The 56,127-nt window shown below is 72.7% G+C and carries 54 protein-coding genes (1 of these 54 only partly in view); 22 read left to right on the top strand and 32 right to left on the bottom strand.

What is annotated here, in order from left to right:
- Nucleotides 1-465, bottom strand: partial view of a RecQ family ATP-dependent DNA helicase gene (locus tag ABZ914_RS02485; protein WP_500191135.1) — the 5' portion only. 1,629 nt of this gene lie to the left of the window's left edge; 465 of the gene's 2,094 nt are visible here — the first part of the coding sequence; the start codon lies at nt 463-465; its stop codon lies beyond the left edge, outside the window.
- Between the two features lie 149 nt (nt 466-614).
- Between ABZ914_RS02485 and ABZ914_RS02480 the strand changes: the two genes are divergently transcribed.
- The 3 genes from ABZ914_RS02480 to ABZ914_RS02470 are packed head-to-tail and all read left to right on the top strand — an operon-like array spanning nt 615 to nt 3,531.
- On the top strand, nt 615-1,985 hold the full coding sequence (locus tag ABZ914_RS02480) for a threonine/serine exporter family protein (protein ID WP_500191134.1): 1,371 nt from the start codon (nt 615-617) through the stop codon (nt 1,983-1,985).
- 55 nt (nt 1,986-2,040) lie between these two features.
- On the top strand, nt 2,041-2,367 hold the full coding sequence (locus ABZ914_RS02475) for a DUF8820 family protein (RefSeq protein WP_500191133.1): 327 nt from the start codon (nt 2,041-2,043) through the stop codon (nt 2,365-2,367).
- A 12-nt stretch (nt 2,368-2,379) separates the two neighbouring features.
- Nucleotides 2,380-3,531, top strand: a complete 1,152-nt coding sequence (locus ABZ914_RS02470) for a DUF6745 domain-containing protein (protein WP_500191132.1) — start codon at nt 2,380-2,382, stop codon at nt 3,529-3,531.
- Nucleotides 3,532-3,666: 135 nt separating this feature from the next.
- Here the strand turns inward: ABZ914_RS02470 and ABZ914_RS02465 are convergent, their stop codons facing one another.
- The 12 genes from ABZ914_RS02465 to ABZ914_RS02410 all read right to left on the bottom strand — a co-directional run bounded on the left by ABZ914_RS02465 (nt 3,667) and on the right by ABZ914_RS02410 (nt 15,471).
- Nucleotides 3,667-4,053, bottom strand: coding sequence for an ATP-binding protein (locus ABZ914_RS02465; protein WP_347256753.1), 387 nt, complete (start codon nt 4,051-4,053; stop codon nt 3,667-3,669).
- A gap of 270 nt (nt 4,054-4,323) precedes the next feature.
- Nucleotides 4,324-5,178: an STM4011 family radical SAM protein gene (locus ABZ914_RS02460; RefSeq protein ID WP_500191130.1), complete on the bottom strand. Its 855-nt coding sequence runs from the start codon at nt 5,176-5,178 to the stop codon at nt 4,324-4,326.
- Nucleotides 5,178-6,470: an STM4012 family radical SAM protein gene (locus tag ABZ914_RS02455; protein ID WP_500191128.1), complete on the bottom strand. Its 1,293-nt coding sequence runs from the start codon at nt 6,468-6,470 to the stop codon at nt 5,178-5,180. The genes ABZ914_RS02460 and ABZ914_RS02455 overlap by 1 nt, the downstream gene beginning before the upstream one ends.
- Nucleotides 6,467-7,267 carry an STM4013/SEN3800 family hydrolase gene (locus ABZ914_RS02450; protein ID WP_500191127.1) on the bottom strand — a complete coding sequence of 267 codons (801 nt, stop codon included), beginning with the start codon at nt 7,265-7,267 and terminating at the stop codon, nt 6,467-6,469. Before ABZ914_RS02450 ends, ABZ914_RS02455 begins: the two co-directional genes overlap by 4 nt.
- Nucleotides 7,255-8,340 (bottom strand): STM4014 family protein, encoded by a 1,086-nt coding sequence (locus ABZ914_RS02445; RefSeq protein ID WP_500191126.1) that lies wholly within the window; start codon nt 8,338-8,340, stop codon nt 7,255-7,257. The genes ABZ914_RS02450 and ABZ914_RS02445 overlap by 13 nt, the downstream gene beginning before the upstream one ends.
- A gap of 22 nt (nt 8,341-8,362) precedes the next feature.
- Entirely contained in the window at nt 8,363-9,337 is a 975-nt protein-coding gene (locus ABZ914_RS02440) for an STM4015 family protein (RefSeq protein ID WP_500191124.1), read from the bottom strand.
- A 113-nt stretch (nt 9,338-9,450) separates the two neighbouring features.
- Entirely contained in the window at nt 9,451-10,266 is an 816-nt protein-coding gene (locus tag ABZ914_RS02435) for a MetQ/NlpA family ABC transporter substrate-binding protein (protein ID WP_387029750.1), read from the bottom strand.
- A gap of 32 nt (nt 10,267-10,298) precedes the next feature.
- Complete coding sequence (locus ABZ914_RS02430; protein ID WP_387029747.1) at nt 10,299-10,955, bottom strand: methionine ABC transporter permease; 657 nt, start codon at nt 10,953-10,955, stop codon at nt 10,299-10,301.
- Entirely contained in the window at nt 10,952-12,025 is a 1,074-nt protein-coding gene (locus tag ABZ914_RS02425; protein WP_500191123.1) for a methionine ABC transporter ATP-binding protein, read from the bottom strand. The genes ABZ914_RS02430 and ABZ914_RS02425 overlap by 4 nt, the downstream gene beginning before the upstream one ends.
- 664 nt (nt 12,026-12,689) lie before the next feature.
- On the bottom strand, nt 12,690-13,568 hold the full coding sequence (locus ABZ914_RS02420; protein ID WP_500191122.1) for a DUF4097 family beta strand repeat-containing protein: 879 nt from the start codon (nt 13,566-13,568) through the stop codon (nt 12,690-12,692).
- Nucleotides 13,565-14,212: a response regulator gene (locus ABZ914_RS02415; RefSeq protein ID WP_433150481.1), complete on the bottom strand. Its 648-nt coding sequence runs from the start codon at nt 14,210-14,212 to the stop codon at nt 13,565-13,567. The genes ABZ914_RS02420 and ABZ914_RS02415 overlap by 4 nt, the downstream gene beginning before the upstream one ends.
- On the bottom strand, nt 14,200-15,471 hold the full coding sequence (locus ABZ914_RS02410; protein WP_500191121.1) for a sensor histidine kinase: 1,272 nt from the start codon (nt 15,469-15,471) through the stop codon (nt 14,200-14,202). Before ABZ914_RS02410 ends, ABZ914_RS02415 begins: the two co-directional genes overlap by 13 nt.
- Before the next feature lie 173 nt (nt 15,472-15,644).
- Between ABZ914_RS02410 and ABZ914_RS02405 the strand changes: the two genes are divergently transcribed.
- From ABZ914_RS02405 to ABZ914_RS02385, 5 genes are all read left to right on the top strand, one after another.
- On the top strand, nt 15,645-16,481 hold the full coding sequence (locus tag ABZ914_RS02405; protein ID WP_500191120.1) for a hypothetical protein: 837 nt from the start codon (nt 15,645-15,647) through the stop codon (nt 16,479-16,481).
- A 291-nt stretch (nt 16,482-16,772) separates the two neighbouring features.
- The gene (locus tag ABZ914_RS02400; protein ID WP_500191118.1) at nt 16,773-17,345 is read left to right on the top strand and encodes a hypothetical protein; all 573 of its coding nucleotides are present in this window, start codon (nt 16,773-16,775) and stop codon (nt 17,343-17,345) included.
- Between the two features lie 39 nt (nt 17,346-17,384).
- Nucleotides 17,385-17,966 (top strand): TetR/AcrR family transcriptional regulator, encoded by a 582-nt coding sequence (locus ABZ914_RS02395; protein ID WP_500191117.1) that lies wholly within the window; start codon nt 17,385-17,387, stop codon nt 17,964-17,966.
- A 201-nt stretch (nt 17,967-18,167) separates the two neighbouring features.
- The gene (locus tag ABZ914_RS02390) at nt 18,168-18,929 is read left to right on the top strand and encodes an SDR family NAD(P)-dependent oxidoreductase (protein WP_500191116.1); all 762 of its coding nucleotides are present in this window, start codon (nt 18,168-18,170) and stop codon (nt 18,927-18,929) included.
- 38 nt (nt 18,930-18,967) lie between these two features.
- Nucleotides 18,968-19,657, top strand: coding sequence for a class I SAM-dependent methyltransferase (locus ABZ914_RS02385; RefSeq protein WP_500191115.1), 690 nt, complete (start codon nt 18,968-18,970; stop codon nt 19,655-19,657).
- An 80-nt stretch (nt 19,658-19,737) separates the two neighbouring features.
- Here ABZ914_RS02385 and ABZ914_RS02380 read toward each other — a convergent pair whose 3' ends face one another.
- From ABZ914_RS02380 to ABZ914_RS02360, 5 genes are all read right to left on the bottom strand, one after another.
- Nucleotides 19,738-20,343, bottom strand: a complete 606-nt coding sequence (locus ABZ914_RS02380; RefSeq protein WP_433150460.1) for a response regulator — start codon at nt 20,341-20,343, stop codon at nt 19,738-19,740.
- Nucleotides 20,340-21,476: a sensor histidine kinase gene (locus ABZ914_RS02375; protein WP_500191114.1), complete on the bottom strand. Its 1,137-nt coding sequence runs from the start codon at nt 21,474-21,476 to the stop codon at nt 20,340-20,342. Before ABZ914_RS02375 ends, ABZ914_RS02380 begins: the two co-directional genes overlap by 4 nt.
- Before the next feature lie 122 nt (nt 21,477-21,598).
- Entirely contained in the window at nt 21,599-22,303 is a 705-nt protein-coding gene (locus ABZ914_RS02370) for an ATP-binding cassette domain-containing protein (protein WP_500191112.1), read from the bottom strand.
- Nucleotides 22,304-22,394: 91 nt separating this feature from the next.
- A complete protein-coding gene (locus ABZ914_RS02365; protein WP_500191111.1) occupies nt 22,395-23,687 on the bottom strand; it encodes an alpha-amylase family protein in 1,293 nt (430 codons plus the stop codon).
- A 53-nt stretch (nt 23,688-23,740) separates the two neighbouring features.
- Entirely contained in the window at nt 23,741-24,184 is a 444-nt protein-coding gene (locus ABZ914_RS02360) for a MarR family winged helix-turn-helix transcriptional regulator (protein WP_500191109.1), read from the bottom strand.
- 40 nt (nt 24,185-24,224) lie between these two features.
- Here ABZ914_RS02360 and ABZ914_RS02355 point away from each other — a divergent pair, with 40 nt between their 5' ends.
- Nucleotides 24,225-25,688 carry an FUSC family protein gene (locus ABZ914_RS02355; RefSeq protein WP_500191108.1) on the top strand — a complete coding sequence of 488 codons (1,464 nt, stop codon included), beginning with the start codon at nt 24,225-24,227 and terminating at the stop codon, nt 25,686-25,688.
- Here ABZ914_RS02355 and ABZ914_RS02350 read toward each other — a convergent pair.
- The gene (locus ABZ914_RS02350; protein WP_500191106.1) at nt 25,642-26,808 is read right to left on the bottom strand and encodes a lactate 2-monooxygenase; all 1,167 of its coding nucleotides are present in this window, start codon (nt 26,806-26,808) and stop codon (nt 25,642-25,644) included. The two genes, ABZ914_RS02355 and ABZ914_RS02350, sit on opposite strands and share 47 nt — an antisense overlap.
- 174 nt (nt 26,809-26,982) lie before the next feature.
- On the opposite strand from ABZ914_RS02350, the gene ABZ914_RS02345 reads away from it, so the two are divergent.
- Complete coding sequence (locus ABZ914_RS02345; protein WP_500191105.1) at nt 26,983-29,496, top strand: DNA gyrase/topoisomerase IV subunit A; 2,514 nt, start codon at nt 26,983-26,985, stop codon at nt 29,494-29,496.
- Nucleotides 29,497-29,548: 52 nt separating this feature from the next.
- Here the strand turns inward: ABZ914_RS02345 and ABZ914_RS02340 are convergent, their stop codons facing one another.
- From ABZ914_RS02340 to ABZ914_RS02325, 4 genes are all read right to left on the bottom strand, one after another.
- A complete protein-coding gene (locus tag ABZ914_RS02340; protein WP_500191103.1) occupies nt 29,549-30,145 on the bottom strand; it encodes a cysteine hydrolase family protein in 597 nt (198 codons plus the stop codon).
- Nucleotides 30,142-31,821: a purine-cytosine permease family protein gene (locus tag ABZ914_RS02335; RefSeq protein WP_500191101.1), complete on the bottom strand. Its 1,680-nt coding sequence runs from the start codon at nt 31,819-31,821 to the stop codon at nt 30,142-30,144. The genes ABZ914_RS02340 and ABZ914_RS02335 overlap by 4 nt, the downstream gene beginning before the upstream one ends.
- 195 nt (nt 31,822-32,016) lie before the next feature.
- Nucleotides 32,017-32,568 (bottom strand): flavoprotein, encoded by a 552-nt coding sequence (locus tag ABZ914_RS02330; RefSeq protein WP_500191100.1) that lies wholly within the window; start codon nt 32,566-32,568, stop codon nt 32,017-32,019.
- A gap of 45 nt (nt 32,569-32,613) precedes the next feature.
- Nucleotides 32,614-32,976 carry a nuclear transport factor 2 family protein gene (locus tag ABZ914_RS02325; RefSeq protein ID WP_190857984.1) on the bottom strand — a complete coding sequence of 121 codons (363 nt, stop codon included), beginning with the start codon at nt 32,974-32,976 and terminating at the stop codon, nt 32,614-32,616.
- Between the two features lie 137 nt (nt 32,977-33,113).
- Between ABZ914_RS02325 and ABZ914_RS02320 the strand changes: the two genes are divergently transcribed.
- Nucleotides 33,114-33,767: a TetR/AcrR family transcriptional regulator gene (locus ABZ914_RS02320; protein WP_500191098.1), complete on the top strand. Its 654-nt coding sequence runs from the start codon at nt 33,114-33,116 to the stop codon at nt 33,765-33,767.
- On the opposite strand, the gene ABZ914_RS02315 is transcribed toward ABZ914_RS02320, so the two are convergent.
- The 4 genes from ABZ914_RS02315 to ABZ914_RS02300 form a co-directional block, all read right to left on the bottom strand.
- Nucleotides 33,764-34,195 (bottom strand): hypothetical protein, encoded by a 432-nt coding sequence (locus ABZ914_RS02315; protein ID WP_500191097.1) that lies wholly within the window; start codon nt 34,193-34,195, stop codon nt 33,764-33,766. The genes ABZ914_RS02320 and ABZ914_RS02315 overlap by 4 nt on opposite strands.
- A 121-nt stretch (nt 34,196-34,316) precedes the next feature.
- The gene (locus tag ABZ914_RS02310; RefSeq protein ID WP_500191096.1) at nt 34,317-34,979 is read right to left on the bottom strand and encodes a response regulator; all 663 of its coding nucleotides are present in this window, start codon (nt 34,977-34,979) and stop codon (nt 34,317-34,319) included.
- A gap of 28 nt (nt 34,980-35,007) precedes the next feature.
- Entirely contained in the window at nt 35,008-36,144 is a 1,137-nt protein-coding gene (locus ABZ914_RS02305; protein WP_500191094.1) for a sensor histidine kinase, read from the bottom strand.
- The gene (locus ABZ914_RS02300) at nt 36,141-36,623 is read right to left on the bottom strand and encodes a hypothetical protein (protein ID WP_500191093.1); all 483 of its coding nucleotides are present in this window, start codon (nt 36,621-36,623) and stop codon (nt 36,141-36,143) included. The genes ABZ914_RS02305 and ABZ914_RS02300 overlap by 4 nt, the downstream gene beginning before the upstream one ends.
- A 255-nt stretch (nt 36,624-36,878) precedes the next feature.
- Between ABZ914_RS02300 and ABZ914_RS02295 the strand changes: the two genes are divergently transcribed.
- On the top strand, nt 36,879-37,751 hold the full coding sequence (locus tag ABZ914_RS02295; protein WP_500191092.1) for a hypothetical protein: 873 nt from the start codon (nt 36,879-36,881) through the stop codon (nt 37,749-37,751).
- A gap of 108 nt (nt 37,752-37,859) precedes the next feature.
- Here the strand turns inward: ABZ914_RS02295 and ABZ914_RS02290 are convergent, their stop codons facing one another.
- Nucleotides 37,860-39,950: a DNA gyrase/topoisomerase IV subunit B gene (locus ABZ914_RS02290; RefSeq protein ID WP_500191091.1), complete on the bottom strand. Its 2,091-nt coding sequence runs from the start codon at nt 39,948-39,950 to the stop codon at nt 37,860-37,862.
- Nucleotides 39,951-40,177: 227 nt separating this feature from the next.
- On the opposite strand from ABZ914_RS02290, the gene ABZ914_RS02285 reads away from it, so the two are divergent.
- The 3 genes from ABZ914_RS02285 to ABZ914_RS02275 all read left to right on the top strand — a co-directional run bounded on the left by ABZ914_RS02285 (nt 40,178) and on the right by ABZ914_RS02275 (nt 42,521).
- Nucleotides 40,178-41,080, top strand: coding sequence for an ABC transporter ATP-binding protein (locus tag ABZ914_RS02285; RefSeq protein WP_500191089.1), 903 nt, complete (start codon nt 40,178-40,180; stop codon nt 41,078-41,080).
- Nucleotides 41,077-42,150, top strand: coding sequence for an ABC transporter permease (locus ABZ914_RS02280; protein WP_500191088.1), 1,074 nt, complete (start codon nt 41,077-41,079; stop codon nt 42,148-42,150). The genes ABZ914_RS02285 and ABZ914_RS02280 overlap by 4 nt, the downstream gene beginning before the upstream one ends.
- Before the next feature lie 140 nt (nt 42,151-42,290).
- On the top strand, nt 42,291-42,521 hold the full coding sequence (locus ABZ914_RS02275; protein WP_500191087.1) for a DUF7455 domain-containing protein: 231 nt from the start codon (nt 42,291-42,293) through the stop codon (nt 42,519-42,521).
- Nucleotides 42,522-42,710: 189 nt separating this feature from the next.
- On the opposite strand, the gene ABZ914_RS02270 is transcribed toward ABZ914_RS02275, so the two are convergent.
- Complete coding sequence (locus tag ABZ914_RS02270; protein WP_500191086.1) at nt 42,711-43,454, bottom strand: GNAT family N-acetyltransferase; 744 nt, start codon at nt 43,452-43,454, stop codon at nt 42,711-42,713.
- 26 nt (nt 43,455-43,480) lie between these two features.
- Here ABZ914_RS02270 and ABZ914_RS02265 point away from each other — a divergent pair, with 26 nt between their 5' ends.
- Nucleotides 43,481-44,221 (top strand): YaaA family protein, encoded by a 741-nt coding sequence (locus ABZ914_RS02265; RefSeq protein WP_500191084.1) that lies wholly within the window; start codon nt 43,481-43,483, stop codon nt 44,219-44,221.
- 84 nt (nt 44,222-44,305) lie between these two features.
- Here the strand turns inward: ABZ914_RS02265 and ABZ914_RS02260 are convergent, their stop codons facing one another.
- The 3 genes from ABZ914_RS02260 to ABZ914_RS02250 all read right to left on the bottom strand — a co-directional run bounded on the left by ABZ914_RS02260 (nt 44,306) and on the right by ABZ914_RS02250 (nt 49,339).
- Nucleotides 44,306-45,958, bottom strand: coding sequence for an RNA polymerase sigma factor (locus ABZ914_RS02260; RefSeq protein ID WP_500191083.1), 1,653 nt, complete (start codon nt 45,956-45,958; stop codon nt 44,306-44,308).
- Between the two features lie 261 nt (nt 45,959-46,219).
- Nucleotides 46,220-48,355 carry a SpoIIE family protein phosphatase gene (locus ABZ914_RS02255; protein WP_190858004.1) on the bottom strand — a complete coding sequence of 712 codons (2,136 nt, stop codon included), beginning with the start codon at nt 48,353-48,355 and terminating at the stop codon, nt 46,220-46,222.
- A 402-nt stretch (nt 48,356-48,757) separates the two neighbouring features.
- Nucleotides 48,758-49,339, bottom strand: a complete 582-nt coding sequence (locus ABZ914_RS02250; RefSeq protein ID WP_500191082.1) for an HhH-GPD-type base excision DNA repair protein — start codon at nt 49,337-49,339, stop codon at nt 48,758-48,760.
- 189 nt (nt 49,340-49,528) lie between these two features.
- Between ABZ914_RS02250 and ABZ914_RS02245 the strand changes: the two genes are divergently transcribed.
- The 6 genes from ABZ914_RS02245 to ABZ914_RS02220 form a co-directional block, all read left to right on the top strand.
- The gene (locus tag ABZ914_RS02245; protein WP_500191081.1) at nt 49,529-50,230 is read left to right on the top strand and encodes a molybdopterin-dependent oxidoreductase; all 702 of its coding nucleotides are present in this window, start codon (nt 49,529-49,531) and stop codon (nt 50,228-50,230) included.
- Nucleotides 50,217-50,978 carry a cytochrome b/b6 domain-containing protein gene (locus tag ABZ914_RS02240; protein ID WP_500191080.1) on the top strand — a complete coding sequence of 254 codons (762 nt, stop codon included), beginning with the start codon at nt 50,217-50,219 and terminating at the stop codon, nt 50,976-50,978. The genes ABZ914_RS02245 and ABZ914_RS02240 overlap by 14 nt, the downstream gene beginning before the upstream one ends.
- 135 nt (nt 50,979-51,113) lie before the next feature.
- On the top strand, nt 51,114-51,362 hold the full coding sequence (locus ABZ914_RS02235; protein WP_387029689.1) for a hypothetical protein: 249 nt from the start codon (nt 51,114-51,116) through the stop codon (nt 51,360-51,362).
- A gap of 196 nt (nt 51,363-51,558) precedes the next feature.
- On the top strand, nt 51,559-53,109 hold the full coding sequence (locus ABZ914_RS02230; protein ID WP_190858169.1) for a hypothetical protein: 1,551 nt from the start codon (nt 51,559-51,561) through the stop codon (nt 53,107-53,109).
- Between the two features lie 97 nt (nt 53,110-53,206).
- Nucleotides 53,207-55,120, top strand: coding sequence for a TY-Chap domain-containing protein (locus ABZ914_RS02225; RefSeq protein WP_500191078.1), 1,914 nt, complete (start codon nt 53,207-53,209; stop codon nt 55,118-55,120).
- Between the two features lie 62 nt (nt 55,121-55,182).
- On the top strand, nt 55,183-56,127 hold a 945-nt coding region (locus ABZ914_RS02220), incomplete at its 3' end, for an SseB family protein (protein ID WP_500191077.1).

The raw sequence follows: 56,127 nt of genomic DNA, 5'->3' as shown, positions 1-56,127 counted from the left end.
GTGCGCCTCGTCGACCACGACGAGCCCGGCGCCGGCGGCGAGCCGCGGCAGGACCAGGTCGCGGAAGTCGGGGTTGTTGAGCCGTTCGGGGCTGACCAGCAGGACGTCGACCTCGCCGGCCTCGACCTCGGCGAAGATCCGCTGCCAGTCCTCGGTGTTGGCGGAGTTGATCGTGCGGGCGTGGATGCCGGCCCGGTCTGCGGCCTCGATCTGGTTGCGCATCAGCGCCAGCAGCGGTGAAACGATCACGGTGGGGCCGGCGCCGCGCTCGCGCAGCAGCCGCGTCGCCACGAAGTAGACGGCGGACTTGCCCCATCCGGTGCGCTGCACGACGAGGGCGCGGCGCCGGTCGACGACGAGGGTGCGGATGGCCGTCCACTGGTCGTCGCGGAGCCTGGCGTGCTCGCCGGCGAGGGCGCGCAGGCACCGCTCGGCGTCGTCGCGGAGTCCGTCGGGAGTGCTCATGCCCCCTTTGGTACCAGCGGCGGGCGAGCACTCGCACCAGAACCCGGTTCTGTGGATAACCCTGCGCCGACCCGGCGGTGACGGTCGGTGGCGCCATGGGTAGCCTGCGTGGAAGATCGGTTTCATGGCGGAAGGGACACCAGCGGGGGATGGGAGCGGCGGAACGCTTGCGGCGGACGTGGCATGTCCTGTGGGACGGGTCGCCGCCAGAGGCCCCCGAGGACGAGCCGAGCGAGGTCGTCGACCCGCGCGCGGTGGACCTCGTCCTCCGCGTCGGCGAACTCCTCCTGGCCAGCGGCGAGACCACCGAGCGCGTGAACGAGGCGATGCTGGGCCTCGCGGTCGCCTACGAACTCCCCCGCTGCGAGGTCCAGGTGACGCTCACCAGCATCCTGGTGTCGGCCCACCCCGGCAGGGGCGCGCCGCCGGTGACGGGATCGCGGGCCATCCGGCGCCGTACGCCCGCCTACTGGCGCCTCACCAAATTGCACGCCCTCGTCCAGGAGGCGTCCATCGGGATGCTGGAGCTCGACGAGGCCCACAAGCAGCTCGCGGAGATGAAGCGGGGGCGCGGCCCGTACCCGCCGTGGCTCATCGTGGCGTCGCTGGGTCTGATCGCCGCCTCGGCCAGTGTGCTGTCGGGCGGCGGCCCCCTGGTCGCGGGGACGGCGTTCGTCGCCACCCTGCTGGGCGACCGGACGGCCGCCGCGCTCGCCCGCCGCGGCATCGCGGAGTTCTTCCAGCTGACGGTGGCCGCCGCCATCGGCGCCGCGGCCGCGGCCATCGTCGTGGCTGCGGGCAATCCGCAGCACGCCTCGACGATCGTCACGGGCGCGATCCTCGCCCTGCTGCCCGGGCGGCCCCTGGTGGCCAGCATCCAGGACGGCATCACCGGCGACCTCGTCAGCGCCGCCGCGCGCGGGCTGGAGGTCTTCTTCATGATCGCGGCCATCGTCGCGGGCCTCGGCGCGGTGGTGTACATCGCGGTGAACCTGAACGTGCCGATCGACGTGAGCCACCTGCCAACGGCCCCGGTGACGCTGAAACCCGTCCAGCTGATGGCGGCCGCCGCCGTCTCGGTGACGTTCGCGGTGTCGCTGGCGGCGCCGCGCGACGTGCTGTTGGCGTCCGCCCTCGGCGGCGCGCTGATCTGGACGATCTACGTGCTGCTCAGAGGATGGAACGTTCCGCCCGTGCTGGCCTCGGCGATGGCGGCGATCGTCGTCGGCGTGCTGGCGAACTGGCTGGCCCGGCGCCACGGCGCGCCCGTGATGCCGTTCGTGGTGCCGGCGATCGGTCCCCTGCTGCCGGGAACGGCGCTCTACCGCGGCATGGTCGAACTGAACACCGGCTCCCCGCAGTCCGGGGTACTGAGCCTCATCGGCGCCCTGTCCGTGGCCCTCGCGCTCGGCGCCGGCGTCAACCTCGGTGGCGAGTTCGTGCGCGCGTTCCAGCGCGTCGGGCTCACCGCGGGGGGACGCTGGGCGCGTCCTGCGGCCCGCCGGACGCGGGGCTTCTGACAGCCCGCTCTCCACGGCCCCCGAAACTGTCGGTGGCGGACGTTACCTTCGCGGCATGTACCGACAGGGAGACATCCTGATCCTGCCCGTGCCGGAGGCGGAGGTCCCGCAGTCCGTGCGGGAACTGCCGCCGTCCCCGAGGGACGGCCGGGGGCGCATGGTGCTGGCGCTGGGCGAGGCCACCGGCCACGCGCACGCGCTCACGGCGCCGGGTTCGCTGCTGCGGGTCCCCGATCCGCTCGCGCCCGACCACCTGCACCTGCCGTCCGGCGGCCGGCTCGTGCACGAGGAGCACGCGGCGATAACCCTGCCCAAGGGCTGGTACAAGGTGGTCCGGCAGCGCGAGTACGTGCCGGGCGCCGTCCGGGTCGTGGCGGACTGAGGGGCGGCGTAGATGGTCACCGAGATGCTGCGCGAGCCGCACTACGTGGTCGGCGACTGGCAGGCGGACGCCTTCCGCACCGATCCCGCCGACCGGGCGCGGGCGGAGGCCGGAGTGGCCGCCGCCTACGCGGCCGCGGGCCTGGCCGCTCCCGAGCGGTTCGTGTGGGTGCCCTCCCCCGCGCGCGGGGCCGTCGCGGCCGCCGTGCTGGGCGGGCATGAGGCGGCGCTGCGCAAGGCCGGGCTGGACGACCTGCTCGACCGGGCCCGTGCCGACCTCGGCGAAGGCGCGGCGGGGGCGAGCGTCCTAGCGGACGTGCGGACCCGCCCGTGGGAGGCCGAACGGACGGCGGCCTGCTCCGAACAGGGGCCGGAGCAGTGGCCGCGGACGTGGGCCGAGACCGGCGGCCTGCTCTGGAACCAGGTCCATTCGCTGGTCACACGGGTGCGCAGCGCCGTCGGCGAGCAGGCGCAGGGCCGGTCGGCCAGGGCGGGCGGCCTGATGCCGACGCCGGAGGAGAACGCGGCCGAGAGCATCCTGCGCGCCGCGACGCTCGACGCCGTCTTGGGCCAGCACGACGCGCCGTGGCTGGCGCTGTTCGAATCGGTGGGCCGATTGGACGGGGCTTTGGCGGGCCTGGCGGAGGCGGCCCGCTCATCCGGCTGGTGGTGGCCCTACGAGCGGCTGGTCATCATGTCGGAGCGCCCTTGCGAACTGCACCGCGACGAACCGGGGCGGCTGCACCGCGGAGACGGACCGGCCCTCGCCTACCCCGACGGGTTCTCGCTGCACGCCTGGCGCGGCATGCCGATCCCGCCGGATTTCGTGGCCTCCCTCACCGGCCTCACGGCCGACCGCATCTCCGCCGAGGAGAACGCGGAGCTGCGCCGGGTGATGCTGGAGATCTTCGGCTACGACCGGTACCTGGCGGAGACGGGCGCGCGTCCCCTGCACCAGGACGAGACCGGCGTGCTGTGGTCCATCGACCTGCCCGGGGACGAGCCCGTCGTCATGGTCGAGGTGGTCAACTCCACGCCCGAACCGGACGGCACGCACCGCACCTACTACCTGCGGGTCCCGCCGTCCACGCGCACCGCGCGCGCGGGGGTGGCGTGGACGTTCGGCGTCGACGAGGCCGACTACCGCCCGCAGAAGCAGACCTGACCTCTGGACGGCCTCCGGCGGGCCCGCGCCGTCCGTCCTCGTGGCGGGAGCCCCTTGGTAGCACTTCCCCAGTCACCAAGGGGCGCCCGCCCGCTCCCGTCCTCCCGTTCCCGCCCGCCCGTTCCCGTCAAGCGATCAGGTCGTCGCGGCCTGCGCCCAGGTCACCTTGCCCTCGCCGGTCGGCCGCCAGCCCCAGGAGCGGGACAGGGCGCCGACGAGGAAGAGCCCGCGGCCGCTTTCGGCCTGCAGGTCGTGCGGGGGCTCGACGGGTCCCTCGGGGTTGTCGTCCCACACCTCCACCATGGCCGTCTTGTCGTCCGGCAGGTAGAGCACGAGGGTGACGGTGCTGGCGTGACGGATCGCGTTGGTGACGAGTTCGCTGGTGATCAGTTCGACGTCGCCCGTGGTGTCCGGGCGGTCCCAGCCCTCCAGCGCGGCGCGGACGACGTCGCGCGCCGCGCGCACCGACGTGTCCGCCGGCTTCAACGCGAGGAGGAAGTGGGGGCGTTCGAAATAGTCCACGGCATCGCCTAACGGTCGCCTGCTATCGCCAGCATGCGCCCTCCACGGCGGTCGTGCACGGGAACCGCTCCCTATGTCATGACCGTCCGCGCGGCTCGACCACCGCTTGAGTCGTTCACTGTTCGCAGTCATTCAGCTCCGTTTGGTGACCATGCGGGACCATCCACAGAGTGGCGGCACGGACGGAGAATTGCAAGGCGTCCGCGAACGCCCGTCCCGTCCGCGATCGGACGGCGCCCTGGCAGGTCGCAGAGGTGGGTCACCTCGCGGCTACATCTCGCCGAGCAGGGCGGGGATGCGTTCGAGGACGCCGCCGGCGAAGGTGTCGTAGAGGCCGAGCGGCTTGAGGTGGACATAACCGATGTGACAGTCGCACGTGTCCATCGGGCAAGGGCGGGGTGCGAGGGCGTCGCGGAACGAGCCGTCGTACAGGTTGCCCAGGACGGCCGGGACGAAGTGGCAGCGGCGGACCGTCCCTTCGCCGTCGACCGACACGACGGTCTCGCCCGTGCGGCAGGCGAGACCGCGGCTGGCGTGGGGGTGCCGGCTGACCGGGAACAGCGGATCGATCGCCGTCCAGGCGGCGGCCTCCTCGTCGCTGTAGCTGCGCCCTTCGGCGGCGTTGACCCACAGGTAGGTGTCGGCCGGTAGTTCTCTGCGGAGGCGGCGCGCCGCGTCCAGGTGGCTCGGCTCGCCGACGATCCCGACGCTGTGGCGGACGCCGCGTTCGGTCAGCTCGCGGCACTTCCCCAGGAAGCGGTCGTAGGTGACCTGGCCGGGGTGGTACGTCGCCCACAGGGCGAGCTTGGACCGGTCCGCTTCGGACGTCCACGACACGCGGTGGCTGAGGTTCGTCTGGATCGCGACCCGCTCGACGTGCGGAAGGTGGCTCAGCTCCGTCAGCGCCCGCCGGTACCAGGACCTGACGAGCCCCTCCCCCCACGGCGTGAAGAGGACCGACACGGGGTGCTCCTGCGCGGCCACCCAATCGGTGAAGCGTTCGAGGGCAGCACGGTCCGCACGCAGTTGTTCCTGTGTGTCGCGCCGTTTGGCGAACGGGCAGTAGGGGCAGTCGTAATCGCAGCTCGCGAGCGGGCCCCGGTAGAGGATCGTGAGGTGCTGCATCAGCGCGCCTGGTAGGAGGCCATCAGTTCCCTGACGGGCCACGAGAAGAGCGCTGGTCCGATCGCGTCGGAATGGGCGAGCCCTTCGGGCGTGAGTCTCAGGACCGCCTCCGTGGTCTCCAGCCAGCCGAGGTCGTCGAACGGCGCCAGTTCCGTGGCGAAGTCGGCGCACGGGTCGGTGCCGAAGCGGGCCTTGTAGGAGCCCCGGTCGAGCCCGTCGGCCTGAAGGAGCGATTGGAGGAGATGGCGGCGGCGCCGCTCCCCCTCGTCCAGTTCGAACCCGACGCGTGCGGTGGTGAAGTCGTCCTCGCGCACGTAGCCGTCGATGATGGAACGGACGTGCCGCTGCTCGACCGCGTACTCGAACGAGTAATGCAGGTTGCTCGTGTACGAGCGCGCTCCCGAGCCCAAGCCAACCATCCCGTCGGTCTGGCAGCAGTATTCGGTGCCGCCGGTCGCGCCGTTCGGCAGCCGGAACATGCGCATCGAGACCTGCTCATAGCCTTCGCTCAGGAGATGGTCGCGGCCGAGCCGGTAAAGGGCGAGGCGCTCGTCGTCCCAGTCCTGCGCGCGGCGCCCCAGTCCGGTGAGGGGGCGCACATAGAGCGGATAAAGGTAGAGCTCCTCCGGACGCCATTCCAGTGCGGCGTTCAAGGAGTGGAGCCACGTGGCGGGCGTCTGTCCGTCGATGCCGTAGATGAGGTCGATGTTGAGCGTCGGGAAGCCCACGGCGCGGATCCGGTCGAGAGCCGCCTCCACCTCCGCGCGCTTCTGCGGGCGGACGGCGGCGCGGGCCTCCTCGTCGATGAAGCTCTGCACCCCGATGGACACCCGGCTGGTGCCGCGTTCGGCGAGGACGGTCAGCCGGTCGGTGGTCGCGGTCGCCGGGGACGTCTCCACGCCGAGCGGGATCTCGCCGAATCCGGGGAACCTGCCGGCGATGCCGCAGAGCCGTTCCAGTTCCGCCGCGGTGAAGTAGGTGGGCGTGCCGCCGCCGAAGGCCGCGGTGGCGAACGACGCACCGTCGCCCAGCGCTTCCAGTACGGCGGTCGCCTGCCGGTCGAGCGCGTCCAGGTAGGCGCCGGTCAGCTCTTCGGGAGCGCCCGTCCGCGTGAAGAGGTTGCAGAAGCCGCACCGCATCTCGCAGAACGGCACATGCATGTAGAGAAAGAGCGCGTCCAGCCGTTCCTTCGCCCACACCTCTCGCAATGCGGGTTGCGGCGTCAGCGGGCGGTAGGCGGTCTTGTGCGGGTAGGCGTAGACGTACGCCTGGTACGGCCCGGTGGTGGTCACGATAGAACGAACTCCCCGTACGGAACGGTCCACACGACTTCGTGGCCGATGCGGTGACCGGTGTGGCCGTCCTCTCCGTACGCCGTTCCGTGGTCGGAGCAGACGATGACGAAGCACGGACGGCGCATCAGGTCGAACAAGCGCCCTATATGAGCGTCGACATGGCGGAGGGCGGCGGCGTGACTGGCGCGAGTGTCCCCGTGCGCGCGCGTACCGCCGTCCAGGTAGAACCAGTTGGGCTGGTGCAGGGACGCGACGTTCAGGAGCAGGAACAGGCGACGGTCCGCGGGCAGCCGCGCCATGACGTCGGCTATCCGGTCGAGCTGGTTGGGAAGCGCGGCCGGGTCCGTCACTCCGAATCCGGGTTCCCAATGGCTCTCGGCGAAAAGCGACGGCAGAACGGAGCCGAGCGGTGTGCGCTTGTTGAAGAAGCCGACACCGCCGACGCACACCGTGTGGTAGCCGGCGGACGCGAGCCCGGTGGGCAGGTCGGCGGCGTCGAACGTCCATGTTCCGGCGCCGGTCGTCTCGCTGCCCGGGAACGCCCCCGCGAACAGCCGCGGGTGGGGGCCGGGGGACGCGGGCGTGGGCAGGAACCCGGCCAGCATCGCGGTGTGGGCGGCGTAGGTGAAACTGCCCGGCGTATGGCGGCGCTCCCAGCGGCCGCCGGGAAGCAACGAGGCCAGGGTGGGCGTCTCTCCGGCGGCCGCCAGTTCGGCGGCCACGTCGTAGCGCAGCGTGTCGAGCGTCACCAGCAGCACGTCGTGGCTGCCGATGACCTCGTTCATGTCGTACATGCGGGGGCGATCTCCGGCAAAGCGGCTCTGACCTGGGCAGTGTAGGTGTCCAGCCCCTCGGCCGGGCCTCCGGCCAGGCCCGTGAGCCCGGGGAGCAGATCGCCGAACGCGTTGACCTCGCACACGGCGAAGCGCCTCATGCCCTGGAGCACGAGCAGGTCCACTCCCACCATCGGGCTTCGCGGAAAACAGGCGGCCGCCCGCGCGCACACGTCGAGCGCCCGGCGCCATCCGTCCGGCCCGAGCGCGCGCCGGACCGCCGCCACATCGCCCCTCGTACCGCCGAGATGAAGGTTGGTCATAGGGCTGCGGCTGGTCCGTGCGACGACGTGCGTAGGCGTGCCGCCTATGACGACCACCCTCAGATCGAACACGCGCCCGCCCAGCGACGCCTTGGGCAGCCACCGCTCGACATGCAGGCCGTCGGGCGCCAGCGCGTCAACGAGCGCCGCGACATCCCTCTCCGTCTCGTACGCGCGCACCCGCAACGAGTTGAACAGGCCCGTCCCGTTCATGGCGGTCGAGGTGACGGCCCTGACGCGGCCGCCCGGCGCAGTCTGCAAGGCGACCACTCCGGAAGCCGACGAACCGTGCGCCGCCTTGACGAAGACCCTCCGCTCCCCGAGTCCGTCCATGTGCGCGCGCAGTTCCTCGTAGGAGCCCACGGGTGGGAGCGCCTGCGGAACCGGTACGCCGTCCGCCGCCATGCGCGCGTGCGACTGCCGCTTGTCGAACATGACCGCGATCTCCTCGACGTCGCCGAGAAGCCGTGCGCCCGCGCGCGCGGCGGCGTCCCGGATACGGTCGAGCGCGGCAACGAACGTCGAGTACCAGCGCGCGCCCCCGCCCACACGGGACGGGTCGCCGGGACCGCGCAGGAGCGCGTCCGCCGCCGGGTCCTCCCCTGGGGAGTCGATGCGCAGCACGTCGCCCGGAGCGAGGACGACGTCGGCGCCGCGCAGCACGTCCGTCCAGGCGATGAGCCGAGGCTCGGGCAGGCCGCAGGAGCGGCACGCCTGCGCGAAGAGCGCGGGACGCCGGTCGCCCGGCGTCCCGACCACGACGAACCTCATCGGCCCACCGCTGGGCGAACGCTCACTCCGACACCGCGATGTAGCGCCAGTCGCCGTCCGGCTTCTCCTGCTCGCTCAGGTCGACCTCGACCCCGGGGAACGCGGCCTTGACCCGCTCGACCATTGCGTCGGACAGGAAGTGGTGGTGCAGGTCCAGCTTGCGCAGGTGGGTGAGGGGCTGCCCCGACAGCAGCGCCTCCGCGCCCTGGTCGGTGAGGATGCCCATCGCCAGGCTGAGGGACTCCAGCCGCGCCACGATGGGCGCGCCCGCGACCGCCGCCGCGATCTCGTCCTGAATCTGGCTGTCCTCCAGGCCGAGGTGGCGCAGCGCCGGCAGCCGCTCGCCGGACAGCAGCGGGGCCAGGTCCGCGACGGTCGCGTCACCGCCGTAGTTGTCCTCCCCCAGCCACAGGTCGAGGTGCTCCAGGTTCGGCAGCTCGCTCGCCGCCACGGCCTGGACGACCCGCGCCGGAAGGCCGCCCGACTCGAACCGCAGCACGCGCAGACGCGTGCTCTTGATCGGGGACAGGGTGAGGCCCTGCGCACCGCGGATCTCGAAGCGCTCCAGCTCCGGGAACGCCGCGAGCAGCGGCGAGATGTCGCCGTGCTCGATCCAGGAGATCTCCGACTCCTCCCCGGTGATGTCGCCGAAGAAGAGCGACCTCAGCTTCGGGAAGGCCGCGGCGTTCTCGGTGAGCAGCGCCACCGGGTCGGACTTGCTCTCGTCGTAGGACGCGCCCCAGTAGCCGACGATGAGGGCCGTCACCTCGGTGGTGTCGACCGTCTCCAGGAACCGCGCGAACGTGTCGGAGAACGGCTCCTCGTCGAACATCGTCCCGACGTACCAGGCGGCCTCACCGGCGGGCGGGAGACCCTCGTCGGTCTCCTCCCCGCCGGTCGCGCCGTCCTCATCGTCCTCGTCCTCCACCCCCGTCTCGCAGTCGAAGGTGGCCACCGGAAGGCCGTCGTACTCCTCTAGATGCTGATAAACGCCCATGGGTCCCTTTCGGAAGTTCGTCGGCCCCATGTCCTATCAGGACCGACGGACAAACCGCGGCGATTTCGGCGCACCGCCGCGCCCCGGGCGCTCCGGAGCCGCCCAGGAGCCGCTCAGGAGGCCATCAGCACCGAGCCCTTGTACTTGTCCTGCACGTACTTGCGCACCTCGGGACCGCGCAGCAGCTGGACGAGCTTCTTCACGCGCGGGTCGTTCGCGTTCTCCGGCAGCGTGACGATGCCGTTGGCGTAGGGGTTGCCCTCCGGCTTCTCCGCGGCGAGCGCGTCCTTGACCGGCGACAGGTTCGCCTCCAGCGCGTAGTTGCCGTTGATGACCGCGGCGTCCACGTCGTCGAGCGAGCGCGGCAGCTGCGCGGCCTTCAGCGGCTTGAACTTCAGGTGCTTGGGGTTGCTCGCGATGTCCTTCTCCGTGGCGCTCGTGGGCGCGCCCGGCTTCAGCGTCAGCAGGCCGTTGTCGGCGAGCAGCTTCAGCGAGCGACCCTCGTTCGCCGGGTCGTTCGGCACCGCCACGGTCGCGTTCTGCGGGATCGCCTGCAGGCTCTTCACCTTGCTGGAGTACACGCCGAGCGGCTCCAGGTGCACGGGCGCGACGAACGTCAGCTTGGTCCCGGCCTTCTTCTCGTACTCCTCCATGAAGGGCACGTGCTGGAAGTAGTTGGCGGTGACCTGCTTCTCCTTCAGCGCGGTGTTGGGCTGCTGGTAGTCGTCGAAGGTCACGATGTCCAGCTTGAGCCCGGCCTTGGCCGCCAGGTTGTCCTTGACGTACTTCAGGATGTCGCCGTGCGGGACGGGGTTGACCGCGACCTTCAGCGGGGCGTCCGGATCGTCGGACGCGCCCGAGGAGCCGCAGGCCGCCAGGCCAGCGACCAGGCCGACGGAGGCGAGCGCGATGGTGAGCTTGCGAAGCACGAGGAGTGCCTTTCTGTGCGGTGAGAGCGGTGTCACTTGTGGGAGAGGCGGCGGGCGACGAGGTCCCCCACGGCCTGGATGATCAGGACGAGCACGACGAGCAGCAGCACGGTCGCGACCATGACCTTTGTCTCGAAGCGCTCGTAGCCGTAGGTGACGGCGAGGTTGCCGAGCCCGCCGCCGCCGACCGTGCCGGCCATGGCGGTGTAGCCGATCAGCGCGATCACGGTGACGGTCAGCCCGGACACCAGGCCGGGCCGGGCCTCGCGCAGCAGCACCTTGCCGACGATCTCGCGGCGGGTCGCGCCCATGGCGTCCGCCGCGGCGATCACGCCCGGGTCGACCTCGCGCAGCGCGATCTCGACGAGCCGGGCGTAGAACGGGATGGCGCCGACGGTCAGCGGGACGATCGCGGCGGCGTTGCCGATGCTGGTGCCGACGACGATCCGGGTGAACGGGATGATCGCCACCATCAGGATCAGGAACGGCAGCGACCGGCCGATGTTCACGACCACGCCGAGGACCCTGTTGACCGGCGGGGCGGGCAGCAGCCCGCCGCGCTCGGTGACCACCAGCAGCACGCCGAACAGCAGCCCGAGCACCGCGGTGAACAGCGTCGCGACCCCGGTCATGTAGAGGGTCTCCCGGGTGGCCGGCCACAGCAGCGGCATGACCTCGTCCCAGCTCATCGGGCGTCCTCCTCGGCGGGCGCGGTGGTCGGGGTGGTGGTCGGGGCGGCGGGCGCGCCGGTGGGCGGTGCCGGGGCGGCGGTGGTGCGGGTCCGCACCTCGACGGCGAGGCCGGACTCGCGCAGGAACGCGAGCTGCGCGGCGTTCGCCGACGGGTCGCCCGGCAGCTCGAGCTGGAGCCGCCCGACCCGCTCGCCGCCGACCGTCTCGACGGCGCCGCCGAGGATGTTGACGTCCAGCGCGTACTTGCGGGCCAGCGCCGACACGAACGGCTGGTCGGTCGCCCCGCCCACGAAGGTGACCTCGACGAGCGTCGTGCCGTCGCGGGGTTCGGCGGGCGGCAGCGGGAACAGCCCGCGCGCCAGCTCGGACCCGGGACGCGCCAGCAGCTCGGTCACCGGCCCGGACTCGGTGAACCGGCCGTCGCGCATGACCGCGGCCGAGTCGCAGATGCGCTTGACGACGTCCATCTCGTGCGTGATCAGCAGGACGGTGAGGCCGAGGCGGCGGTTCAGGTCGCGCAGCAGCTCCAGGATCGACGCGGTGGTCTCCGGGTCGAGCGCGGAGGTCGCCTCGTCGGACAGCAGCACCTTCGGGCGCCCGGCGAGCGCCCGCGCGATGCCGACGCGCTGCTTCTGGCCGCCGGAGATCTGCGCCGGGTACGCCTTCGCGTGCCCGGTGAGGCCGACCAGGTCGAGCAGCTCGGCGACCCGCTCGGCGCGCTCGCGCCGCGGGACGCCCATGACCTCCAGCGGGAACGCGACGTTGCCGGCCACCGTGCGGCTGCCGAGCAGGCCGAAGTGCTGGTGGATCATGCCGATGCCCTGCCGGGCGCGGCGCAGCTCGGCGCCCCGCAGCGCGAGCAGGTCGCGCCCGCCGATCATGACGCGGCCCTCGTCCGGGCGGTCCAGCAGGTTGACGCAGCGCAGCAGGGTGCTCTTGCCGGCGCCGCTCGGGCCCAGGACGCCGAAGACCTCGCCCTCGCGGACGGTCAGGTCGACGCCGTCGACGGCGGTCACCTCGCGCCCGCGGGCGCGGTGGACCTTCCTGAGTTTTTCGATCTGGATCACAGAGAATCATCCGTGCGGACGGGCGCCGCCCTGGTCGGGGCGGTGCGGGGGTGGACGGGGCAGCTCCGGTGCGTGTCCGATCAGGTGCCGCGGCGTCCGGTCGTGCGGGAGCCGGGCCCGGCGGGCCCGGGAGGCCGGCGCCGGCGGTTATCCACAGAACACGGTTCCACTTCCGCGTCCGGGACGGCCGCCCGACGATGTCCTCAGCGGGTCCGGCCGTGGTGGCCGGGACCGCTGAGGCGGCCTCGCGCTCGATCGGGCGCGCGGCCGGTCAGGTCCGACCGGGGGGATACGGGGCGTGGCTCAGCAGGTGGCGTTGGAAGTTCATGTGCGGCTCGGGTCTCGGAGTTCGCTCGCTTCGGGGCGCGAGGCTCAGGCGGGGGCCCTCAGCGGTCACACATTCGCCGGCAGCACGTACGCCGCATGGCCCGCTGCGTCAGCGGGCCGCGCTCACGGCGGGGGCGTACGAGGCTCATGTCAGCAGTCAACCAACCAACGACAAATGACGCAAATCGCGCCACGGCCGCGAACGCGCCGGTCAGCCGCCCGCAACCCGTTCACGGACCGCCGGAGAGCCGGACGCGACAGGCCGCCGCCGGGCACCCGGCCGACGCCCGCCGGGCGCCCGGAGCGGCGCTCACCCTGCACCGTCGCGGGAACCGGGTCAGTCGTCGTAGTAGTCGAGATACGACGAGCCCGAGCCGCTCCGGACCGAGATCGACCGGTCCGACCGGTCGTCGACGAGCGCCCGGTTGAGATGCGTATCACCCGAGCCGGTCCAGCCCTGGACCCGGTAGTGCGAGCCCGCAGGCACGATGATCTTCACCGAGCCCGCGTGGGCCGAGACGTCCACGGTCCGCGGCGGCTCGGCGTAGCGCAGGTCGAGCTCCCCGGCGCCCACCACCGCCTCCGTGTCGGCCGAGGCCAGCCGGGTGCCGCGGATCGTCCCCGAGCCGGCCCGCGCCCGCAGCGCGCCGTGCGAGCCGACCACGCTGATCTCCCCCGACCCGGTGCGCAGGTCCAGGTCGCCGTCCACGCCGCGCACGGTGATCTCCCCCGAGCCCGACGCCGCCGAGACGCGCACGCCGGCCGGAACCTGCACGTCGATGTCGGCGCCGCATTCCCAGCCACCGTAGAGGCTGGCCGCGCCGGGGCACCGCACGGCGATGGACAGCACGTCGCCATGGAGCGACTCCGTCACGACCGGCTTCCGCAGCACCCACTTCAGCCGCTTGAAGACGCGCGCCCGGCCGGCCGCGCCCGTCCCGATCGACACCTCGGCACTGCCGGCCTCGACGCGGAGTTCCTTGATCGCGTGATGGTACGGGGTGACGTACTCCGCGGTCCGCCGCATCGCCCGTCCGCCCATCGCCAGGCAGATGGGAACGACCACGACGGCGGCGGTGGCGGCCGCGAGGAAGATCCACACGCCGCGGCGCCGCGGCCGGTCCCCTGCGGCGGCCGGCGAGCCGGTGCCCGAACCGGCGTGAGGCGGGCCGGCGTCAGGCGCGGCGGCGCCGGTCCCGGTCCCGGTGGCGGTCATGTCTCCCCGTCCAGGAAGCGCAGCACGGCCAGCACGCGGCGGTGGTCGCCCTCGGCGTGCGGGAGGTCGAGCTTGGCGAAGATGTTGTTGATGTGCTTGGCGACGGCGCTCTCGCTCACCACGAGGGCGGCGGCGATCCCCGCGTTCGAACGCCCCTCCGCCATCAGCGCCAGGACCTCCTTCTCGCGCGGGGTCAGCCGGTCGAGGGGGTCGCGATGACGGCGCAGGAGCAACTGCGAGACGACCTCCGGGTCCAGCGCGGTGCCGCCGGCGGCCACCCGGCGCAGCGCGTCCAGGAACACCGACACGTCCGCGACCCGGTCCTTCAGCAGGTACCCGACGCCGCTGGTGTTCGTCGACAGCAGGTCCGCCGCGTACCGCTCCTCGACGTACTGCGACAGCAGCAGGACGGCGACCTCCGGCGCCTCCCGCCGCATCACCAGCGCGGCGCGCACGCCCTCGTCGGTGAAGCCCGGCGGCATCCGCACGTCGACGATCGCCGCGTCCGGGCGGTGCTCGCGCACGGCCGCCAGCAGGCCCTCCGCCTCGCCGACCGCCGCCGCCACCTCGAACCCCGAGGTCTCCAGCAGCTTGATCAGCCCGGCCCGCAGCAGGACCGAGTCCTCGGCGATCACAATGCGCACGGCAACTCCACGGTGACGGTCGTCGGCCCCCCGGCGGGGCTGGTGATCCGGAAGGTACCGTCCACCGAGCTGACCCGCCGCCCGAGCCCGGTCAGACCCGTCCCCCGGGCCGGGTCCGCGCCGCCCACGCCGTCGTCGGCGACGGTCACGCGCAGTCGCTCGCCCTCCCGGATCACCGCGACGTCCACCGCGGTCGCCTTGGCGTGCTTGACGACGTTGGTGAGCGCCTCCGAGACGACGAAGTACGCGACCGCCTCGACGGTCGACGAGGCGCGCGGCTCCACCTGGACGCGCAGCCGGACCTCCAGCGGCACCCGGGCCGCGACGCCGGACAGCGCGGCGTCCAGGCCCCGGTCCTCCAGCACCGCCGGATGCAGCCCGCGGATCAGGTTGCGCAGCTCGGTCAGCGCCTCCTTGGCCTCCTCGTGCGCCTCGACGATCACCTGCATGGCGTCGTCGGGCACGCCGGTGAGGGTCTCGCGGGCCAGCCCGAGGTTCAGCGCGAGCGAGACGAGCCGCTGCTGCGCGCCATCGTGCAGGTCGCGCTCGATGCGGCGGCGTTCCAGGTCGGCGGCGTCCACGACGCTCGCGCGCTTCTCGGCCAGGTCCTCGACCCGCCGCTCCAGCTCGGCGGCCCGGTCGGGCCCGAGCAGCGCGGCCGCCGCGCGCGCGTCCAGGCGCCGGACCCCGGCGGCGACCCACGGCGCCGCGACCAGCAGCAGCACGCCGACGACCGACAGGATCCCGACGCGGACGGCGTGCGCCTTGTCCACCGAGCTCAGCGGGCTCGTGCCGGGCAGCGCCCAGGTGTACGCGCCGGCGGACGCGAGGATCGCCCCGCCGGTCCACGCCGCGATCGTCGCCAGCCCCCCGAACGCCAGGATCGGCCCGACGAGCAGGTGGTACCGCAGCACCCGCCACACCTCGGGCCTGCGGAGCCCGCGCAGCACCTCCCACGCGCGGCCCTCGTCGAAGCCCGGCATGGGCGGGATGTGCAGCCCCAGCATCGCCCAGCAGCGTTCCCGCTGCCAGCGCGTCAGCGGCCGCAGCGCCAGCAGCGTCAGCGCGCACGACCCGGCCAGCACCAGGAGGACCGGTGTCAGGGCCACCGGCGCCCAGAACGGCCAGACCGAGCAGAGGACGGCCCAGCCGGCGAACTGCAGCGGCACCCCCGAGGCGACGAACGTGGTGTCGCGCCACGCCGCCGGCGACCACGGAGCGTGCGCGAGGGCACGCCGGGCCGGAGAGATGGATGCCATGGACGCAACCGTATTGCCCCAGTTGGGGCGCCGCCATGAAGCGAACATCCGAGACAAAGGTGAACCTGGTACCACCCCCGGTCGGATATGCGCGCTACTGATCGTGAGCCGGTTCGCGGCCAGGCTTGATCGTGCACCCGGTCAGCGGTGCGAGATCACCAGGGAGTCCAGTCATGGTCGCGAACACCGTCCCCTTCCCCGCCCCCGGCCGCCGCCCCCGGGCCCTCTCCCGTCCCCGCCCTCGGCGGCCCCTCTCCCGTGCCGCGCTGTCCCGTACCGCGCTGTCCCGTCGCGGGACGCTCGGACAGCGGGAGCGCTGGATCGGCCTGGGCTTCGCCGCCGGCGGCGTCATGATGGTGCCCTGGATGTTCGTCCTGGCCCGCACGCTGCCGTCCACCACCCAGGTGTCGAACTGGTCGATGGCCTGGGTCGGGCTGGACGTGCTGATCGGCGCCGGGCTCCTCGGCACCGGCGTGCTGCTGGCGCGGCGCGACCCGCGGCACGGCCTGCCCGCCGCCGCCACCGGCGCCCTCCTGGCCATGGACGCGTGGTTCGACGTCCTGACCTCCGCCCCCGGCGCGGAGCGCGCCCTGGCCGTGGCGATGGCCGCCGGGCTGGAGCTGCCGCTCGCCTGCGCCTGCGCAGTCCTCGCCATCCGCTCCCTGTCCCCCACCCCGGCACCCGCCCGGCCCACCGAATCCGACGACCACCACCCGGTGCCCGTCCAGCCCGCAGCAGCCGACCGAGACCACCCGGCACCCGTTCCGCCGAACGGAACCGACGACAACCGCTCGGCGCCCACCCCGCCCGCAGGAACCAACCAAGACCGCCCGAAGCCCGTCCTGTCGAACGGGACCGACGGCAACCGCTCGGCGCCTGCCCAGCACACCGCGACCGGCAACGCCCGCCCGGCTTCCCTTCAGCCCGCACGACCGGGGGGGTGGGCGCCCGGCGGCCTTCCGGTGGGAGGGCCTGAGCGGCGGTGTCCGTGGGGAAGAGGCGGCCGGTGAGGGCGGGGCGCCTTCGGGGCGTCAGGGAGGCGGCGATGTTCGAGAGCGCGCGGAGGGTGCGGGAGGGGCCAAGGCGGACGGGTCGAAGGGCTCGGACCTCGGCGGATACGGGGGCGGAACGAGCGCCGAAGATGCGAACGACGGGGCGATGAAGGACAGATGGCAAAGCATCGACGGGAGTACGCCAGACGGGTGAAACCAGACGAGCCGGACCTCTAGAGTGAGTCGAACGTCGGGGCCCTCTCGCGGGAGGGCCCCTACCCCTGCCTGCACGATCAGAGGTCCCCGAACATGAACGACCACGAGGTGCATGAGGAGTGCCTGCGGCTCCTTCGGGACGGCATGCCCGATCCCGCCCCCGACACCTTCGACGAGGAACGGGACTTCCTTCCGCTCGGCCTCGACATGGACGGCGACGTCGCCGTTGTCACGTTCCTCCACCAGTGGGGCGGGGGCGGCGTCGACCCGTTCATCGAGGGCAGAACGTTCCACCGGCGGGACGGCGAGTGGATGGGCCTCGGCGGGGGCGGCGGCTCGGCGCCCTACGAGCCCCTGGTGCGCCGCTCGTCCGGTGAGATGGGCCGCTACCTGTACAAGTACGGCACGGGACGGACGGTCCGGAACGCCAACCGGCTGCTGCCGTGGGGCGCGAAGTGGGTGAACGAGGCGCGGCTGCGGGCCTCGGCCGAGGTGACGCGGGTCCGGGTGGGCAAGCGGTTCCTCCAGGTCCCGCCGCACGGGCACATCGTCGTGGTGTGGGGCGCCCGGCGCGGTCCCGTCGTCGAGGCGCTCGCGGCGGACGGCTCGGTGCTGGACACGCTGGACCTCGACCGTCCCACCGTCCCCGCCAGCTCGGACGCCTGATATTTGACCGATCGTTCTCAATAGCCGTACGGTCGACCCATGGCGCGGACCAAGGAGTTCGATCCGGACGCGGCGCTGCTGCGCGCGCTGGAGCTGTTCTGGGAGCGGGGGTACGAGGCGACCTCCATTGCCGACCTCGTCGAGCATCTCGGCATCGCCCGCGCGAGCGTCTACGCGACGTTCGGCGGCAAGCACGAGCTGTTCCTGCGGGCGCTCGAGCGCTATCTCGAGACGACCGATCCGAAGATCGCCGAGGCGCTGTCGCAGCCCGGTCCGGTCCTGCCGGCCGTGCGCGCGCTGATCGACCGCTACGCCGATGAGGCGGGCCGGGATCGGCCGCGCCTCGGCTGCCTGGTGGTGAACACGGCGGTCGAGCTGGCCGCCCGGGACGCCGAGGCGGCGCGCCTGGTGGAGTCCAGCTGGAACTTCCTCGAGGCGACCCTGACGTCGGCGCTGACCCGCGCCCGCGCGCAGGGGGAGCTGCCCGACGGCGCCGACCCGCGCGGCCTCGCCCGGCTGCTGCTGGTGATCTTCCAGGGCATGCGCGTCCTGGGCCGGGCCCCGGCGGAGGAGGCCCGGATCCGGGACGCCGCCCGCCAGGCCCAGGCCCTCCTCGCCTGATCGCTCGCGGGCGCCGCGGCGGCCTCGATGCCGACGCCGCCCCGCCCGCTCGCCGCAGTGACGCCGGGCGCCCCGCTTCCCCGGCGCACTGACGCGGCCGACCCGCGCGACCGCGCCGCCCGTACGGGTCGACACCTATGCCTCTGAGCGTCCAACCCTTGCCCTTATTCAAGATCGATCATTCTAGAATTGGGAGATGCCATGAGAGAACGCTTCGCCGAGCGGGTCGTCCTGGTCACCGGCGGCGCCGGCGCGATCGGCCGGGTCACCGCCCGCGCCTTCGCCGAGGAGGGGGCCACCGTGGTCCTGTCCGGACGCGACGAGAAGGCCCTCGTCCAGGCAGTCGAGGAGATCCAGGCCGGCGGCGGGCGCGCCGATCACGTGGTCGCCGACCTGACCGTCCCCGGTGACGCCGCCGCCATGGTCGCCGCGGTCACCGGCCGCCACGGCGGCCTGCACGTCGCGGTCAACAACGCCGGAACGCTCGGCCCCGTCGGTCCCGTCGCCGACCTCGACGAGGACGCCTGGCGCACGGTCCTCAACGTGAACCTGACGGGCGTGTTCCTGTCGATGAAGCACGAGATCACCCACATGCGCGCGCACGGCGGCGGCACGATCGTGAACATCGCGTCCAACATCGGCGTGCATGGGCGCAGGCCGGGGATGGCCGCGTACGCCGCGTCGAAGGCGGGCGTCAGCATCCTGACCCGCTCCGCGGCCATCGACCACATCGCCGACGGGGTGCGCGTCAACGCGGTCAGCCCCGGCGCGAGCGACACCCCGATGTCGCTGCGTCCCGGCGAGACCAGGGCGGAGCGCGACGCGCGGCTGAAGTCGGCCATCCCGGCGGGACGGCCGAGCGACCCCTCGGAAGTGGCGGACGCCGTCCTGTGGCTGGCCTCCGACGAGTCGGCCTACCTGGTGGGCCACGACATGGTCGTCGACGGCGGCACCACCGCCTGACGAGGCATCCCCAAGGCCCCGGTGGGCAGACTCACCCTATGGCTCTGACGCCCGACTACGACGCAGACCCGGAGCGTTTCCGCCTCGCCGCGCGGGTCACCCGCCAATACCTGATCGGGGCGCGGAGCCTGCACGACCACATCGCCGCGAAGCTGCTGGCGGCCGGGGCCTCCCGCGTGCTGGACATCGGCTGCGGGGAGGGCGCGCTGCGCCGCGCCCACCCCGACGCGCCGCGCTTCCGCTTCGTCGGCTTGGACGCGTCCGCGGCGCTCCTGCGCGCCCACCCCGCGCCGCGCCTGCGGGCCGACGCGCTGCGCCTGCCGTTCCGCGACGGCGCCTTCGACGCGGCCGTGGCGGTGAACATGCTGTACCACCTGGACGAACCGCGCATCGCCCTGCGGGAGGCGCGCCGGGTGCTGGCGCCTGGCGGGACCCTGCTGGTCTCGGCGATCTGCCGGACCGACAGCCCGGAGCTGGCGCCGGTCTGGCGTCCCGAGCCGTCCACCTTCGACGCCGAGGACGCGCCGGCGCGGGTCTGCGAGGTGTTCGACGAGGTGGAGGTGGAGCGCTGGGACGCTCCGCTGATCACACTGCCCGACCGGGCCGCGATCCGCGACTACCTGGTCGCCCGGCGGGTCCCCCGTCCCCAGGCCGCCGAGGCGGCGTCACGCCTCCCCACCCCGCTCCCAGTGACCAAGCGGGGCTCCCTCCTCCTCGCCCGCCGCTGACCCCCAGACGCCACGGCGGCCCTCAACACCTGATCGTGTCCCGCGGTGCCGGCCATCAACGTCGGTCGCCCGGTGAGGGGTCAGAGCCAGCCGAGGTCTCGGGCGGTGTTGACGGCGGCGTGGCGGTTGTGGACGCCGAGCTTGGTGACGGCGGCGGACAGGTAGTTGCGGACGGTGCCCTCGGACAGGCCGAGACCGCGGGCGATGCGGGAGACGGGGGCGCCGTCGGCGGCGGCGCGCAGGGTGTCGAGCTCGCGGGGGGTGAGGGGGCACTCCTCGGCGGCGAGGGCGTCGGCGGCGAGTTGCGGGTCGATGTAGCGGGCGCCGGCGGCGACCTGGCGGATGACCTCGGCGAGCCGGGCGCCGGGGGCGTCCTTGCCGAGGAAGCCGCGCACGCCGGCGGCCATCGCGCGGCGCAGGTTGCCGGGCCGGCCGTGCGCGGTGACGATCACCAGGCGGCAGCCGGGCAGGTCGCGGGAGAGGCGTTCGGCGGCGGCGAGGCCGTCGAGGCCCGGCATGTCGATGTCGAGGACGGCGACGTCGGGCCGGAGGGCGAGGGCGCGGTCGACGGCCTCGTCGCCGCGGCCGACGTCGGCGGCGACCTCGATGCCGTCCTCGGTCTCCAGCAGCAGGACGAGGGCCTCCCTGATCAGCAGGTGGTCGTCGGCCAGCAGGACGCGGATCATGCCTCTCCCCTCGGTGCGGGGGCCGCCGGGACCGCGGCGGTCACCCGGAAGGTCCCGTCGCCGGACGGCCCGGCGCTGAAGCGGCCGCCGGCGGCGGTGATCCGCTCGGCGAGGCCGGTCAGGCCGCTGCCGGAGTCGCCCGCGGCGCGGCGCGGCGCGCCGTCGTTGACGATCTCCACGCGGACGCGGTCGCCGTCGGCGCGCACGGTGATCTCGCACCAGGTGGCGCTGGAGTGCCGGAGCACGTTGGTGGCGGCCTCCCGGGCGACCCAGCCGAGCGGTTCGTGCACGTGGGCGGGGAGTTCGGGGGACACCTCGGGCCTGTCGCAGCGGATGCCGGCGGCGCGCAGGACGGCGGACATCCCGTCCAGCTCGGTGCGCAGGGACGTGGCGCGGTAGCCGCGGACCACCTCGCGGACGTCGCGGACGGAGTCGCGCGCCATCGTCTGGATCTCGGTGAGCTCCTTGCGGACGCGGCCGGGGTCGCGGTCGAGGTAGCGTTCGGCGACCTCCGCGCGGAGCGCGACGGCCTGGAGGCTGTGGCCGAGGACGTCGTGCAGGTCGCGGGCGAAGCGGAGGCGCTCCTCCCCCACCGCGGACCGGGCCACCTCGGCGCGCGCCTCCCGCAGTTCCTGGACGACGTGGAACAGCCATACCTGTACGTATCCGGAGAAGGCGGCGAGCGGTACGCCGACCATCTCGTAGAGGACGCTCAAGGCGGGCAGGCCGAGGACGACGCCGTAGACGGGGGTGAGGACGGCCGCGGCGGCCGCCACCGGGATCGCCTGCCGGAGCGGCAGGACGACGGCGATCAGCCCGGCGGGGACGAGGAGGGCGTTGCCCCAGCCGTGTCCGACGCCGAGCAGCGGCAGCGTCCAGCAGATCGCGGCGATCGCGGCCAGCCCGAAGCGGTGCCCCGGGGCGGTGCGGCGCATCATGTTGAGCCACAGCATCCGGGCGTAGAGCGCGAACGCGGTGGCGACGCCGGCGGCGGAGAACGCGACGCGTGCGGGGTCGTGGCGGTCGAAGACCTCGTACCAGAGCGCGGGCAGGAGGAACCCGGCGAGGGTGACCGCCGTCATCCCCACGATGATCGCGGCGATGACGGTGGGGCGCGGGATCCTCGGCTGCACGCGCCCAGAGTATGCGGGTGTCAAGGGATCGGGGCGGCGCCGAGGCCGGTGCGCGGGGACGATCCCGCCGAGCGCGCGCAGGAGCGGGGTCCGGCCGCCGTCGTCCACGCTTCCGGCGCCGGTCAGGCGGCGTGCGGGGCGTGCCGGGCGGCGGTGCCGGACCGGGCGGCGGTGCCGGACCGGGCGGGGGTGCCGAGGCGGGCGGAGGCGCGTCCGGTGACGAGGCGGCCGTCGTCGAGCACGCCGACCCGGTCGGCGCGGCACGCCTCGCCGGTGTCGCGGGTCGTGATCACGACGGTGCTGCCGTGCGCGGCCAGCAGGAGCAGGACGGACCAGACCTCGCGGGCGGCGTCCTCGTCGAGCCCGGCGGTGGGTTCGTCGAGGAAGAGCACGTCGGAGCGGCCGATGAGGGCGAGCGCGAGGTCGAGCAGGCGCCGGCGGCCCGGGTCGAGCCGTTCGAAGGGGACGTCGGCGTGGCCGGTGAGGCGGGCGAGGCGCAGCGCCTCGTCGCGGGTGACCGGGTCGAGGGTCCAGCGCCGCCAGGTGTCGATGATCTCGGCGACGGTCAGTCCGGGGAACAGGCCGCCGTCGCGCCAGACGGTGCCGGACCGGGCGGCGTCGCGGTCGGTGTAGGGGTCGGCGCCGCGGACGCGGACCGTGCCGCCGGTCGGGCGCCGCAGGCCGGCGAGCATCTCCAGCAGGGTGGTCTTGCCCGATCCGTACCGGCCGAGCAGCGCGTACACCTCGCCCTTCGCCACGGTGAACGAGACGTCTCGCACGGCCTCGTTCAGCTGCAGGTCGCGTACCTCGATCACGTGTGCCTTCATGGGTCCCATGCTGCCGACGGACGATCTCCGCGTGCAGTCACGGGCGTCAGGTGCGGGCCATGAGGTTCGCAGGGGCCGGCCATGACATCTGTCATGGGCGGGCGATGGCCCAGCCTCGCGGAGGTATCAGGGCGCCTTCGCCGTGGAAGTCGGCGTCTCCGGCGATGCGGGTCCATCCGGCGGCGGGGAGGTCGGCCTTGGCGGGCTCGTCGGCGAGGTTGAGGACGACGCCCAGGCGCTCATCGCCCTGCCCCACTGTGTAGGAGAGCGCCGTATTGGTCAAGGTGGCGACCTTCGTGTGCGCGCGGACGAGCCATGGGTGGCGGCGCCTCACACCGATGAGGTCCTGGTGGAGGCGATGGTGGGGGGCGCCGTAACCGGGCGCCTCGTCGGGGCGCACGGGGAAGGCGGGACGTATGGCGTCGTCGCCGCCTTCGCGTTCCTCCTTGACGCCGTGGAAGGCGAACTCGTCACCGGCGTAGATGGAAGGAACGCCGGCGGTGGTGAGGAGGACGACGAGCGCGTGCGCTAGGTGGCGCTCGTCGTCGAGGCGGCTGGCGATGCGCGTCACGTCGTGGTTGCCGACGAAGGTCTGCGGGACGAACGTGCCGAGCATCCCGTCGTGGCGGGTGAGGGCATGGGCCAGCTCGAAGAAGTTGCGGTCGTTCAGCGAGCTCCAGATGGCCTTCCATAGTTCGTACTGGGTGACGGAGTCCAGTCCGCTGCGTTCCACGAAGCCCGCGTAGTCGCCGTGGATGACCTCCCCTACGAGCCATGCGTCGGGGAAGCGCGCGCGGACGCGGTCGGTCACCGTCCGCCAGAACTCCGCCGGGACGGCGTACGCGGCGTCCAGCCGCCATCCGTCGATGCCGCGCTCCAGCCAGTGGCTCATGACCTCGACGGCGTAATCGGCGACCGCCGGTTCGTCGTGGTTGAGGGCCACGAGCTTGTGGTGGCCTTCGAACGTGCGGAAGCCGCCGTCGCCTTCAGGGACGAACCATCCCGCGTACGGCGACGCGCCGCCCCGCGCCTCGACGTCGGCGAAGCGCGGGAAGCCCCGGCCGACATGGTTGAAGACCCCGTCGAGGAGGACCCGGACGCCCCGCTCCGACGCCGCTTCGACGAGCCGCCGCAGGTCGTCCTCGTCGCCGAGGCGCGGGTCGACGCGGAAGTGGTCGACGGTGTCGTAGCCATGGGTCTCGGACGCGAACACGGGCCCGAGGGCGAGGCCGTTGCAGCCGAGCGCCACCAGGTGGTCGAGCCATCCCGCGATCCGCTCCAGCCGGTGCTCGGGCGGGGAGCCGGACGGGAGGGCGGCGCGTTCGGCGCCGGTGAAGCCGAGCGGGTAGACGTGCCACCAGATGGCGTGATCAGGCCAGCGCATGCGCGTCTCCTTACCCGGGAATCATCGCTCCCAAAATAGTAAGCAGTGACGAACTATTCCGCCAGCCGGTCCATGAGCCGGGCGGCCAGCCGCAGCACCTCGCGCTCGGTCTCGCCCAGCTCGCCGAGCGCCCCGGCGAGCCACGCGTCGCGCTCGTCCAGGTCGCGCCTGAGCGCCTCGATCCCGGCCGGGGTGATGGTCAGCACGGCCTGCCTGCGGTCCCGCTCGTCGCGCGCGCGCAGGATCAGCCCGGACTCCTCCAGCTCGGCGAAGACCCTGGTCAGCGACTGCGGGCGCTGCTTCTCGGCGGCCGCCACCTCGCCGGCCGAACTGGGGCCGTTGCGGGCCAGGTGCCCGAGCACGACCAGCTTGTTGCTGCTCAGCGCGTCCGGGGAGCGGGAGGCGCGCATCCGGCGCGCCATCCGCATCACCCCGCGGCGGATCTCCACCACCGCTTCCCTCGGCACCTCGGGCCGATCACTCGCCTCGCTCGGCATAATGTTACGCTATTCCTTACTAATTCTTGAGAGGTGGGCCATGGCGGTGGGCACGGTCCGGACATTCGCCGCCGCGAAGGCGCCGGTCGCCGTCGCGGCCGCCACGATGGCCGCCGTCCTGGCGTCCTTCGGCACGGCGCTGCTGCTGGAGCGCGCGGCGCACCTGCACGCCGACGTCGTCATGCAGGCCGTCGTGCTGGCCGTCACCCTCTCCAGGGCGCATCGCGGCGCCCGTCCGTCCGACCGCCTGATCGGGTTCGCCGTCCTGCCCACCGTCGCGCTCGCGTCGGTCGGTCTCGGCACCCTCATGCGGGATGACGCGTTCGTAGGAGACGCCGCGTTCGCCGCGCTCGTCGCGTCCGGGGTCTGGATCCGCCGCTTCGGGCCCCGCTTCACCAAGGCCGGCACGCTGATGATGCTCCCAGCGATCGCCCTGCTCGTCATCCCTCACGGCGCGCCCGGCGCGCCTTCGACCCACCTGCTGTGGGCACCGGTGGTGGCGCTCATCGCCTACTCCTGGGTGACGGTCGTCCAGGTCGCCGTGGAGCGCCCCTGGCGCACCGGCCGCGTAGAAGCCCCGGCTCCTGCCGCCGCTGACAAGCGGCTGCCCGCCAGCACCCGCATGGCTGCGCAGATGGGCGTGGCTCTCTGCGCCGCGTTCGCCGCCGGACACCTGCTGTTCCCGGATCACTGGTCGTGGGTCGTCCTTACGGCGTTCATCGTGTGCAACGGGGCGCGCGGACGCGGCGACGCCCTCCACAAGGGTCTCCTGCGCGCGCTCGGCGCGGCCGGTGGAACGGTGTTGGCCGCCCTGGTGTCCGGCCTGTTCGCGCCCCGGGACCCCGACGCGGTCGTCCTCATCTTCGTCGTCCTCGGCCTGGCGGCGTGGTTGCGCCAGCGGAGCTACGCGTACTGGGCCGGCGGGGTCACGGCCGCGCTGTCGCTGCTCTACGGGTACTTCGGGCAGTCCGCCGTGCCCCTGCTGCACACGCGACTCGAAGCGATCCTCCTCGGCGCCGCATTGGGCTCCGCCGCGGCGTGGTTCGTCCTGCCGTTCCGCACACGGGACGTTCTGCGCCGCCGCATATCCGAGTCCTTGGCGGCCCTCACCGACGTCCTGAAGGGCGAGCCACACGCCCGCGCCCGGTTCGAGAACTCCGTCGCCGAGATGGACAACGTCTACGGACCGCTCCGGCTCCACCGGTTCGTCACACGCGCGCGGCCCCACCCTGCCGACGTCATCGACCTCCTACGCGAGACCGTGCCGCACGTCCGCGCCCTTGAGCCCGGCGTCAAAGGACTGCGCACCAACGTGGCCGCCGTACGGCGCGCAGTGGCCGGACGCCACGACGGCACGCCCTACAGGCCGCTCGCGGCGGAAGAAGGCGACGCCGCGCACGCCATAGACACGGGACTGGCCCGCATACACGCGATCTACGCCCCGCCCACACCGGACCCTAAGCGCGAACCAGAGTCTCCGGAGACAGCTCGTCCAGCCGGGTGACGCCGGACAGCGCCATGGTCAGCTCCAGCTCGGCCTGGATGCAGCGCAGGACGTGCTGGACCCCGGCCTGCCCGCCGAGCGCCAGCCCGTAGGCGTACGGGCGCGCGAGCAGCACCGCCTTGGCGCCCAGGGCGAGCGCCTTCGCGACGTCCGACCCGGTGCGGATCCCGCTGTCGAACAGCACGGTCGCCTGGTCGCGGACGGCGTCGACCACGCCGGGCAGGGCGTCCAGCGACGCGATGGCGCCATCGACCTGCCGCCCGCCGTGGTTGGACACGATCACGCCGTCCATCCCCGCGTCCACCGCGCGGCGCGCGTCGTCGGGGTGCTGGACGCCCTTCAGCGCGATCGGCCCGTCCCAGTGGTCCCGCAGGAACGCCAGGTCGTCCCACGTCAGGGACGGGTTGCCGAAGTTGGCGACCCAGTGCAGGAGCGCGGCGTCGCGGTTGGAGTCGGTGACGGGCCCGCCGACCGCCTTCTGGAAGACGGGGTCGCTGAAGTAGTTGGCGACCCCGATGCCGCGCAGGAACGGCAGGTACGCCTGGTCCAGGTCGCGGGGCCGCCATGCCAGCGTGAACGTGTCGAGCGTGACGACGAGCGCCGTGTAGCCCGCCGCCTTGGCCCGCTCCAGGAAGCTGACGGCGAGGTCCCGGTCCTTCGGCCAGTAGAGCTGATACCAGCGGGGCGCGCCGTCGCCGTTGGCCTCCGCGACCTCCTCGATGGAGTGGGAGGAGGCGGTGCTGAGCACCATGGTGAGCCCCTCGGCGCCCGCCGCGCGCGCGGTGGCGAGCTCCCCGTCCGGGTGGAAGATCGACTGCACGCCGATCGGCGCGAGCAGGACCGGCGAGGGCATCGCGGTGCCGAGAACCTCCACCGACAGGTCGCGGTGCGCCACGTCCCGCAGGAACCTCGGGACGATCCGCCACCGGTCGAACGCGTCCCGGTTGGCCCGCGCGGTCGCCTCGCTGCCCGCCGATCCCGCCACGTACCCGAACGCCTGCGCCGACAGGACGCCCTCGGCGAGCCCCTCCAGCCGGGTCAGGTCGGTCGGCAGCGGCGGCCGCACGTCACCGAGTCCCTGCAGGTAGATCGAGTTCTGGAAGTCGGCCAGCGCGCTCATCGGGTACCTCCGCGGGGGACGCGGCCGGGGCGCGGCCGCGGGTGAGAACCGTCCGGGACCAATCTGCCACGGCCGCTGACCGGATCGCGCACCGCGGCCGGACCCGGATCCGATCCGCGGCCCATCCGGTGGGGCGGGCGAAAGATGTCGGCGGGACCGGCCACAATGTGGGGCATGGCACGACGCGGATCCCAAGCCCCTCCCCCGCCGCCGGACTTCGAGGAGAACATCGTCGACGTCGACGTCTCCGAGGAGATGCGCGGCAGCTACCTCGAGTACGCGTACTCGGTGATCTACCAGCGGGCGCTTCCCGACGCCCGCGACGGGCTGAAGCCCGTCCAGCGGCGGATCCTGTACTCGATGAACGAGATGGGGCTGCGCCCCGACCGCGGGCACGTCAAGTGCGCGCGCGTCGTCGGCGAGGTCATGGGCAAGCTGCACCCGCACGGCGACAGCGCGATCTACGACGCGATGGTGCGGATGGCCCAGCCCTGGGCGATGCGGATGCCGCTGGTCGACGGGCACGGCAACTTCGGCTCGCTCGGCGGCGACGACCTGCCCGCCGCCATGCGGTACACCGAGGCCCGCATGTCCCGCGAGGCGCTGATGATGGTCGCCTCCATCGACGAGGACACCGTCGACTTCCGGCCGAACTACGACGGCCAGGAGCAGGAACCGGAGGTGCTGCCCGCGGCCTTCCCGAACCTGCTGGTCAACGGCGCGTCCGGGATCGCGGTCGGGATGGCCACCAACATGGCCCCGCACAACCTCGGCGAGGTGGTCGCCGCGGCCCGGCACCTGATCGACCACCCCGACGCCACGCTCGACGACCTGATGCGCTTCGTCCCCGGCCCCGACCTGCCCACCGGCGGCATGATCGTCGGCCTGGACGGCATCCGCGACGCCTACGAGAAGGGCCGCGGGACGTTCCGCACCCGCGCCACCACGACCATCGAGAACGTCACGCCGCGCCGCAAGGGCATCGTGGTCAGCGAGCTGCCGTACGCGGTCGGCCCGGAGCGCGTCAAGGCCAAGATCAAGGAACTGGTCAACGCCAAGAAGATCCAGGGCATCGCCGACCTGAAGGACCTCACCGACCGCAACGTCGGCCTGCGCCTGGTCATCGAGATCAAGAACGGCTTCAACCCCGAGGCCGTCCTGCAGGACCTCTACCGGCTCACGCCGATGGAGGAGACCTTCGGCATCAACAACGTCGCGCTCGTCGACGGCCGGCCGCGCACGCTCGGCCTGCGCGAGCTGCTCCAGGTGTACGTCGACCACCGCATCGAGGTCGTGCGGCGCCGGTCGATGTTCCGCCGCAAGAAGCGCGAGGACCGCCTCCACCTCGTCGACGGCCTGCTGGTCGCGCTGCTCAACATCGACGAGGTCATCCAGGTCATCCGGCAGAGCGACGACGCCGGGCAGGCCAAGCAGCGGCTGATGCAGATCTTCGAGCTGTCGGAGATCCAGGCCCAGTACATCCTGGACACCCCGCTGCGCCGCCTCACCCGCTACGACCGGCTCGAACTGGAGAAGGAGAAGGAGCAGCTGGCCAAGGAGATCGCGAAGCTGACCGCGATCCTGGAGTCGGAGCGCAAGCTGCGCGGCCTGGTGTCCAAGGAGCTCGGCGAGGTCGCCTCCGAGTACACCACCCCGCGTCGCACGATCCTGCTGGAGTCCTCCGGCCACACCGCCGCGGCCGCCGTGCCCCTGGAGGTCGCGGACGACCCATGCACGGTGCTGCTGTCGTCCACCGGGCTGATGGCGCGCACGCACGGCCCCGAGCCGCTGCCCGACAGCGGCCCGCGCGCGCCGCACGACGTGCTGATCTCGGTCGTCCCGGCGACGGCCCGCGGCCAGGTCGGCGCGGTGACCTCGCTCGGACGGATGATCCGCGTCGACGTCCTCGACCTGCCGACGCTGCCGCCGTCGGCGACGCCGCCGTCCCTGGCGGGCGGCGCGCCGGTGACCGAGTACGTCGACCTGGAACCGGACGAGACGGTCGTGGGCGTGGCGGCGCTGTCGGACGAGGGCGGCGGGCTCGCCCTCGGCACGGCGCAGGGCGTGGTCAAGCGGGTCGTCCCCGACTTCCCCGCCAACCGCGACGAGTTCGAGGTCATCGGGCTCAAGGAGGGCGACCAGGTCATCGGCGCCGTCCAGCTGCTGTCGGAGGACCAGCACCTCGTCTTCATCACCACCGACGCGCAGCTGCTGCACTTCGCCGCGTCCAACGTGCGGCCGCAGGGCCGCGCCGCCGGCGGCATGGCCGGCATCAAGCTGGCCGCCGGCGCCCAGGTGCTGTGGTTCGGCGCGCTCGACCCCGGCCGCGAGGCACGGGTGATCACGGTCTCCGGGTCGTCGTCGGCGCTGCCCGGCACCCAGACGGGCGCGATCAAGCTGGCCGACTTCGCGGACTTCCCCGCCAAGGGCCGCGCGACCGGCGGCGTCCGGGCGCACCGGTTCCTGAAGGGCGAGGACGTGCTGCTCCAGGCGTGGGCGGCGCCGACGCCGCTGCGCGCCGCGGGCGCGAACGGCAAGCCCGCGACGCTGAACGTGACGCTCGGCCGCCGCGACGGGTCGGGCGAGAGGCTGAGCACCCGCATCGTGTCGATCAGCGGCCCCATCGGCCCCGTCCCGCCGGACGGCGACACCGACGGCGACACCGACACCGACGCCGAAGAGGCATGACGGTGAGCCGGGCCCGCGGTCGGCGGGCCCGGCTCACGTCGGCTCGTGGCGGTCAGGCGGCGGGGGCGGCGGCGAGGGCTTCGGTCACGGTGGTGACGGTGGCGAAGCCGCAGTCGCGCATCACCTCCAGTCCGATCTCGTGGAGGCGCGGGGTGAGGGCCGCGCAGGCGTCGCCGAGCACCGTGACCCGGTAGTCGCGCATGTAGGCGGCCCGGACGGTGGACTCCACGCAGACGTTGGTGACGACGCCGCAGACGAGAAGGTGGTCGGCGCCGAGCCCGCGGAGGAGCGGGTCGAGGGACGTCCAGAGGAAGGCGTCGAAACGGGCCTTGTCCACCACCAGGTCGTCGGGGCCGCAGCCCAGCTCGTCGGCGACCTCCGCGTCCCAGCTGCCTGCGGCCAGGGCGGAGATCTCCGCCAGGGCCGGGTGGGCGCCGCCGAGGTTGGCGCCCTCGTCGGCGCGGCCGGGCCGGTAGACGTGGCGGGTGAAGACCACGGGCGTCCCCGCGGCACGGGCGGCGGCCACCGCCGCGGCGCACTGCCGTACGGCGCGGCCGGTGTCGGCGAGGGCCATGCCGAGGGTGGGGAGCGATCCGTCCGGGTGGACGAACCCGTTCTGCATGTCGACGACGATGAGGACGCTGGTCATCGGAGTGCCTCCGGGGTCTGTTCGAGGGAGGTGGAGACGGACGGAGCCGGCGCCGCGCCGGGCATGCCGAGCAGGACGGGGCCCTTCGGCGGGCGCCACGCGCTGGGCTTGCAGGCGTCCCGGCAGGAGCCCTCGGTGGAGCAGCACAGCGAGCAGATGTGGCCCTCGTGGAACGGGCAGGTGGCCATGTCCGCGACGTCGTAGGACCCGCCGCACACCGCGCAGGGCAGTTCGGTCGCGCCCTCGGGGAAGACGCTCGTCCGCGCGATGTACCAGCGGCCCCGGGTGGCCGCCGCGACGAGGGGCGGCAGCGCCAGTGCGAGGACGAAGGCGATGAAGGGCGACAGGTCGGCGGCCGTGGAGCCGAACGCGCCGTAGTAGGCGACGATCGAGACGGCCGCGGCGGCCACCATCGAGCCGAAGCCGACCGGGTTCACGTTGTACAGGTGGGCGCGGCGGAACTCCACCTCGGGCGGGCTGAGGCGCAGCCACCGCTTGTTGATGACCAGGTCCGACGCCATCGCGGCGATCCAGGCGATGCCGATGTTGGCGTACCAGGCCAGCACGGTGACGATGTGGGCGAAGATGTCGATCTCCATGAGGACCAGCGCGAGCGCGACCTGGAGGATCACCCACACCGCGCGGCCGGGGTGCCGGTGCAGCAGCCGGGAGAAGAAGTTCGACCACGACAGCGAGCCCGAGTAGGTGTTCATGATGTTGATCTTGATCTGCGAGAGCAGCACCAGGACGCCCGCGAGGACGAGCGCCACCGTGTGGTCGCCGACCGCGCGCTCGTACACGACCGTGAACAGGTCGACCGGGACCGCGACGTGGTCGGGCGTCGTCTCGGTGCCGGCGTAGCCGACGAGCAGCGTGGACGCGAAGAAGATGACGATGGCGAACAGGGACAGGCCGGGGCCGCCCATCAGCACCGCCAGCCGCCATCTGCGGCGCCCCGCCGCGCCCTTCGGGTCGGGCATCAGCCGCAGGTAGTCGCCCTGTTCACCGATCTGCACCGCGAACGACAGCTGCGCGGCGGCGATGGTGAACACCGCGGTCAGCGTGAGGCCGCCGACGGCCGCCGCTCCGTGCGCGGTGACCGGGTGGACCATGTGGTGGCCGGCGGAGGGCGAGGTCGCCGCGATGACCAGGGCGAACCCGATCAGCAGGATCCACAGCGGCCACGTCCACGCCTGGAACTTGGAGCTGAAGGTCATCCCGTAGAGCGTCAGCGGCACCATGACGGCCGAGACGATCACGTACGAGATGTGCACGTCGACGTGGAAGAGCGCGGTCACCGCCTGCGCCATGATCGCGCCCTCGTAGGCGAGGAAGATCAGCGTGTAGGTCGCGTAGACCAGCGAGGTGACCGTGGAGCCCAGGTAACCGAACCCGGAGCCGCGGGTGAGCAGGTCGATGTCGATGTGCCTGCGGGTGATGGCGAACGCGATGACGACGGTCAGCGGCAGCGTGACCACGCTCGCGACGGCGAACCCGAGCAGCGAGCTGCCGAAGCCGAACTCGTTGACGAACGCGGCGTCCAGCGCGTATCCCGCCATGGCGGACAGGCCCACCAGGCAGCTCAGGAACACCATCCACGGCGACCAGGTGCGGAACGCGCTGGGCGTGTACCGCAGGGAGTAGTCCTCCATCTGCGGGTTCTCTGCCAGATCCAAACCCGGCTCCTTTCCTAGCGGGGCGGCGGGCACCGCAGAAGCTAGGAACGGGATGTTTCTCCGGGGTGTCGGGACCCGTTGCGCCCCGTTACGCCGATTCGTCGCGCGGCGAAGGGGCTCTGGCGTGCGGGTTCGCACCGGCGGGGGCGGCATGCGCCGCGTCGCGGCGGGTTTCGGCCGGTCCTGCCGCCGGAGTCACCCCTCTGTCAGGCGGGCGCGGAGTGAGCGCAGGTGGTCGCGCAGGTCCGTCCAGGGGAAGGTCGCGCCGCTCGGTTCGTCCGAGTCGGGGTTCGGGAGGCGGCCGGTGTCGAGGAGGACGGTGACGCCCCAGGCGCGGAGCTCGGCGACGCTGCGCGAGAAGACCGGGTGGCGGGCGAGCGCCGCGTTGGGCCACGGCGCGGCGACGATCGGGCGTCCCTGGCCGACGGCCTCGTTGAGCAGGCCGAGCGCCAGCGTGTCGCTGATGCCGTGCGCCCACTTGTTGACGGTGTTGAACGTCGCCGGGACGACGGCGAACGCGTCGGCGGGCGGCAGGACGTCGGGCTCCTCGGGCCGCTTGTAGTCCGAGCGGACGGGCAGGCCCGTCAGCTCGGACAGCCGCGCGGCGTCGACGAACCTCGTGGCGGCCGGCGTCGCGACGGCGCAGACCGTCCAGCCGTCGCCGAGGAGCCGCTCGACGAACGAGGGCAGTTCCGCGGCGGGGCGCCCGCCGCAGGCGATCACGTACAGCACCGGACGTGCGGGCACCCGACCTCCTCGGTTCCGATCGGGTTCCAGCCTCCCACGTCCGGGTCAGGTCTCGACGTCGTCGGGTCCCCAGTGCGCCTCCATGCGGACGATCTTGCCGTCGGCGCCGAACGTCATGACGTCGATGACGCGGACGCGCATGCCGGGGACCGTCACGGTGAAGGCCATCGCGGCGCGGTCGCCGTGCGAGCCGCGGATGGGGGCGTCGAGCGAGAGCTTCGCGCCGGCGGCGACGGCGTTGCCGTAGAACTCGTCGATCGCGGCGCGGCCCTCCATCGGCGGGTTGCCGACCGGGTCGACCACGACGGCGTCGTCGGCGAACAGGCCGGTGACGGCCGCGGGGTCGCCGGAGTTGAAGCCGTCGACATAGGCCTGGAGCGTGCTCTTCATCTGTTCCTGGGTCGGCATGCGACAGAGGCTACCAAGCGCCCGCTTGGCTACCCGTTCGCGGCATCCGGGTCATGATGGCCACGCCGGCCCTGGCCGGAGGGCGGCGACCTTAGGCTGCTGCGTGACGGGAAGGCCCGAGACGAACCGGAGGAGCGATGACGGACGCCGCACGGGCCACCGGGGAGCCGCCGAAGAAGGCGGCCTACCGGCGGTCGGCGGGATCGCCGCGCGGCGAGGCGAGGCGGCGCGAGCTGCTCGAACGCGTCACCGACGACCTCGCGGTGAACGGGCTCGTCGACTTCTCGCTGCGGCGCGCCGCCCGCGCGGCCGGAACCACGCACAAGGTCCTGCTCTACCACTTCGAGGGCGCCGACGACCTGCTCCGGCAGGCGGTCGCCCGGCTGCGCGACCGGCGCATCGGCAACGCGCTCGCCGCCGCCGCGGAGCACGGCGGCGGGACGCTGGCGGACCGGGTGCGGGCCGTCTGGAGGTCCCTGACGGACGAGGACCCGGGACTGCGGCGGGTCCTCGACCAGGCCATGGGCCTCGCCATGTACGACGTGGACCGGCACGGCGAGCTCGGCCGCGGGGCGTCCCGGCAGTACATCCCGATCCTGGGGTCCTTCTGCCCGCCGGACTGGTCCGAGGCGCGCAGGCTCCAGGTCGGCGAGATGATCCTCGCGACGCTGCGCGGGTTCCTGCTGGAGCGGCTGATCAGCGGCGACGCCGGCGGCACCGACGCCGGGTTCGAGGCGCTCGTCCGCGCGCTGGAGCGCGAGGAGGCCGCCGCCGAACCGCCGGCGCCCTAGCGCAGGCTGAAGGCGGCCACGCGCCCGGCGCGCTCGACGGACACCGCGCGCCCGGCGTGCCCCTCGGGCGTGGCGGGCTCGACGGACGCGGCGCGCTCGGCGGGCTCGTCCGACGCGGCGCGCTCGGCGCAGGCGGCCAGGCCCTCGAGAAGGTCCGCCGCGCCGCCGACGGCCTCGTCGTAGTGCCAGTGGCGGACGAGGGCCTCCCCCTCGGGGCCGGGGTCGAAGCGGCCCTTGGCGAAGCAGCCGGCGACGGCCATCCGGACGATCACGCGGTCGCAGTCGTCCAGCTCGGCCACGTAGGCGGCCGCGTCGATGAGCCCGATCGCGGCGCGGGCGTTGCGGCAGTCGTCGGCGGGGTCGGGGCGGGCGATCCGCCACTGCGCGTACGGGCGCAGGTACTCCGCGATCATCACGGTTCGGTGCACGCGAGGTCCTTCCGGTCTCCGGGACCTCCCATGCTGCGGACGGCGCCGCCGGCGGGCGGGCGCCTTGACCGAGGTCTTGCCGCCCGCTGACCGATTGATCGTCCCGGCCCGGCGGCGGTGCCTAGGACCCGGCCAGCCCGTGCCGGAAGGCGTAGGTGACGGCCTGCGCGCGGTCCCGCAGCCCCGCCTTGGCGAACAGGTTGTTGATGTGGGTCTTCACCGTCGCCTCGCTGATGAACAGGTCGCCGGCGATCTCGGTGTTCGACCGGCCCTGCGCGATCAGCGCGAGCACCTCCGCCTCGCGCCGGGTCAGCCCGTCGGGCAGCTCGCCGCGGGCGGCGCGCACGGGCCGCTGGTCGGCGGCGACCGCCTCGACCAGCCGGCGCTGGATCGCCGGGTCGAGCTGCGCCGCGCCGCCGCGCACCGCGGCGACCGCGCGGGCGATCTCGTCGGCGCCGGCGTCCTTGGTGAGGTACCCGCGGGCCCCGGCGCGCAGCGCCGCGAAGATCGACTCGTCGTCGGCGTAGGTGGTCAGCACGACGACCTCGACCTCCGGGTGCGCCTGCTTGATCCGCCGGGTCGCCTCCACCCCGTCCACCCGCGGCATCCGCAGGTCCATGAGCACCACGTCGGGCCGCAGCTCGGCGACCAGGGCGACGGCCTGCTCGCCGTCGCCCGCCGACCCGGCCACCTCGATGCCCGGCAGCAGCTCCAGCAGCAGGACCAGGCCCTCCCGCACCACCGTCTGGTCGTCGACGACCAGGATCCTCGTCTCGTCGCTCACCGTGCCTCGTCCCGTGCCCCGTCCCGCGTCACGCCGGTACCCGGAGGGCGACGCGGAACCCCTTGCCCTCCGGCCCGGTCTCCAGGGTCCCACCGATCAGCTCCGCGCGCTCCCGCATGCCGACCAGCCCGTAGCCGCCGCCCTCGATCTCCAGGACCGGCTCGGTCGCGCCGGTGTCGGTCACCTCCAGCTCGACGGCGTCGCCGAGATAGCGCAGCGTGATGCGCGCGCGGGCGCCGGGCGCGTGCTTGCGGACGTTGGTGAGCGCCTCCTGGGCGGTCCGGACGACCGCGAGCCCCGCCTGCGGGGGCAGCTCGCGCGGCACACCGGTCACCCGGACGTCGCAGGGGCGGCCGGTGCTGGCGTAGAACTCCTCCGCCAGTTCCGCGATGACCTCCTTCGGCTCGGGGATCTCGCCGCGCAGCGTCGCCAGCGCGCGCCTGGTCTCCTCCAGGCCGGACTTGGCGAGGTTGCGCGCGCGCTCGACCCGGTCGAGGGCCTGGACCCGGTCGCCGTCCCGCGACAGCAGCAGGCGCGCGCCCTCCAGGTGGACGATCTGCGCCGACAGCGAGTGGGCGAGGATGTCGTGGATCTCGCGCGCGATGTGCGACCGCTCGGCCAGGACCGCGTTGGCCGCCTCGGCGCGGCGGGTGGCCTCCTGCGCGAGGACGTTCTGCCGGCTCGCGAGGGCGCCGAGGGTCAGGCCGATGAACGCGGCCAGCAGCCCGTAGTCCGGACCGCTGTCGTAGACCTCCCCGAGCGCGGCCACGGCGATCACGGTGACTCCGCCGATGGCGAGGCCCCAGCGCACCTTCGTCCGCATCATCAGGGCCCACATGGCGGCCAGCGAGAAGAAGTACCCGCCGCCGCCGTGCGGGGCGACGGCGTACAGCGAGAGAGACGTGCCCATCGCGCCCAGGAGCAGCGCGTTCCCGGCCGAGCGCAGGCGGGAGCGCTTCGCGCGCCCCACCCACAGGCCGGTCCCGAGGAGGGCGAACGTCGCGGTGTTGAGGAGCACCACCGCGAGGCCCGTGCCGTGCAGGGCCGGCGCGGGGGTGGAGTGCAGCAGCCCGCGGAGGTACGCCACGGCTCCCCAGATCAGCGCGATCGTGATCGCGATGGTCCGGACGAGCCGGTCCTCGAGGGTGAAGGGTCCGAACCTCACGATGCGACGCTAGCCGGTGCGGTCGCGGTGATCCGCCGTCCACGCCACACCACCAGCAGGTTCTGGACGATCAGGGTCAGGGCGAGGAAGAGCAGGAAGAGGTTCGAGCCGAGCCTGAGGCCGAGCGCGTGCCCGGCGGCGAGGAACCCGACGCGGCTCAGGATCGACACGAGCCAGGCCGCGAGGGTCCAGCCGGTGCCGCGGCGCCACAGCTCGCCGTCGCTCTCGCGCCACAGCCGGACGGTCAGCGCCCGCAGCGCGCCGAACGCGACGGCGGCGACGACCTCCCCGGCGAGGAGCGCGACGCTGAGCGCCGGGTGCGCGTCGTCGAGCAGGCCGCCCTGCGCCACGCCGACCACGGCGAGGACGGCCGGGACGGTGTAGAGCCGCCGCTCGCCGACCGGCCGGGAGCGCAGCTGCCGGTAGAGGACCAGCCCGAGGACGGCGAGCGCGAGGAGCACGTTGTCGACGGTGTTCATGGGGTCGACGGTAGGCCGGGGCGGCCGGCCCGGGGATCGGCGCGCGGCTGGACATCGGGGGCTCCACCGGCGGGTGGAGAACCCTCCGTGAGCGGCGGCTCACCACCCGAACACTGCCAGTACGAGCTGGCCGAATCCGGTCAGGTGTGCGATCTTGATTCGAGAAACGTTCGCGTTTTTGAATCGGGTACCAACCGCGCGTGGATCGCTCCAACGCCCTCCGCGCATCTCCACCGAAAGGCGCGTCCAGAACCCGTGAAATCCCTCCTCCGCGCCGCCGCCGTGGCGGCGCCCCTCACCCTGGCGCTCGGCGCGGTCGCCGCACCGGCCCAGGCGTCCCCCCAGGCCCCCGCGACGGCCACCAAGGCGCAGGCCCCCGGCGTCCCGGCGTTCGACTTCGCCAAGGACTGCCCGCCGCTGCCCGCCGGCATCGACCCGACGCTCGGGCTATGCATGCAGATGGTGGTGACCGGCGGCTCCATGAAGCTCGGCGGGATCAGCCAGACCATCACCCAGCCGATGCGGATCACCGTCCAGTCGGTGCAGGCCGACGCCTCGTCCAACTCGGAGTTCACCAGCGTCACGCTGACCGGCAAGCCGATGACCGTCCCCGGCGGCGTGCTCGGCCTCCTCGGCCTCACCGTGCCCGGCCTCGACGACCTGCCGTTCAACAAGGTGCAGGTGCAGCCGAAGTACACCGGCGGCTTCACCTTCAACCTGCCGAACGCGGGCCTGGAGATGAAGATCAAGATCATCAACGACGCGGTCGGGAAGGGCTGCACGATCGGCTCCAAGAAGGACCCGGTCAAGCTGAACCTCGGCGTCGACCTCGGCCAGATCAGCGTGGTCGACGAGGGCGACCCCGCCGACTCGTTCCACCACCCGCCGATCCTGCACACCCCGGCCGCCGACAACGCCTTCGCGGTGCCGAAGACGGACGGCTGCGGGCTGTTCGGGCCGGTGATCGACTGGAAGGCCGGGCTGCCCTCCGCGGCGGGCAACAACGCCGCGTCGTTCGACACCTACCTCGCCCTCGCGCCGTACGCCCCGTGGCCCTCGGCCGCCGTGCGGCGCAAGGCGGCGCAGGACCCGATCCAGCAGCTGCGCAACCTGCACATCAAGGGCTGATGCGTCCCTCCCCGGGGCCGTGCACGACCTGACGGCCCCGGCCCCGCAGCGGCGCGGCACCGCGTGACCAGGCCGGGGGTGGCACCCGCACCACCCCCGGTGGCCCGGCTACATGTCGATGCGCTCGGTGTCCAGCTCGGACGCGCCGGCCGTGATGAACTCCCGGCGCGGCGCCACGTCGCTGCCCATCAGCAGATCGAAGATCTTCGCCGCCGCGTCGGCGTCCTCCACCCGGATCCGGCGCAGGATCCGGTGGCGCGGGTCCATCGTCGTCTCGGCCAGCTGGTCGGCGTCCATCTCGCCGAGGCCCTTGTAGCGCTGGACGGGCTCCTTCCAGCGCTGCCCCTTGCGCTCGAACTCCACCAGCTTGCGGGTCAGCTCGCCGTCGCTGTAGCAGTAGACGTACTTGTCCTGGCCCTTCTTGGGCTTGACCAGCTCGATCCGGTGCAGCGGCGGGACCGCCGTGAACACCCGCCCCGCCTCCAGCATCGGCCGCATGTAGCGGAACAGCAGCGTCAGCAGCAGGGTGCGGATGTGCGAGCCGTCGACGTCGGCGTCCGCCATCAGGATGATCCGCCCGTAGCGGGCGGCGTCGATGTCGAACGTGCGGCCCGACCCGGCCCCGATCACCTGGATGATCGCCGCGCACTCGGCGTTCTTCAGCATGTCCGCGACGGACGCCTTCTGCACGTTGAGGATCTTGCCCCGGATCGGCAGCAGCGCCTGGAACTCGGAGTTGCGGGCCAGCTTCGCGGTGCCGAGCGCCGAGTCGCCCTCGACGATGAACAGCTCGCTGCGGTCGTCGGCGTTGCGGCAGTCGACCAGCTTCGCCGGCAGCGCCGAGTTCTCCAGCGCGTTCTTGCGGCGCTGGTTGTCGCGCTGCGTGCGGGCCGCGATCCGGGTCTTGGCCGCCCCCGCGACCTTCTCCAGCACGGCGCGCAGCGGCTGCTTCTGGCCGCGCGGCGGGTTCTCGAAGATCGCCTTCAGCTCCCGGGTGACCACCTGCGAGACGATCCGGGTGGCCGCCGAGGTGCCGAGGATCTCCTTGGTCTGCCCCTCGAACTGCGGCTCGGGCAGCCGGACCGTCACCACGGCGGTCAGGCCCTCCAGGACGTCCTCCTTGATGACGTCCTCGTCGCCGTTCTTCAGCAGCTTCGTCGCGCGCAGCTGCTCGTTGACGACCTTGAGCACCGCCCGGTCGAACCCGCGCACGTGGGTGCCGCCCTTCGGGGTGGCGATCACGTTCACGAAGGACCGGGTGGTCGTGTCGTAGCCGGTGCCCCAGCGCAGCGCGACGTCGACCTCCAGGTCGCGCTCGACGTCCGTGGGGGTCAGGTGGCCCTGCTCGTCCAGCACCGGGACGGTCTCGGTGAAGTGCCCGCGGCCCTGCAGCCGCAGCACCTCGATGAGGGCCGCGTCCTTGGCCAGGTAGGTGCAGTACTCGCTGATGCCGCCGTCGAAGCGGAACGTCTCCTCGACGACCTCCTCGCCGCGCTCGTCGCGGACGTCGATGGTGAGGCCCGGGATGAGGAAGGCGGTCTGGCGCATCCGGTCCAGGACGAGGGACTGCTCGACCGTCGCGTCCGCGAGGAAGATCTGCATGTCGGGCCAGAACCGGACGCGGCAGCCCGTGACCTTCCTGGCGACCTTGCGGATCTGCCGCAGGCCCGACTTCTTCTTGAACCGCGCGTTCGGGCGGCCCTCGTCGGCGAACTCGCCCGGCAGCCCGCGCCGGAAGCTGATCGCGTGGGTGTGGCCCTCGCGGTCGACCTCGACGTCCATCCGGGCCGACAGCGCGTTCACCACGGAGGCGCCGACGCCGTGCAGGCCGCCGGAGGCGGTGTAGGACACCCCGCCGAACTTGCCGCCCGCGTGCAGCCGGGTCATCACCAGCTCCACGCCGGGCAGGCCCGTCTTCGGCTCCAGGTCGACCGGGATGCCGCGGCCGTTGTCGCCCACCTCGAACGACCCGTCGGCGTGCAGCGTCACGCTGATGTGCGTGCAGTACCCGGCCAGGGCCTCGTCGACACTGTTGTCGACGATCTCCCACAGGCAGTGCGCCAGGCCACGGCTGTCGGTCGACCCGATGTACATTCCGGGTCGCTTCCGCACGGCCTCCAGCCCCTCCAGCACCGAGAGGTGCCGGGCGGAGTAGCCGTGCGGGTCATCGGTCATCGCTTCGGCGGTCGCGGCGGTCAACTGCGTGTGCTCCTCGGGGGTAGGACATTCGGCACGAGGGTACCCCCGAGCACCGACAAACGTTCGAAAGGCTCGCCGCCGCGGGCGTCCGGGCACCTCTGCGGCACCGAACCCGCGGGCGCCGCCGCGCCCGTCCGGGCGTTTCCCGCCCAACCCAGGGTGGAGTACCGCAACGTCCACCTCTAGGTGGGTGCACGGGGTCGCGTGATTTCCCTAATGTCCTGGTCATGGCAGAAACGATCGAGGTCAGCGGGCTCCGCAAGCGCTACGGGGACGTCAACGCGGTCGACGGGGTGACGTTCTCCGTCGCCGAGGGCGAGTTCTTCGGGATCCTCGGGCCCAACGGGGCCGGCAAGACGACGACCCTGGAGATCGTCGAGGGGCTCCGCGAGGCCGACGAGGGCGCGGTCTCCGTCCTCGGGCTCCCGCCGTGGCCGCGCAACCCCCGGCTGCTGCCCCGGATCGGCGTGCAGCTGCAGGCGTCGTCGTTCTTCGAGCGGCTCACCGCGCGCGAGCAGCTCCAGACGTTCGGGTCGCTCTACGGCGTCCCGGCGAAGAAGGCCGACGCGATGCTGGAGACCGTGGGCCTCGCCGACAAGGCGGACGTGCGGGTGGAGAAGCTGTCGGGCGGGCAGGCGCAGCGGCTGTCGATCGCCTGCGCGCTGGTGCACGACCCGGAGCTGGTCTTCCTGGACGAGCCGACCGCCGCGCTGGACCCGCAGGCCCGGCGCAACCTCTGGGACGTGCTGAGCGCCATCAACACCGAGGGCCGCACCATCGTCCTCACCACCCACTACATGGACGAGGCGGAGGCGCTCTGCGACCGCGTCGCGATCATGGACGCGGGCCGGATCCTGAAGCTCGGTCCGCCCGCGGTGCTGGTGCGCGGCCTCGACGCGCCGGCCCGGATCAGCATCGCCAGCGGCCTGCTGGACGCGGCGGACGCCCGCGCGCTGCCGGGCGCCGACGACGTCGAAGACGACGGCGTCTCGCTGATCATCTCCACCCGGGACCCCTCGGCGGTGGTGGCGGCCATGGCCGCGAAGGACGCGCTGGACGGGGTGCAGATCCGCGGCGCGACCCTCGAGGACGTCTTTCTGGAGCTCACCGGACGGGAGTACAGGGCGTGAGCACACTCGAGAGTTTCAAGAGCCTGTCCCGGGCGATGTTCCTGGGCTTCCGGCGGGACCGCGGCGCGCTGTTCTTCACCGTGCTGTTCCCGCTGATGTTCCTGGTGATCTTCGGTGGCGTGTTCGGCCACCAGAGCACCTCCAAGGTCAAGGTGCAGGAGATCGGCCGGGTGCCGATCCTGGACCAGGCGATGGCGGACAAGTCGGCCGAGCTCGGCAAGACCATGAAGCTGACCAGGACCTCCGACCGGCACGACGCGCTGCACAAGGTCACCAAGGGCGACGCCGACGCGGCGGTGGAGCAGCAGGGGAACCGGCTGGTCGTGCACTACTCGGCGGCCGACCAGGTGAAGTCCGGGACCGTGCAGGGCCTGATGAACTCGATCGTCCAGGGCGCGAACCAGGCGGCGACCGGCAAGCCGCCCGCCTACCAGGTGGCCTCGCAGCAGGTGGAGGACGATTCGCTGAAGGCGATCCAGTTCTTCACCCCGAGCCTGCTGGGCTGGGCGCTGGCGTCGGCGGGCGTGTTCGGGGCCTCCCAGACGCTCGTGACGTGGCGCACGAAGGGCATCCTGCGCCGCCTCCAGCTGTCCCCGGCGCCGATCCCCACGGTGTTCGCCGCGCGCGTAGCCGTGAGCCTGGCCGTGGCGCTGGTGCAGTTCGCCCTGTTCGTGGCGGTCGCGCAGCTGCCGTTCTTCGGCCTGAAGCTCGGCCACTACTGGTGGATGGCCGTCCCGATGGTGATGTCGGGGGTGCTGGCCTTCCTGGCGATCGGGATGGTGATCGGCGCCTGGGCGAAGACGCAGGAGACGGCGCAGGCCGTGACGCAGCTGGTGGTGCTGCCGATGGCGTTCCTGGGCGGCTCGTTCTTCCCGCTGGACGCCTCGCCCACGTGGATGCGGACGCTGGCGTACATCTTCCCGCTGCGGTACCTGAACACCGGGATGCTGAACGTGATGGGCCGCGGACTGGGGCCGATGTCCGCGCTGCCGCAGATGGGAATCCTGCTCGGATTCGCGGTGGTGGGCGGGCTCGTCGCCATGCGCCTCTTCCGCTGGGACAGCGCGTGACATTCCACCATGGCGGGACGGTGTGACCTCGGTCACTAATCGAGCCATTCCGCTGTGGGCGTACGAAGAAACAGGTTGGGAACGTCCACGTCGGGTTAGATGTTGTCCTAAGTACCGACCCCGAGCATGAGGAAGGTGCCGTGACTGGAGCCCTTGCCCCGACCAAGCCGCTGACCGTCGCCGACCGGTGCGACCGCTGCGGCGCCCAGGCCTACGTCCGTGCGGTCCTTGTAGGCGGCGGCGACCTTCTGTTCTGCGCCCACCACGGGCGTAAGTACGCGGAGGCCCTGCGCGCCAACGGGGCCGACATACAGGATGAGACCGACAGGCTGACCGAAACCCCGGCTACCGCTACGGATGATGAGCGGTAGGGATCGAATAGCACACCCGCTGCGGCGGCCACCGGAGACGGTGGCCGCCGTTCGCATTTCAGTCGCCACCCCCATCGGCCCCCATCACGGGGCATCGCGAAATGGATTCACAGAGTGATCAATTCATCACTCTGCGTGTCGGACTTTCACGCGCCCGGGTGACGCGCCGCCACGCGTTCGCCGTTTTTCTCAGCCGCCGCTGATCGTCTTCACGCGATAGTGGTATCCGCCGGATTCGGCGAACCCCTCGGCCGCGTACATCGCGCGCGCCGCGGCGTTCCGCTCGACCACCACCAGGTACGCCCGCTCGCACCCCTGCTCCCGGCCCCAGCCGAGCAGCGCGCGGAGGACGCGCCGCCCCAGCCCGCGCCGGCGCGCCTCCGGCGCCACCGCCATCGCGTAGATCCCGAGCCACTCCCCCTGCGGCACGCCCCGTCCGACGGCGACGCCGTCCAGGGACGCGTATCCGGCCGGCACGCCGGTGAGGATCTCCGTCGCGACGGGCAGCTGGTGGTCGTACCGGCCGTCCACGGACCACCACACGTCCAGCCAGCCGGGGGACGGCTCGTCCGCGATCTCCACGCCGTCCCGCTCGTACGGGCCCGCGAGATCGACCGCCATGGCGAGCGTGGGGTCGACCACCTCGTAGCCCCGCGCCTCCAGGACCGCGTCGAGCCCCTCCGGCCGCGCCTTCTCACTCAGCGAGAACACCGTCGGCAGCCCACGCTCCCCATAGAAGAGCTCCGCGCGCGCGAGCGCGGCGTCCAGGTCCCGGGGAGCGTCTAGGGGCAGGACGGAGTTGGCGCGCTTGGTGACACCGTCGGCGTGGCGCAGCAGCCACCCGCCAATATCCTGGACGGACCGCGCCGGCCACGCCGCGGCCACGAGTCCGTCCAGGTCCCGCGGCCCGGGGACCGCCGCGCACCGAGTCATCGAAGAGCACCGCTTTCGGGGGGATCGTGCACATCCTGCTGCCGCCGTCGGAGAAGAAGGCTATCGAGGGCGACGGCCCGCCCCTCGACCTGGCCTCGCTGAGCTTCCCGGAGCTCACCGCGGCGCGCAAGCGGGTCATCACCGCCCTGACCAGGGCGTGCCGCCGCAGGGACGCGCCCGAGACGCTCGGCCTGCCGGCGGGCCAGGTCGACGAGGCCCTCGCGCGCAACAAGGCGCTGAAGGAGGCGCCCGCCCTGCCCGCGGCACGGCTCTACACCGGCGTCCTCTACGACAACCTCGACCTGCCGAGCCTGGACCCGGAGGCCGCCGCCGAGCGCGTCGTGGTCTTCTCGGGCCTGTGGGGCGCCCTGCGGCTCACCGACCGCGTCCCGCCGTACCGGTTGTCCATGTCGGTCTCGCTCCCGCCCCTCGGCCGTCTGGGGACGTTCTGGAAGCCGGCGATGACGAAGGCGCTCCGGCCGTCCGGGCTGATCGTCGACATGCGCTCCGGGCCGTACGCGGCGGCGTGGAAGGCCCCCCGGCCGGCCGTGGCGGTCCGCGTGTTCCGCGAGACGGTCACCGGCGGAGTCCCCAAGCGGACGGTCGTCAGCCACATGGCGAAGGCGACCCGCGGGGCGATCGCCCACGACCTGCTGGACGCCGGCGCCGACCCCGCCACGCCCGAGGAGCTGCTGAAGACCGTCGCCGACCTCGGATACACCGTCGAGCTCAACGGCACCTACCTCGACGTGATCCTCACGTCCTGACGAGACCCCGCGCAGGGGCCGGCCACGGCAGGTACTCGAAGGCCCCCGTCCGCTGGACGGGGGCCTTCGAGTAAGGAAAATGTGTCAGTCGAGGTAGTCCCGCAGCACCTGCGAGCGGGACGGGTGGCGCAGCTTCGACATGGTCTTGGACTCGATCTGCCGGATGCGCTCCCGGGTCACCCCGTACACCTTGCCGATCTCGTCCAGCGTCTTCGGCTGGCCGTCGGTCAGCCCGAACCGCATCGACACCACGCCCGCCTCGCGCTCGCTGAGCGTGTCGAGCACCGAGTGGAGCTGCTCCTGCAGCAGCGTGAAGCTGACCGCGTCGGCCGGGACGATCGCCTCGGAGTCCTCGATCAGGTCGCCGAACTCGCTGTCGCCGTCCTCACCGAGCGGGGTGTGCAGCGAGATCGGCTCGCGGCCGTACTTCTGCACCTCGACGACCTTCTCCGGGGTCATGTCGAGCTCCTTGGCCAGCTCCTCCGGGGTGGGCTCGCGGCCCAGGTCCTGGAGCATCTGGCGCTGCACGCGGGCCAGCTTGTTGATGACCTCGACCATGTGCACCGGGATGCGGATGGTGCGGGCCTGGTCGGCCATCGCGCGGGTGATCGCCTGCCGGATCCACCAGGTGGCGTACGTGGAGAACTTGTAGCCCTTGGTGTAGTCGAACTTCTCGACCGCGCGGATCAGGCCGAGGTTGCCCTCCTGGATCAGGTCCAGGAACAGCATGCCGCGCCCGGTGTAGCGCTTGGCCAGCGAGACCACCAGCCGGAGGTTGGCCTCCAGCAGGTGGTTCTTGGCGCGGCGGCCGTCCTCGGCGATCCACTCGAAGTCCTCGAGGTCCTCCTCCGAAAGCGCGGGGCCGTCGGCGGCGAGCCGCTCCTCGGCGAACAGGCCGGCCTCGATCCGCTTGGCGAGCTCGACCTCCTGCTCGGCGTTGAGCAGCGGGACCTTGCCGATCTGCTTGAGGTAGTCCTTGACCGGGTCGGCGGTGGCGCCGGCCGCGGCGATCTGCTGGGCGGGCGCGTCCTCGTCGTCGTCGCCGAGGGTGAAGCCCTCCTCCTCGGTGGGAGTGTCACCGGGCTTCTTGCCGGCCGGAGCCTTCTCCGCGGAGACGGCCGGGGCCTCCTCCTCGTCGCTCTCCGGCGCCTCCTCGACCTCGGGCGCGTCCTCTTCGAGGTCGACCTCGAGGTCGTTCAGGTCCTCGTCGAGGTCGACATCGACGTCGTCCTCGAGCTCGGGGTCGTCGGCGGCCTTCTTGGCCGGGGCGGCCGCCTTGGCGGCGGGCTCCGCGGCGGCCTTCTTGGCGGGCGCGGCCTTCTTCGGCTTGGCCTTGGCCGACTTCGGCGGGGCCGGCTTGGGCGCCGCGGGCCGCGGGGCCTGCGGGCGCGGCGCGGGCTCCTCGGGCGCCGCGTCGTCGGCGACGACCGCGGTCACCGTGTCGGGCTGCTCCTTCGCGGCAGCAGCGGTCCTGGGCCTACGCGCCGGCGGCGCCGCGCGCTTGCGCGAACGCTTGGGCGCCGCGGAATCGGCAGCGCTCACCACGACGGTCACACCCTCCTTGCTGAGGCTCCGCAGAATGCTGGAGGCCTTCGACACGGGGATGTCGGCCTCCTCGAACGTACGGCGTACGTCGTCGGCTTCGAGGTAACCCTGGGACCGTCCACGCTCGATCAGTTGCGCGATGACGTGATCGTGCAGATCTGACGCTTTCGAGGTCGAGCTAGCAGGCGACACAAATACCTCTCGAACGAACGTGTGGCTTGGTTGACCCAAGTGCCCTGACGGGCCCGGCCTCACACTGGGTGGGACCACACACGGCGGACCTCCGGTGCGGGACCGCAGCGTACCCGCTCTGACTGGGTCAAGCATTCTGGCACTGCTGCGCATTCCACCCTGATGTCCTACCCGGTAACACTCCACCTTAGAGGGCGCCGGACGGTCCTTCGTACGGACGGGACCGACTTCTCTCCGTCTCCGGCGGGCTTCACCCCGGTTTCACCTGGACTTGGGCGGGACGTGCAGCGCAAGCACGGTCACATCGTCTACCTGCTCGTACCCGGCAAGCATCCGATCGACCAGGAAGTCGACGAGTCTTTCGGGATCTCCTACCACTTCAGGTGGGGCGTCCGCGGCCGTGGCCACGAGTTCCTCCAGCCCGGCGTCCACCCCACGCCTACGGTTCTCCACAAGTCCATCGGAATAGAAGACCACAGTGTTGCCGGTCTCGATGGAAAAACTTGTCTGCTGCCGCTGGCTCGGCCAGCCGAGCGGCGTGCCGGGCTCCCGCGTGCTCACGCGCGCGGGGGCGTCCGGGGAGATCAGCAGGGGTGGCGGGTGCCCGGCGTTGCTGAAGGCGCCGCGTCCGGTCTCCGGGTCGATGACCGCGTAGGCGACCGTGGTGAACTGCTCCTCGTCCTCGGTGGCGCTGAACAGCCGGTCGAGGCCGGCGAGCACCGCGGCGGGCCGCGGGTCGTTCAGCGCGAGCGCGCGCAGCGCGTTGCGGACGCGTCCCATTCCGGCCGCGGCGAGCACGCCCTTGCCCATGACGTCGCCCACCGCGACCGCGAGCCGGTCGTCGGGGAGGCGGAACACGTCGTACCAGTCGCCGCCGACCTGGACATGGCGGGTGGCCGGGTTGTACCGGGCCGCCAGCACCATGCCGGGGAGCTGGGGAAGGTCGCTGGGCAGCAGGCTGCGCTGGAGCTCCTCGGCGGTCCGGTGCTCGCGCTCGAACAGCAGCGCGCGCTCCACCGCCAGGGCGCACTGCCCGGCGAGGGCCTCCAGGAAGACCCGCTCCTCCTCGGTGATCTCCCTGGGGCGGGTGAAGGAGAAGCGCAGCGCGCCGATCGGGGCGCCCGCCGCCAGCAGCGGCAGTCCGACCCAGGCGCGCTCCTCGGGGTGCTGGGCGAACAGCTCCTTCTCGTCGCGGCCGAGCTGGAGGCGGAGGCTGTCGGGATGCTCGGCCAGGAACGGCCGGCTCTCGCGCACCGCCACCGACATGACGGTCTGGTCGGCGACCTTGATGTCGTCACGGGCGGGCGGCCGCCCCTCGGCCTCGGCGCCGGGCTGGGACGGGGCGACGATGCTCAGCCGCAGCTTGTCGTCGTCCAGCAGCGCCACGGCCGAGTAGTCGGCGCCGATGGCGGACCGTCCGACCTCGGTGATGACCTGGACGACCTGGGAGACGGTCAGGGCCTCGGCGAGCATGGAGGTGGCCTGCTGGAGCCGCGCGGTGCGCAGCGCCGCGGCCGACAGCTGCTCGGTCAGCCGGCCGCGCATCTCCTCGGCCTCGCGCTGGCCGGTGACGTCGGTGTTGGCGCCGACCCACTCGATGACCGCGTCGCCCTGCCGGATCGGCACGGCCCGCACGTCGAAGTGCCGGTACGTGCCGCTCTTGGTGCGGATCCGGTAGTTGGTCTCGAAGACCTGGTTCTCCGCGACGCACTCGCGCCACGCCGCCTCGATGCGCGGGCGGTCCTCCGGGTGCACCACGGCCATCCAGCCGCCGGCGGCGTAGTCGTCGGGCGCCTGGCCGGTGATCGCGCGCCATTCCGGCGCGTCGTCGATCACGGCGCCGTCGGGCGCGGCCACCCACACGACCTGGGCGCTGGCCTCCACGAGCGAGCGGTAGCGCTGCTCCTTGCGCCGGATGACCTCCTCGGCGCGGCGCCGCTCGGTCACGTCCAGGGCGGTCAGGACGGCGCCGAGGCGCTCGCCGCCGGGTCCGCGGGCGGGCAGCCACGTGCAGGCCAGGATGCGCTCCTCGGTCGCCGTGGCGACCGTCCCGGAGTCGTCGGCCCGTCCGGACGGCGCGGCAGGGACGACGAGGTCGAGGTCGCTCAGCGGGCGGTCCTCGGCGAGCACCGTGCGCAGCGCCGACTCGAACGCGCTCGCCAGTGCCTCGGGCAGCACCTCCGCGGGACGCCGCTGCTGCAGGTCGCGGACGGGCACGCGGAGCAGGTCCGCGAGCGCGTCGTTGGCCCTCCGGCAGCACAGGTCACCGTCGAAGAACGCCAGCCCGCCAGGGGCTTCCTTCAGAAGGGTCGCGTACAGCGCGGAGTCGGACGCATCCATGGGCTGCCCCTCCACCCCTGAGACGCGGGGTTGGGGAACGGACGTCTCGGTGCTCATGGACAACACCTCCGCCCCAGAGGGTCCCGTACCGCGCGGCAAGTTTTCATCACTATGAGTGAATGGGAGCAGGCTAGCGCTCCCGCCTCCATCACAACACCGTCGGAGTCAGGTATTCATCATCCCGATGGTTCGCCGCGTACGGAAGCCCTGATGGACAACGTTGTCTGCGCTTCCGTGCGATGACGCGGGATTCGGACGCCTTCTCCATCGGCCGCCGGTGGCGGCCCATGGTGAGGGCCGAGTAGGCGATGTTACGGCGCCCGGAGCTTCATGGGCGGCCAACCGCGCCGGTTCGGCGAGTTCCGGCCCGGGACCGCCCCGCACAGCTTCCGTCCGATTTGGACTACTAAAGCACGGTAAAGACTATTTTAGAGATCGGTGCCTTCTTACCCCGAGGCCCTACTTTCCGGCCTTGGCGGCCGCCTTCATCTCCTGCTTGAAGGCGCGGACCTTCGCCAGCGACTCCGGGCCGGTGATGTCGGCGACCGACCGGTGCGAGCCCTCCTCGCCGTACGCGCCGGCCGCCTCCCGCCAGCCCTCCGGCCGGACGCCGTACTGCTTGCCCAGCAGCGCCAGGAAGATCTGCGCCTTCTGCTTGCCGAAGCCTGGCAGCCCGTTCAGGCGCTTGAACAGCTCCTTGCCGCTGCCCGCGTCCTTCCACACGTTCTCGGCGTCCCCGTCGTAGTTCTCCACGAGGTACTGACACAACTGCTGCACCCTCTTGGCCATCGAGCCGGGATAGCGGTGCACGGCCGGCTTCTCCGACAACAGCGCGGCGAACCGCTCCGGATCGCAGGCGGCGATCTCGTGCGCGTCGAGATCGTCCGTTCCGAGCCGCTGGGCGATCGTGTAAGGGCCCGAGAACGCCCATTCCATCGGGATCTGCTGGTCGAGCAGCATCCCGACCAATGCGGCGAGCGGGCTGCGGCCCAGCAGTTCGTCCGCCTCGGGGCGCTGCGCTAGGTGAACCTTCGTGGCCATGGGGCCAGCTTAGGACCGCCTCCAAGGGCGGGTCGGCCGGGCGCGGGAACCCGCCGCGGATCACGGTCCGTCACGGGCGGCGATCGCGGCGCGGCGACGATCACGGCATGCCGCGGCGAATCTGTCGGAAGTCTTACGAGCACCGGCGGAAGCCTGGCGGCCCGCAGGTCACGGTGCTCGAATGGAGGCGTGAACGAGGATCCGGCAGAGGGCACCCCCGTAGGACGGCGGGTCGTGCTCGGGATGCTCGGCCTTGGCGCCGCTGGAGTCGCCGTAGGTGCATCCCTACAACAGAAGGTGAACCGCGCCCTGGCGCCCGTAGGCGGCATCCAGGACGTTCTTCCGGCCGCCGGAGGCTTCCGCTATTACTCCGTCACCGGAAGCGTGAAGCGGCACAGCATCGCCACCCACCGGGTGACCGTGGGCGGGCTGGTGGACAAGCCCCAGGCGTTCACCATGGCCGACCTGGCGCGCCTGCCGCAGACCATGCTCGACAAGGATTTCCAGTGCGTGACCGGGTGGCGGGTGCCGAACGTCCGCTGGACGGGCGTCGCCCTCCCCGACATCCTGGACGCGGTGGGGGTGTCCCCGCAGGCAAGGGCCGTCAGATTCACGTCGTTCGACGGCGTCTACACCGAGTCGCTGACGCTGGACCAGGCGCGGCGCCGTGACGTCATGGTCGCGACCCAGATGGACGGGAAGCCGGTCTCCCACGACCACGGCGGACCCACCCGGCTCTATGTCGCCCCCATGTACGGCTACAAGTCCCTGAAGTGGCTCGGCGGCATCGAGCTCACCGACAAGGTCAAGCAGGGCTACTGGGAGGACCTCGGCTACGACGTGGACGCCTGGGTCGGCCGGTCGAACGGACGTGACGATGCACCCACATGACGCGGTCCGGCCCGAACCGGCGGGGTCCGCCAGGCTGCTCCGGTTCACGCGGGCCGAACGGTCGATCCACCATGTGACCGCGCTGCTGATGCTGGTGTGCCTGGCCACGGCGGGGATGCTGTACCTGCCCGTGCTGTCCACGCTGGTGGGGCACCGCGAGCTGGTCAAGACCGTCCACGTGTGGTGCGGTTTCGCGCTGCCGGTCCCCATCGTCCTAGGGCTCGCCTCCAGGGCCTTCAGGGCCGACCTACAGCACCTCAACAGGTTCGCCCCGCATGACTGGGAGTGGCTCAAGCGCGGCGACCGCAGAGCCGTACGGCGGGGCAGGGGCATCCTGCCCGTGGGCAAGTTCAACGCCGGGCAGAAGCTGAACGCGGCGTTCACGGCGGGCGCGATCCTCGTCATGCTCGGCACCGGCGAGGTGCTGACGTTCCCCGGGCCGTGGCCGGACCGCTGGCGCACCGGCGCCACGTTCGTGCACGACTGGCTCTTCGTCATCATCCTCATCGTCGTGGTCGGGCACCTCTGGGAGGCGCTCCGCGACCCGGGGGCGCTCGGCGGGATGCTCACCGGCCGGGTCGACCGCGGCTGGGCCGCGCGGCACCATCCGGGCTGGGTGGACGCCGTCCAACGGATCGCCGCCCGGACGCCGGACGGCCCATCCGGCGGAGGGTCCGGGGAGGCGGCCGCCGGCGCGTGCGGAGAAGGTCATCCGGAATTTACGAAACGACGGCCCGGTATGTCTTGACTCTCCCGGTGAACGCGCTGGAATGAGACATCGAGGCGAGGTTCGGGCGGACGCCCCGAAACGGGAGCCCGCGCGCTTCGTCTCGGCCGGCGGCGTCCCCGCCCGCCGGAACCCTGTGCGCGGAGGTGTACGCAGATGCCTGCACTGGCCGATCACCGGAGCGAGACCCGCGACGCGCTCACGCGGCGGCTCACCGGCGAGTTCTCGCACTTCTCCTCGGACGCGGTGCACCAGTGCGTCGCCGACGTCCAGGCGTGCATGGCCCACCTGGGGCTCGAACCGACGCCCGCGCGCGTGGAGCGCATGGCGCGCGAACACCTCGTCGGCATGCTGAAATCCGAGCCGCCCTCAGGGCGGACCCAGGGCACCGGGGTCGACGGCTGAGCCACGCGCCCGTCCCGCGCCCGAACCCCCGCCGCCCCCGCGCCCCCGCCCGCCGGTCCCGCGCCTTACGCACACGCGACACCGCGGGATCTGAGAAACTGGGCCCGTGAGTCCTCGCAGCCGCCGCTCCCCGTCCGGAGATCCGGCGCGGGACGGCACGGCACCGCCCGGCGAGGTCTCCGAGATCTTCGACGGGATGCTGCGGCACGCCCGCGAACTGCTGGCCGTGCGCAGCCCGCTGGACGCGGAGCTGATCGTCAGCGAGATCCTCGGGTCGTGGTGGGGGCACCGGGTGTCCGCCGGAGACGTCGAGGTGGTCATCGGCGAGGCGCTCGTGGACCACGCGGCGCGCGCCGCGACCCCGGCGGCGCTGGCGCTGCTCACCGGGATGGCCTACCTGGGCACTCCGCGGCAGGCCGCCAAGGCCGAGCGCGCCGCGCTGGAGCTGATGGAGCGGGGCGTCGCCCGCCCCGGATGGGCCGACCGCGTCGGCATGGTCACGCCGGACGAGTGCTTCGTGTCGCGCGACGTGTACGGCGACCAGGACTCCATCGTCTGCACCTACACCTACGGGGGAGCCGAGCGGCACGCCCTGGTCGTCCTGGTGGACCGGAACAAGGCCGGGGCCGTCCAGTACGCCGACGCCCCGTTCCCCTCGGCGGCGCCGCCCGCGTTGCGCGCCGCGCGCCCCCCGGCCTCCGGGATGGTCCGGGACGCGTGGGTGTCGTCCCAGGTCGACAAGCTCCTCGACCACTGCCGCCGCGAGGGCCGCGACAACGCCCTGATGCGGTTCGAGCAACTCGACCCGCGCGACACCAAGGCGCTGTTGCAGAGCGCCCTCGCCCTCACCAACGACACGGCCGACCCGCCGGTGAACGACAACTTCGGCTCATACCACGCCTTCGTGCGCGCGCGCATAGGGATCCTCCCGCCGGGAGGGCGCCTGCCGCAGCCTCCGGTGTACGGGCGCGACCGCCGCGCCACGATCGCCGCGCGGTTCCTCGCGTCGGACGAGGCGGAAGGGCTGTCGGACCTGTCGGCCGCCAGCCGCTGCGTGGACCGCATCATCGCCTACGGCTGCACGCACGATTTCGGGCGGCCGCTGCGGGTCAGCCCGATCAAATGCGAGATGTTCCTGCTCGACTGGCTGCCGCGCAAGGTGCTCCTGTCCCCCGCCGAGCAGGAGGCCGTACCGCACGTGCTGGCCGCCTGGGTGCGATGGGCCGGCAAGCGCACGGGCCTCCCCGAGGAGGGCGTCAGAGCGACGCTGGACGCGGTGTGGGACGCCACGGCGAAGTTCGCCGAGGCGTACCGCGACCCGTCCGCCTTCGGCCTCGACCGGGACCTCGTCGCCCGCCTCCTCCCGGACGGGGAGCTGGAGGCGCTCCCCCGGCGGGCGTTCGCGCTGCCGTTCCTGTCCGGCACCCACCGGCGCTCCGGGCGGCACGGCTCGATCGACCTGTCGACGCTCGACCCCTCCGACCCCGACGACCGGCGCGTGATCCTGGAGTTCGAGCACCCGGGCGCGGACGAGGAGCACCTCGACGCGCACGAGAGGCTCACCGACCGGCTGTGGCGGGGCGACCCGCCGCAGCTGTGGGAGACCGCGCAGGCACTGCTCGACATCGGCTACGAACGCCACGAGATCCTGCACAGACTCATCGGCGTCCTCGATCGCTGCGGCGACGACGCGGACGCCCTCCGGGAGGCGCTGCGTGTGCTGCGTCACGAACCTCCGCCCGAGTGAACTCCTGGTTTGCGCGCGGCGTCCCCGGCGACAATCATCGGATCCCGGGCATGGTCTCGCGGGGGCCCGGGGCCGCCCCCGGTCGTAGGGAGTGATCTTGTTGGAGTGGTCCGAGTTCGCCCGCCGGCTGGGCCGTGAACTGGCGGGTCTCGACCGGGACACCATCCTCATCGTGCGCGAACGCGACGAGAGCCGGCACTACGTCCAGGCGATGCGCGAGCCCGACCGGCTCTACGCCGAGGCGGTCAGCAACAACTTCCTCGACGGGCCGCTGCTGCTCACGCCGGCCGACGAGGAGGTCATGAGCGACGCGGGCTGGCGCCCGCCCGCCGACCCCGCGCCCCGCAACTGGTGGACCGAGCTGCCCGAGGCCGGCACCCCCGGCGGGATGCGGTCGGTCGCCGGCGGCGACTACTCGCGGCTGGCCGACGTGATGGTCACCGCGCTGCGCGACGTCCAGGGCGTCCGGCGCCCCTCCGACCTGGTGTACGAGTCGTTCCACCGGCACGGCAACGGCCTCATCGAGCTCCTCGACTTCGGCATCGAGACCGCCGACCCGTCGCGCGTCAGCAAGCGCCGCTCGTCGGCCGCCATCCCGCCGCCTGAGCCCTTGCCGGAGAGCACGCGCCCGGCGCCCGGCCCGCCGCCCGCCGGCCCGCCCATGCCGCTGCCTCCGCCCGGGGTCCCCGGCACCGACGCCGACCTCCTCGAACCGCGCCTGGCCGAGGCCAAGGAGCGCGGCGACCACGCCACCTACTTCAGCCTGCTGGCGGGCGCCGATCTGGTGCTCCCCGCCACGGCGCACGCGGTGGAGAACCCCGACCGCGCCGAACTGCCGACCATCACGATCGGCACCGGCACCTACGTCACGCTGTACACGTCCCCCGGCGCGCTCGCCCGTACCGGCGACCAGCATCCGCTCTACCGGCGCACGTCGTTCGCGCTCCTGGCGGCCGGCTGGCCGGACCCGTCCTGGCAGCTCGCCGTCAACCCCGGCCTGCCGAGCGAGGTCCTGCTGGACGCGTCCGCGCTCGGCCGCCTGGAGGCCGCCCAGCGGGAGACGTCCTCGGCCGCGCCGGAGGCCCCCAACCCGTACGGGACGGTCGATCCGGGCGCGCTGGCCGGGCCCGGCGCCGTCGCGGGCGGCCCTTCACCCGCGGTCAACGGTTCGGGCGTGCCCGGGTTCCCCGGCGTCCCTGGGCCACCCCAGGGCGTCAACGGTTCGTCCGCCGCCAACGGCTCGCCCGCGCAGAACGGGCTGCCCTCCCTCAACGGGATCCACGGCGTCAACGGACTGGCCAGAACCGACGACTTCCACGACGACTCCGGTACCGCGATAGACCCTTACACGGCGGAGGAGCTGAGGGCGGCCCTGGAGGCCGGTACACCGGACCTGGGCAGGGCCAAGCCGGAGACCCCGGAGCCCGCACCCGGGCCGTCCGTGGCCGCTCCCCTGGGCGCCCCTACGGACGGGACGCCCGCCGAAGCCGAACCCGTCGAGACGCACCAGCCCGCCGAAACGCACCAGCCCGGCGCGCCGCAACCCGACGCGCACCAGCCCAGCGCACCGCAACCTGGAGCAGCGCAGCCCGAAGCAGTGCAGCCCGAAGCAGTGCAGCCCGAGGCACCTCAGCCCGAAGTAGTGCAGCCCGAGGCACCGCAGCCTCCGGCGGCGCCCCCTGGGACGCAGCAGGTCGGAACACCGCAGCCCGACGTGCGGCCTCAGGCACAGCCCGAGACGCAGTTGCCTGAGGCGCGGCAGCCCGACGTGCGGCCTCAGGTACAGCCCGACACGCAACTGCCCGACGTCCGGGCGGCCGGGCAGCAGCCCATCGCGCAACACACCGTGGCGCAACCGCCCGCAGGTATTCCGATGCAGCCGCCCCACGGCACCCGACTGTGGCGCTCCACCGGAGACGACGACGAGACCCCCGTCGCGGTCTACGACGCCATCGGCGGCGTCTGGAGCCCGGCGCGGACCGACGCCGTCCCGGCTCCCCGGGCCGAGTGAGGGAGCGTTCGGCTACCGTCGGGTAAGGCAATCCCACCCCCGGACGCGAGAGTGGACCCCGAGTGGACTGGAACGACTTCGACAAACGGCTGACCCTCGAGCTGTCACGGCTCCCCGTCAGGTCGTTCCTCATCGTGCAGGGGCCCAGCGGACTGCCGTACGTGCAGGCCATGCGGATCGAAGGCGGGCTGGACGCCGAGGCGGTCGGCAGCGCGTTCCTGCCCCGCCCGCTCGCGCCCCGCCAGGAGCGCCGCCTCACCACCCTCGGCTGGGAGCCGCCCGACGGCGAGGACCGGCGGAACTGGTGGAACCGCTACACCTGGCGCGAGCGCGGCAACCGCGCACCCGCCGAACTGCTGGAGTGCGCCGCGATGCTCGCGGGCCAGATGGTCGGCGCCTTCCGCGACGTCTACCGGATCGACTCCCCGCTAGGGCTCGTCTATCAGGCCAGCAAGACGGGGCCTGAGGGCGGGCCGCTGGCCCTTCCCGGCCTGGGCATCCCGCTGGCCGTGCCCGAGTCCGAGAGCCGTCCCGCCGCGCAGGACGCGCCCCGCGCGGAGCGTCCGTCCGGAACCGCCCTGGAGATCGCGCTCGCCGAGGCGCGCGAGCGCGGCGACCAGCAGGCGTACCTGCGGCTGCTGGCGCGCGCCACCCTGTACCTGCCCGCGTCCGGCGACCCGACCGCCGAGCACCGGTTCGCCACGGCGCAGTTCGGCGACGGGACGTTCGTGCTGGCGTTCACCTCGCCCGAGGCGATGGACCGGTCACTGCAGGGGCAGGCCGTCCACCACCGGGAGGCGACGCTGTCGGAGCTGTCCCGGCACTGGCCGCATCCGGACTGGCAGCTCGCGATCGACCCGGGGCTGCCCAGCGCCTCGTACCTGGACGCGAACGCCCTGTTCGAGCCCGTCTCGGAGGAACCGCGCGCCCGCCCGGCGCCCCCGGACCCGTCCGACGTCGGGGTGGCCGGGCGATCGTCCCGGGCGTCCCGGACGGCGGCGCGGCGG

Source organism: Spirillospora sp. NPDC046719 (genome assembly GCF_040645715.1).
Classification (GTDB): Bacteria; Actinomycetota; Actinomycetes; order Streptosporangiales; family Streptosporangiaceae; genus Spirillospora.
This window is presented reverse-complemented; position numbering and strand designations above follow the sequence as displayed.

What these genes read in the sequence shown, in the direction of transcription:
- ABZ914_RS02480 (WP_500191134.1), top strand. Translation starts at nt 615, where the DNA reads ATGGGAGCGGCGGAACGCTTGCGGCGGACGTGGCATGTCCTGTGGGAC.
- ABZ914_RS02285 (WP_500191089.1), top strand. Translation starts at nt 40,178, where the DNA reads ATGGCAGAAACGATCGAGGTCAGCGGGCTCCGCAAGCGCTACGGGGAC.
- ABZ914_RS02270 (WP_500191086.1), bottom strand. Translation starts at nt 43,454, where the DNA reads ATGACTCGGTGCGCGGCGGTCCCCGGGCCGCGGGACCTGGACGGACTC.
- ABZ914_RS02340 (WP_500191103.1), bottom strand. Translation starts at nt 30,145, where the DNA reads ATGACCAGCGTCCTCATCGTCGTCGACATGCAGAACGGGTTCGTCCAC.
- ABZ914_RS02470 (WP_500191132.1), top strand. Translation starts at nt 2,380, where the DNA reads ATGGTCACCGAGATGCTGCGCGAGCCGCACTACGTGGTCGGCGACTGG.
- ABZ914_RS02230 (WP_190858169.1), top strand. Translation starts at nt 51,559, where the DNA reads ATGCTGCGGCACGCCCGCGAACTGCTGGCCGTGCGCAGCCCGCTGGAC.
- ABZ914_RS02475 (WP_500191133.1), top strand. Translation starts at nt 2,041, where the DNA reads ATGTACCGACAGGGAGACATCCTGATCCTGCCCGTGCCGGAGGCGGAG.
- ABZ914_RS02385 (WP_500191115.1), top strand. Translation starts at nt 18,968, where the DNA reads ATGGCTCTGACGCCCGACTACGACGCAGACCCGGAGCGTTTCCGCCTC.
- ABZ914_RS02390 (WP_500191116.1), top strand. Translation starts at nt 18,168, where the DNA reads ATGAGAGAACGCTTCGCCGAGCGGGTCGTCCTGGTCACCGGCGGCGCC.
- ABZ914_RS02430 (WP_387029747.1), bottom strand. Translation starts at nt 10,955, where the DNA reads ATGAGCTGGGACGAGGTCATGCCGCTGCTGTGGCCGGCCACCCGGGAG.
- ABZ914_RS02355 (WP_500191108.1), top strand. Translation starts at nt 24,225, where the DNA reads ATGGCGGTGGGCACGGTCCGGACATTCGCCGCCGCGAAGGCGCCGGTC.
- ABZ914_RS02325 (WP_190857984.1), bottom strand. Translation starts at nt 32,976, where the DNA reads ATGCCGACCCAGGAACAGATGAAGAGCACGCTCCAGGCCTATGTCGAC.
- ABZ914_RS02360 (WP_500191109.1), bottom strand. Translation starts at nt 24,184, where the DNA reads ATGCCGAGCGAGGCGAGTGATCGGCCCGAGGTGCCGAGGGAAGCGGTG.
- ABZ914_RS02450 (WP_500191127.1), bottom strand. Translation starts at nt 7,267, where the DNA reads ATGTACGACATGAACGAGGTCATCGGCAGCCACGACGTGCTGCTGGTG.
- ABZ914_RS02460 (WP_500191130.1), bottom strand. Translation starts at nt 5,178, where the DNA reads ATGCAGCACCTCACGATCCTCTACCGGGGCCCGCTCGCGAGCTGCGAT.
- ABZ914_RS02250 (WP_500191082.1), bottom strand. Translation starts at nt 49,339, where the DNA reads ATGGCCACGAAGGTTCACCTAGCGCAGCGCCCCGAGGCGGACGAACTG.
- ABZ914_RS02410 (WP_500191121.1), bottom strand. Translation starts at nt 15,471, where the DNA reads ATGGCATCCATCTCTCCGGCCCGGCGTGCCCTCGCGCACGCTCCGTGG.
- ABZ914_RS02395 (WP_500191117.1), top strand. Translation starts at nt 17,385, where the DNA reads ATGGCGCGGACCAAGGAGTTCGATCCGGACGCGGCGCTGCTGCGCGCG.
- ABZ914_RS02370 (WP_500191112.1), bottom strand. Translation starts at nt 22,303, where the DNA reads ATGAAGGCACACGTGATCGAGGTACGCGACCTGCAGCTGAACGAGGCC.
- ABZ914_RS02405 (WP_500191120.1), top strand. Translation starts at nt 15,645, where the DNA reads ATGGTCGCGAACACCGTCCCCTTCCCCGCCCCCGGCCGCCGCCCCCGG.
- ABZ914_RS02235 (WP_387029689.1), top strand. Translation starts at nt 51,114, where the DNA reads ATGCCTGCACTGGCCGATCACCGGAGCGAGACCCGCGACGCGCTCACG.
- ABZ914_RS02420 (WP_500191122.1), bottom strand. Translation starts at nt 13,568, where the DNA reads ATGACCGCCACCGGGACCGGGACCGGCGCCGCCGCGCCTGACGCCGGC.
- ABZ914_RS02240 (WP_500191080.1), top strand. Translation starts at nt 50,217, where the DNA reads ATGCACCCACATGACGCGGTCCGGCCCGAACCGGCGGGGTCCGCCAGG.
- ABZ914_RS02255 (WP_190858004.1), bottom strand. Translation starts at nt 48,355, where the DNA reads ATGAGCACCGAGACGTCCGTTCCCCAACCCCGCGTCTCAGGGGTGGAG.
- ABZ914_RS02320 (WP_500191098.1), top strand. Translation starts at nt 33,114, where the DNA reads ATGACGGACGCCGCACGGGCCACCGGGGAGCCGCCGAAGAAGGCGGCC.
- ABZ914_RS02380 (WP_433150460.1), bottom strand. Translation starts at nt 20,343, where the DNA reads ATGATCCGCGTCCTGCTGGCCGACGACCACCTGCTGATCAGGGAGGCC.
- ABZ914_RS02440 (WP_500191124.1), bottom strand. Translation starts at nt 9,337, where the DNA reads ATGGGCGTTTATCAGCATCTAGAGGAGTACGACGGCCTTCCGGTGGCC.
- ABZ914_RS02400 (WP_500191118.1), top strand. Translation starts at nt 16,773, where the DNA reads ATGAACGACCACGAGGTGCATGAGGAGTGCCTGCGGCTCCTTCGGGAC.
- ABZ914_RS02350 (WP_500191106.1), bottom strand. Translation starts at nt 26,808, where the DNA reads ATGAGCGCGCTGGCCGACTTCCAGAACTCGATCTACCTGCAGGGACTC.
- ABZ914_RS02300 (WP_500191093.1), bottom strand. Translation starts at nt 36,623, where the DNA reads ATGAACACCGTCGACAACGTGCTCCTCGCGCTCGCCGTCCTCGGGCTG.
- ABZ914_RS02365 (WP_500191111.1), bottom strand. Translation starts at nt 23,687, where the DNA reads ATGCGCTGGCCTGATCACGCCATCTGGTGGCACGTCTACCCGCTCGGC.
- ABZ914_RS02345 (WP_500191105.1), top strand. Translation starts at nt 26,983, where the DNA reads ATGGCACGACGCGGATCCCAAGCCCCTCCCCCGCCGCCGGACTTCGAG.
- ABZ914_RS02445 (WP_500191126.1), bottom strand. Translation starts at nt 8,340, where the DNA reads ATGAGGTTCGTCGTGGTCGGGACGCCGGGCGACCGGCGTCCCGCGCTC.